This is a genomic window from Streptomyces sp. Ncost-T10-10d (assembly GCF_900091955.1).
Classification (GTDB): Bacteria; Actinomycetota; Actinomycetes; order Streptomycetales; family Streptomycetaceae; genus Streptomyces.
In genome coordinates, this window is sequence record NZ_FMDF01000084.1 from 1 (window position 1) to 52,377 (window position 52,377).

Genomic DNA, 52,377 nt, shown 5'->3' on the forward strand with positions numbered 1-52,377 from the left:
GCGGCGAACGGCAGCCACACCGGCACGGGCAGCGGCAGCGGGTCCGTGGTCAGCAACGACCCCATCAGCAGCCCCAGCGGTACGGCCCCGATCCCGCCCAGCACCGCGGCGGCACACGCCACCCGGCTCACCTCGCGGCCGACTGCCGACCTGAGCTGCCGGGGCGTCGCCCCGACCGCGCGCAGCAGCGCCAGTTCACCGGAGCGCTGGTGGACCGCCTGGGAGAGGGTGGTGGCGATCACCAGGAGCGCCACCATGAGGACCGTTGCCGCGATGGAGGCGAGCAGCGGCAGCAGATCGCCCCGTGTGCCGAGTGCGTCGACGTACTCGGCCTGCCCGCGTTCCGAGCCGGTGAGGACCCGGACCTCGCGGTCACCACGTGTGCGATCGGGCAGCGCGGTATCCAGTGACACCCGCAGTTCGTCGGCCGACACGCCCTTCTCGGCGATGACGCCGATGGCGTCCACCGTGCCCGGGTGTCCGGCCAGCGCGGTCAGCCGCTGCTCGGTGAAGAAGACGGCGGGGGCGGCGCCCCGGTGACCGGTGTCGGCGACACCGCTGACGGTGTACGGATGGGGAGCCCCGTCGACCTGCAAGGTCACCTGGCTGCCGGGCTTGCTCCCGGCGGCGGCCGCCAGCGCGCTGTCGATGACCACCTCGGTGGACGTCCTCGGCGCGTGTCCATCCGTCAGCCGGTACGGAGTGAGTGCGGCGGACGCCCAGGAACGGCCGACTGCCGAAGCCCCGCCGGCCCCGGTGCTACTGCTCCCGCCGCCCACAGCCACCGGGACCGAATCGTCCGCGACGGCCTTCGCGACCCCGTCGGCAGCGGCTGCCTTCGCCACCGCGGAGCGGTCGAGGCGGACGCGCTCCGACAGATACGTCGTCGCGGTCTGCGGCTCGCTGCCCCACGGCTTCGCCGTGTACGTCACCTTCTGGTCGGCCGCCACCACCGCGTCGGCCCCGGCATGACGCGCCACCGGCGGCTGCGCCAGCAGCAGCGAACCGACGACGAGGGCGAACGCGCCGATCAGCGCAGCCGCGGCCGTCGTCGCCGCGAACACCGCGGCCCAGGCCCGGCGATGAGTCCTCAGCGAACGCCGGGCGAGGAACGCCGACGCCCGCCGCACCCCGGACCGCACATCCGCGTGAGGCCTTCGCGTGTCCGTACTCGTACCCATGCCCGTACTCGTGCTCATCGCAGCCGGCCGCCGTCCATCGTCAGCACGGTGTCGGCCCAGCTCGCCGCCACCGGATCATGGGTGACCATGACGACCGTACGGCCGTCGATCCGTACCGCGTCCCGCAACAGACCGAGCACCAGCGACGCCGACTCCGGGTCCAGGGACGCCGTCGGTTCGTCCGCGAAGATCACATCGGGTTCGGTCACCAGTGCCCGTGCCACCGCGACCCGCTGCTGCTGGCCGCCGGAGAGCGTCGCGGGGCCCTGTCCGCCGCGGCCCGCCAGGCCGACCCGGGCCAGCAGATCCCGGCCGCGAGCCAACACCCGCTCGTCCGCCGGATCGGCGCCCGCCAGCACCAGCGGCAGCACGACGTTCTCCTCGATGTTCAGCGAAGGCACCAGATTCAGGGCGTGCGACTGGAAGACGAAGCCGATCCGGTCACGGCGCAACCGGGTCAGTGCGGCCTCGGACAGCGAGCCGAGATCGGTGCCCCCGACCCGTACCGTGCCCGTCGTCGGACGGTCCAGGCCCGCCGCGCACTGCAGGAACGTGCTCTTCCCCGATCCCGAGGGGCCCACCACCGCGGTGAAGCTCCCGGCCGGGACCGCACAGCTCACCGCGTCGAGCGCGATCGCCTCCCGGCCGCCGCCACGCCGTCCGTAGCGTCGGCTCACCGACTCCAGACTCAGCGCGGTCGCCCGCACCGCTGTGATCGTGTCCACCGTCGACTCCACCGTTCCTTCTCTGCCTCATACTTTCCGACCTGCATGAACGCTATGAAGAAGGGGGTGTCCGGGCGAGGGTGCGCGCTCCCGGACAGGGGTTCAGCCAGCTCCACCACGGTCAGGGGGAGGCCGCCACTCCGGTGGCGGGTGAACCCCCGTAACGTGCTGTGTCATGAGCACCACTCCCGCCCCGCTGACGGTCGCCATCCGGCGTTCGTGGGACGCGTCGCGCTATCTGTTCATCGGCATTCCGATCGCGCTGCTCGCATATGTGGGCACGTTCCTGGTGGTGGCGGCCCTGATGTTCGCCGTCGTGATCATCGGGCTGCCCGCCCTGCCCGAGGCCGCCAAGGTGCTGCGCCGGTTCGCGGAGTTCGAGCGCCGCCGGGCAGCCGCACGGCTCGGCGTGCCGTTCACGCCGACGCCGTATCCACCGCTGGACGGCGGTGAACTCTCCGAGCGGGTCCGACGCGTGCTCACCGACCCGACGGTCTGGCGCGATGCGCTCTGGCTGCCGATCCAGGCGCTCATGGGCAACCTCCTCGGCTACCTCACGATGGTGCTGTGGCCGGTCGGGCTCTTCGTCGACGGGGCCGCGCTGCCCGTCGTGCACCTGCTGGACCGGCGGGCCGCCGACGAGTACGGGACACCGCTGCCCGCGCGTCAGGGATGGATGCTGCGCTGGCATTCCGTACTCGCGGATCTGTCTGCGAGCTGGACCCGGTCCCTGCTCACCTCCTCGCCGTCCACCGCGCTCGCCGACCGGATCGCCCAGCTGACCGAGAGCCGGGCCGGGGCGGTAGAGGCGCACGGCGCCGAACTGCGGCGCATCGAACGGGATCTGCACGACGGCGCCCAGGCCAGGATCGTCGCCCTGTCGATGCGCATCGGCCTCGCCAAACAGCTCCTCGACCGCGACCCGGCCGCCGCGCGCATCCGCCTCGACGAGGCACAGGACGGCGCGGAGGCGGCCCTCGCGGAACTGCGGCACGTGGTGCGCGGCATCCATCCACCCGTACTGACGGACCGTGGACTGGCCGGTGCGGTACGGGCGCTGGCCGCCGACGTCAGCGTGCCCGTCACCGCGGAGCTCGACGGTGTCGAGGACGGGCGACGGCTGGCGGCCGCGATCGAGGCCGCCGCCTACTTCGTCATCGCCGAGGCCCTCACCAACATCAGCAAACACAGCGGCGCGACAGCCGCGACCGTACGGATCGACCGGACCCCCGGCACCCTGCGGGTGGCCATCGGCGACGATGGTCACGGCGGCGCGGACGAACGCGCCGGCAGCGGGCTGGTCGGAATCAGGCGACGGATCGCCGCCCTCGACGGCACCACCCGCATCAACAGCCCCACCGGGGGGCCGACGCGCATCGAAGTGGAGCTGCCGTGCGGATCGTGATCGCCGAGGACAACGCGCTGCTGAGGGAGGGGCTGATCCTGCTGCTCACCGGCTCGGGCCACGAGGTGGTGGCCGACGCGGCGACCGGGCCCGAGGTGCTGCCCGCGCTGCTGGAACACCGCCCGGACGCCGCCGTGCTCGACGTACGGCTCCCGCCCACCTTCCGCGACGAGGGGCTGCGCGCCGCACTTGCCGCCCGCGCGGAGATGCCCGAACTGCCGATCCTGGTCCTCTCGCAGTACGTCGAGGAGACGTACGCCGCCGAGCTGCTCGCCCAGGGCGCCCAGGGCATCGGGTATCTGCTGAAGGACCGGGTGGGCCGCGTCGACCAGTTCCTCCAGGCGCTCGACCGGGTGGCGGGCGGCGGCACTGCGCTCGACCCCGAGGTCGTGACCCAGCTGCTGACCCGCAAGTCGTCGGCCCAGCCTCTGCAGAGCCTCACTCCGCGCGAGCGCGAAGTCCTGGAACTGATGGCACAGGGCAAGGCGAACGGCACCATCGCCACCGAACTGGTGGTGACGGAGCGGGCCGTGAGCAAGCACATCGGCTCGATCTTCGCCAAGCTCGGCCTGGAGCCGGACGACGGCACGGTGCACCGGCGGGTGCTTGCGGTGCTCGCGTATCTGGAGGGCAAGGGCACGCGGTGACGCGCGCTGTGCCCGATTGACGGGGGCACTGTCCGGCCGGGCCGGTTGCGTACGGTCTCGCCCGGGCGGTTCGTTCAGCCGTGCTGGTTCTTCATATGGGCCACCGCCCACTTCGCCTGCTGGGCCGGTTCGCCGATGACCGCGCCTTCACTGCCGGTTCCGGTGGTCGTGGCCCTGCCGCAGACCGACAACTCCCGCGGACGCAGGCGCCGCAGGTCAGGGCCGTGCGGGCTGGAGCAGATCCCAGCGATTGCCGTACAGGTCCTCGAAGACCGCCACCGATCCGTACGCCTCATGCCGCGGTTCCTCCAGGAACCGCACCCCGGCGGCCAGCATCCGGGCGTGGTCGCCCGCGAAGTCCTCGGTGTGCAGGAAGAAGCCGACCCGGCCGCCCGTCTGCGCACCGACGCTCGCCCGCTGCGCGTCGTCCTTGGCGCGGGCCAGGAGCAGCCCGGTCCCCTCCGTGCCCCGCGGACGCACGACCACCCAGCGCGAGCCGTCGCCCCGGTCGGTGTCCTCCACCAGCTCGAAGCCGAGGGCGTCCGTGTAGAAGGAGACGGCTTCGGCGTAGTCGCGGACGACCAGGGTGACCAGGGCGATGTGCGGCATGAGATTCCTCGGACGGGGCGGGCAAGGGTGTGGTGAGTCAGCTCGTTATACGTAACACTACCCGCGTCCGCGGGACCCGCACAGTCCGCACCACCATGACATCCGTCGGGCACACGGCGGGACAATGCCCCACATGGACATCAGCGACCCCAGCGATTTGACGGCGCGCGCCCTGCGCCTCGCCGTCCCCGGCCACCGCCGCATCCTCGGCATCGCGGGACCGCCCGGAGCCGGGAAGTCCACCCTGGCCGCACAGCTCGTCGACGCTCTCGACGGTCTCGCCGTCCTCGTCCCCATGGACGGCTTCCACCTCGCCCGGGCCGAGTTGGAACGGCTCGGCCGCGCCGGACGCAAGGGCGCCCCCGACACCTTCGACGCCGCCGGCTACGCGGCCCTGCTCCGGCGCCTGCGCCTCCCGGAACCGGAGACCACCGTGTACGCCCCCGCCTTCGACCGCGCCCTGGAGGAGCCGATCGCCGGGGCCGTCCCTGTACCCCCGGACACCCCGCTGGTCGTCACCGAGGGCAATTACCTCCTGCACGACGAAGGGGCCTGGGCGTCCGTACACGGGCTGCTGGACGAGGCATGGTTCCTGGAACTCGAACCGGCCCTGCGGGTACGCCGGCTCGTCGACCGGCATGTGCGGTTCGGCAAGCCCCGTCCGTACGCGGAACAATGGGTGGCCGGGTCCGACGAACCCAACGCACGACTGGTCGAACGGGGCCGCGCCCGCGCCGGCCTCGTCGTACGGCTGCACCCGGAAACCTGACACCCGCTCGCGTGGACGGGTACGTACGGGCAGGATGCTGTATGCCGTGTCGCGTCGCCAGGAGGTCCGCATGTCCAGCCCGAACCAGCCCGTACCGTTCACCGCCGACGACTACCGGGCCCGGATGACGCGTGCCGCCGAGAGCGCCGCCGAGGCCGGGCTCGCGGGAGTGCTGGTCGCCCCCGGACCCGATCTCGTCCACCTCACCGGCTACCGGCCCGTGAACACCGAACGCCTCACCGTCCTCGTCCTCACACCGGGCCAGGACCCGGTCCTGGTCGTCCCGACCCTGGAGGCCCCGGACGCCGAGAAGGCCGTCGGGGCGCCCGCCCTCACCCTCCGGGACTGGACCGACGGCAAGGACCCGTACGCCGTCACCGCCCCGCTGCTCGACGGCCGGGGCCGGTTCGCGGTCAGCGACAACGCCTGGGCGATGCATCTGCTCGGGCTGCAGCGGACGCTTCCGGACACCTCGTACGTCTCCCTCACCGAGGCCCTGCCGATGCTGCGCGCGGTGAAGGACGCCGCTGAGCTGGAACGGCTCGCGGCCGCCGGGGCCGCCGCCGACGCCACGTACGGCGAGATCCTCAAGGTGCGCTTCACCGGCCGCAAGGAGACCGACATCGCCGCCGATCTGGCCGATCTGCTCAAGCGGTTCGGGCACTCCCAGGTCGATTTCACCGTCGTCGGATCCGGCCCGAACGGCGCCAACCCGCACCACGAGGCGGGCGACCGCACCATCGAGCAGGGCGACATGGTCGTGCTCGACTTCGGCGGACTCAAGCACGGCTACGGCTCCGACACCTCCCGTACGGTCCATGTCGGCGAACCCACCGCCGAGGAGCAGCGGGTCCACGACATCGTGCGAGAGGCCCAGGAGGCGGGCTGCAAGGCGGTCCGGCCCGGCGTCGCCTGCCAGGAGATCGACCGCGCTGCCCGCGCCGTCATCACCGAGTTCGGCTACGGCGAGCGCTTCATCCACCGCACCGGCCACGGGATCGGCGTCACCACCCACGAACCGCCGTACATGATCGAGGGCGAGGAGCAGCCGCTGGTGCCCGGGATGTGCTTCTCCGTGGAGCCGGGCATCTATCTGCCGGGCCGGTTCGGTGTCCGGATCGAGGACATCGTGACCGTGACCGAGGACGGTGGCCGACGCCTCAACAGCACCGCGCGCGAACTGGCGATCGTCGAGTAGCGCCCGGCCCTACCGGTCGCGGTCGCTCAGCCGCTCCGAGCCACCGCGGTCGTACATGTCCGCCGTGTCGATGAAGGTGCCGCCCGCCTCGGTGAAGGTGTCGAGGATGCGGTGGGCGGCCGCTTCGTCGCCCGCGCTGGTGAACGTCATGGTGCCCAGGCTCAGTTCGCTGACGCGCAGTCCTGTCCTGCCGAGAAAACGCTGTTGCATGGCCATGACCGTATGAGTGGGAGCGCACCCGAAGGCAAGGGCTCCACCGCGCACCCCCGGAGATCAGTCGTCGGCCAGTACCACGCACGACTCCGGCGGCAGATGCAGCAGCCCCTCGCCGCCCGGGACCTCCACCGGCTCCCACGCGGCCACGACTCTGCCTCCGGCTCCGTGGCGCCGGCCACCACCCAGCGGGATCGTGGCCGGCTTCTCGCCGAGGTTGACGGCGATCCGCAGATCTCCCCTCCGGTATGCCAGCCAGCGCGCCTGTTCGTCGTGGGCGGTCCGCACCGACGCCAGGTCCGGGTCGGAGAGGTCGGGCAGGGTGTGGCGCAGCGCGATCAGCTCGCGGTACCAGGCGTGCAGACGGGTGTGAGGTTCCTGAGCCGGTTCGCTCCAGTCCAGGCAGGAGCGGTTCCGGGTGGCCGGGTCCTGCGGGTCCGGAATGTCGTCCGCCGCCCAGCCGTGCGCCGCGAACTCCCGCCGTCTGCCGGTCCGGACCGCCTCGGCGAGCGCCGGATCGGTGTGGTCGGTGAAGAACTGCCAGGGGGTGCGCGCGCCCCACTCCTCGCCCATGAACAGCATCGGGGTGAAGGGCCCGGTCAGGACGAGGGCCGCGGCGCAGGCCAGCAGACCGGGCGAGAGCGTGGCGGAGAGCCGGTCGCCCAGTGCCCGGTTGCCGATCTGGTCATGGGTCTGGGCGTAGCCGACGAAGCGGTGGGCCGGGGTGCGGGCGATGTCGACGGGGCGGCCGTGGGTACGGCCGCGGAAGCTGGAGTACGTACCGTTGTGGAAGAAAGCGCTCGTCACGGTCTTGGCGACGGCGGCCAGCGGGGCGGCGGCGAAGTCCGCGTAGTAGCCCTGGGACTCACCGGTGAGCGCGGTGTGCAGGGCGTGGTGGAAGTCGTCGTTCCACTGGGCGTGCAGGCCGAGGCCGCCCGATTCGCGCGGTGTCGTCGTCCGCGGGTCGCAGAGGTCGGACTCGGCGATCAACGAGAGCGGACGGCCGAGCTCGGCGGCGAGCGCGTCGGTCGCCGTGGACAACTCCTCCAGGAAGGTCAGCGCCCGTGTGTCGGCGAGGGCGTGGACGGCGTCCAGCCGCAGTCCGTCGAGCCGGTAGTCGCGCAGCCAGGCGAGCGCGCTGCCCAGCAGATACGCCCGCACCTCGTCCGAACCGGGCGCGTCGAGGTTGACCGCCGCGCCCCACGGTGTGTGGTGGGTCCCGGTGAAGTACGGGCCGAAGGCCGGGAGGTGATTGCCGGACGGGCCGAGGTGGTTGTGGACGACGTCCAGGACGACCGCGAGTCCGAGACCATGCGCAGTGTCGACAAAACGCTTAAGCCCCTCCGGGCCGCCGTACGGCTCGTGCACGGCCCAGAGCGACACCCCCTCGTACCCCCACCCGTGGGTCCCGGGGAAGGGGCAGACCGGCAGCAGCGACACATGGGTGATGCCCAGTTCGGCGAGATGGCCGAGCCGGGCCGCCGCGGCGTCGAAGGTGCCCTCGTCGGTGTACGTACCGATGTGCAGCTCGTACAGGACGGCGCCCGGAAGACCCCGGCCCGCCCAGTCATTGCGCCAGGTGAACACCGAGTGGTCGACGACGGCGCTCTCGCCGTCCGGCCCGTCCGGCTGACGGCGCGAGCGCGGATCGGGCAGCACGGGCCCACCGGCCCCGCCGTCCGTGCCTCCGGCCAGCACGAAGCCGTAGCGGTCCCCGTCCGACGCCTCCGCCTCGACGGTCCACCAGCCGGCCCGTACGGGATCACGCCCCATGGCCCGCAGCGCACCCGCCAGCCGCAGTTCGACCGAGTCCGCATCCGGTGCCCATACCTCGAACAGCATGCAACGCTCCTCGTCTCCTCGCCCCCGTGCCCCATGGTCGGCATCAGCCGCGACGACTGACTCGCGACACTGGATCGAGCCCGTTACTGGCGATTAAGGTCTGGTTCTGATCACTGCCCCGCCAGGTTCTGCTCAATACGCACTCCTCAATACGCACTCCCTCTTACGGCTGTGGAGGCCGAGATGAATGTGCCGTCGTTCCCGCCCGGTTTCCTCTGGGGAGCCTCCGCCTCCGCGTTCCAGACCGAAGGGGCGTCCGACACCGATGGCAAGGGCCCCTCGGGCTGGGACGCCTTCGCCGCACAGCCCGGACGGATCAAGGACGGCACCGACACCACCCGCGGGACCGGCTTCCACCAGCGCTACCGCGAGGACGTCGCCCTCCTGGCCGGCCTCGGCGCCGACGCCTTCCGGTTCTCCGTCAGCTGGCCGCGTGTGGTGCCCGGCGGCAGTGGACCCATCAATCCGCAGGGGCTCGACTTCTACGACCGCCTCGTCGACGAACTCTGCACCCACGGCATCATCCCCGCCCCCACCCTCTACCACTGGGACACCCCGCTGCCGCTGGACGAGGCGGGCGGCTGGCTCAACCGGGACACGGCCTACCGCTTCGCCGAGTACGCGGGCATCGTCGCCGAGCGCCTCGCCGACCGCGTACCGATGTGGATCACCATCAACGAACCGGCCGAAGTGACGATGCTCGGCTACGCCCTCGGCGAGCACGCACCGGGCCGCGCCCTCCTCTTCGACGCCCTGCCCGCCGCCCACCACCAGCTCCTCGCCCACGGCCTGGCCGTCCGCGCCCTGCGCGGCGCGGGCGCCGACAACATCGGGATCGCCGTCTCGCACACCCCCGTGTGGACCGCCGGGGACCGGGACGAGGACCGCCTGGGCGCGCAGCTGTACGACACGATCACCAACTGGATGTTCGCCGACCCGATCCTCACCGGCCGCTACCCCGACGAGAACTTCGCCGCGCTGATGCCGGGCCCGGTCGAGGACGACCTGTCGACCATCTCCACCCCGATCGACTGGTACGGGGTCAATTACTACAACCCCACCCTCGTCGGCGCCCCGAGCCCGGAAGCCCTGGAATCCTTCTCCGGCTTCGAGATGCCCGCCGAACTCCCCTTCGGTATCCGCGAGATAGAGGGTTACGAGAAGACCGACTTCGGCTGGCCCGTCGTCCCCGACGGCCTGCGCGAGACCCTCGTCCAGCTTCACAGCCGCTTCGGCGACCGGCTGCCACCGCTCTACATCACCGAGAACGGCTGCGCCGTCGACGAGCCGGCCCGGGACACCCGCCGGATCGCCTACCTCGAAGGGCATCTGAAGGCCCTGCGGACGGCCATCGACGCGGGCGTCGACGTCCGCGGCTACTTCACCTGGTCACTCACCGACAACGTCGAATGGATCGAGGGCGCCAGCAAGCGGTTCGGCCTGGTCCACATCGACTACGAGACGCTGCGCCGGACGCCCAAGGACTCGTACGCCTGGTACCGCGACCTGATCCGTGCGCAGAAGACCGGCAGTGGCGGATCAGCTCACTGACCTGATCCGCCACACCAGCACCCCGCCCACCACCGTCACCACGGTCGACGCCAGATACAGCCCGGCATAGCCACCCGCGTACGCCACGATCGGCGCGGCCAGTGCCGGGCCGAGGACCTGCGGTGCGGAGTTGGCGATATTGATGACCCCCAGGTCCTTCGCCCGGTCGACGGCCGTCGGAAGGACCTGGGTGATCAGCGCCTGGTCGACCGCCACATAGATGCCGTAGCCGAGCCCGAGCACCACCGCGGCCGCCATCGCAGCCGGCCAGGTGTGCCAGAACGTCAGCAGCAGCGACCCCGCCGCCATCACCATCGAACAGGCGCTGACCATCACCTTCCGCTTGCCCAGACGGTCCGAGACGATCCCGCCCGCCACCGCCGTCACGACCACACCGCCGGTGTAGAGCAGCGTCAGATACAGCACGCCCATGTCCGGATCCGGGTAATGCACCGCGTCCTTGAGGAAATACAGCAGATAGAGCGTGCCGATCGCATTCCCCAGCTGGACCAGGAAACGGGTCAGCCACGCCCACCCGAAGTCGGGATGCAGCCGCGGACTCACCCAGAAGTCACTCAGCCGGACCACCGGCCCCCGCACCCCCGGCACGACCGGGTCGCGGGTCATCAGGACGAACGGCAGTGCACACAGCACCACGAGCCCCGCAAGCACCAGGTAGCCCGAACCGGTCCCGGTCACCGCCACCGACACCAGCAGCACCCCGAAGACCAGCCCCAGCGTCTGCGGTATGCCGATGAACCCCGAAACCGCCGCCCGCTGCCGCACCGGCACCTGGTCGGGAACCACCGCGTTGGTGCCCGCCAGCATCGTGTTCAGCCCCAGTTGCGCCAGACACCAGCCGAGCGCCACCCCGACCACCGTGGTCTGCGCCGCCGTCACCGCCAGACCCATCGCGCCCACCAGCGCGCCGCCCAGGATCCACGGATGCCTGCGGCCGAACCGCCCGCCCGTACGGTCAGACAGCGCGCCCGCGACCGGGTTGGCGATCACCGCGACCAGCGCTCCGGCCCCGGTCGCCCAGCCGAGCGCGACCTCCTTGCCGGACGAGGCCAGATCGTCGATCTGCTCCGCGAGCAGCACCTGGATCGGGGTGAGAAAAGCCATGTACAGGCCCAGATTGGCCAGCACCAGACCGCTGATCCAGCCACCGCCGACGCGGCGTTGCGGTTCCGTACGGGGATCGTCCAGGATCATCGGCCGCTCGCCATCAGCTCGTCAGGGTCCGGCAAGGTGCCCCGGAGGTGCCCGGATCTTACGAACGACCCCCTGTGTGATCAATACTTCGCGCCATGGTTGCTTCATGGTGGTCCCGGGCCCGACTGGGGATCTTTGTGCACTGGACGCCCGCCTCCGTACCGGGCTGGGCCCCTCCGTACGTCCCCGCGGACGAGCTGCCCCTGGCGGGCCGCCGCTCGCCGCTGGGCTGGACGTCGTACGCCGAGTGGTACGAGAACGCGCTCCGCTTCCCCGACAGCCCCGTCTCCGCCCACCACCGCGCGACCTACGGCACCCGCCCGTACACCGCCTTCGGGGGCGACTTCAACGACGCCCTGGACACCTGGGACCCCGCTGCCTGGGCCCGCAGCTTCCGCGCCGCGGGCGCCCGCTACGCCGTCCTCGTCACCAAGCACCACGACGGCTTCTGTCTCTGGCCCTCCGAGGTCGGCAACCCGCACCGCGCCGGCTGGCACACCTCGCGCGACGTGGTCGGTGAATTCGCCGAAGCCGTACGGGCCGAGGGGCTCCGCTTCGGCGTCTACTACTCCGGCGGCCTCGACTGGACCTTCGACGACCGGCCCATCGGTACCGGCGCGGACACCGTCTCGGCCGTCCCGCGCGGCAACTACCCCGCGTACGCGGGCGCCCAGATGCGCGAACTGATCCGCCGCCACCGCCCCGACATCCTCTGGAACGACATCGCGTGGCCCGGCTCCCGCTCCGACATCCAGCGGCTCGTGGAGTACTACCGCTTCACCGTCCCGCACGGCGTCGTCAACGACCGGCTGTTCCCGTACGCACCGATGTGGCGCGCGCTGCAACTCCCGGGCGCCAAGGCCCTGTACGACCGCTGGGAGCGCCGCACCGTCGCACAGGGCGAAGGCTTCGTCCCGCGCAAACCCCCCTACTACGACTTCCGTACGCCCGAATTCGCCCGCTACACCGGCCCCGACCCGTACGAGATCACCCGTGGCATCGACCACAGCTTCGGCTACAACCGCAACTCCCCGCCCGAGGCGTTTCTCGGCCGGGACGCGCTGGACTCGCTGGTACGGGAGACGGCGTCCGCGGGCGGCAACCTGCTGCTCAATGTGGGGCCGCGCGGCGAGGATGCGATGATCCCCGCCGAGCAGCAGCTCCGCCTGGACTGGCTGGCGGAACTCACTCCTGAACTCACACCAGATGGATGCGTTCCTGGCTGATGCGATGGCCGGCCCGGGCGAACGCGACCGCCATCGGCGCGTTGCCCCGGTCGGTGGCGCCCGCGATGAACTCGGCCCCCTCAGCGGCCAGGAAGTGCGTGCACTCGGCGAGCAGGTCGTACCCGTAGCCGTGCCCGCGCTGCTCGGGTACGACCCCGATGAAGCCGATGCACGGGCCCGACGGGTTGTGGGCGGGCACATGGATGCCGGCCAGCGCTCCGTCGCGGGTGTACGCCAGCTGCCACCAGGAGCGCGGCGACGGGCACCAGCGGAAGAAGTCGAGTTCCTCCTGTGCCGCCTGCTCCAGACCGCCGGGGCCCTCGATGGCCCGCCGGGCATGCGCGTCCAGTGTGACGGAGTGGACCCGGCGCAGCACGTCGAGAATCACCGCGTCGTCAGGCTCCGGGCAAAAGACCAGCCGGCCGGGCCGCTCGGGCAGGCCGAACTCCGGCGTCCACTCGTACCGGTACCGCTCGACGAGCGGCTTCATCCCGGCCGCGCGGGCGGCGGCGATCCGGGCCTCGGCGGCGGCCCGGACGTCGGGCCGCTCCCGCCAGTCGGCGGGCAGGATCAGCTCGTACTCGGCGTACAGCGGTGCGCGGCGCAGCAGTTCGGTGCCCGCCCCGTCCTCGCCGTCGGCGAAGTCGAACCAGTTGAGCAGCACCGGCTCGGTGTCGTCGGGCCCGGCCCACCAGGCGGCCCGCGCCACCACGACACCGTCGCGCAGGGCGATCCAGCTCCACTCGGGGCGGTACTCGCCGCCGTTGCGCGATGTGACGTACCGGTGCCCGAAGGCGGCGCGGCCGACGAGATCGCGGCCTTGCAGGGTGTGGAAAAGATGTGCGTCGCTCTCGGTGAGCGCGCGGATGACCAGATCGGTCATGGAAGAGTCCTCCGGAAGAAGCGATGCGCTCCCGGTCAGACCGAAACCGAAACCGCCCGGCGAACGGGACGGGAGCGCGGGAATGAAGTGGTACGGGTACGCACTGTTCTCGCCTCCTTCCTCGGTTCTCGGGCGTGTGATCACTGTATCCGGCAGTCCGGCGGACCGTCCACGGGATTAATCCCAGACCATGTCGAAGGAGCACCCGAAGTTCACATACCCGAGGCGCTCGAAGGACTTGGCCATCGGGACGTTGCCGAGGTCGGTCGAGGCCCGGATCCGTTCCACGCCGTCCTGCGCGGCCAGCACCCTGGTCCCCTCGGCGAGGAGGTCGTCGATGTACCCGTGACCGCGCTGGGCGGGCAGCACACCGATGTAGGCGATGACCGGGTTGTAGTTGTTCCGTGCCGGTATCACGAACCCGACCGGTTCACCGCCCGGTAGTTCGGCGATGCGCCACCACTCCCGCGGTGTCGTGTACGTCGCAAGCTCCTCGTCGTAGTGCTTCTCGGCGGCCTCGCGGGCGGTGAGTCCGGATGCCAGGTCGGCCCGGCCGTGGGCGTCGAGGGTGCCCTCCATCACCGCTGTCATCGGCGCGAGGAGATCCTCCCGCCCGTCGACCGGGCGGAACCGCAGCCGGCCGCTGTCGGCGGGGACCGGCGTACCGGCGCGCCACTCCAGGCGCAGCCGCTCGACCAGCATCCGCGCGCCGGAGCGCTCCATGACCCGTATCCGGGCCTCGACGACATCACGGGCCGCAGGGTCCTTGCGCCAGCCGGCCGGTACAAAGCGTCCGTACTCGGGCCGTGGGGCACCGGCGGGCACGACCGCTGCCGTCGCCGCCTCCAGCAGCCGCAGGCCCGCCTCGCCGCGTTCAGGCTCGGGCAGGGTGTCGTCGAGGTCGAAGAAGTCGAGGAACAGCGGTACGTCACCGTCCCGGCTCCACCAGGCGATCCGCGCGACCACGTGTTCGCCGCGCAGCGCCACCCACATCCACTCGGGACGGCGACGCCCGCTCTCCAGGTCCTCGGCGAGCTCGTGATCGAGTACGTACGACAGCCGGTTGAAGAGCATGAGCTCCTGCGGACCGGCGAGCGGACGGATGGTCAATTCCTGTGGTGCACGGGTCACAAAGTCTCCTTGAGGCGCGCAGAAGGCTTCCGGCGATCGACCGGTGGCCGGCGGCGGGAGAGAGTAGCAGCGTCTTCCCGGCACTGCTCAGAATTCCGGAGCAGGTGTTCCGTGCAGGTCAGGAGGGCGGAATGCGGGGTTGTTCTGGACACTCCGGGGCGGTCGGCCCGACAATTGGCTGCGTGACGTCCCCCTTCGAGTTCCACACGTATCCCGCGCGGCTGTCCGACGCCCAGCGCGACCGTGTTCTCGGCGTGCTCAGAGACGGCGCGGCACAGGGCAAGCTGTCCCACGACACCTTCATGCGGCGCATGGAACTGGCCCTCACCGCCCGGCGCTCGGAGGAGCTGGAGGCGCTCACCGCCGACCTGGAGAGCGAAGGCCGCTGGTCGCGGCGGATACTCCGGGCAGTGAGCGGAGTGTCCGGCTTTCCCGGCCGGGTGCGCCGGGTCTGGCAGACCGAACGCCTCCCGAAACTCCTGCTCCCCACTCCCAGCCCGTACCCCCTGCTGATCGGCCGCGATCCGGGCAACGGGCTGCGGCTCAACCACGAGACCGTCTCCCGGCTCCATGCGGAACTCACCGTGCAGGGCGGCAGCTGGCTGCTGCGCGACCTCGGTTCGACCAACGGCACCTGTGTCAACGGACAGCGGGTCACGGGTACGGTCCCGGTCCGCGACGGGGACCAGGTGAGCTTCGGACGGATGAGCTTCCGGCTCTCCGCGCCCGTCCTCGGGCCCCCTGCCTGAGCCGGACGCAGGCCCGGCGAGGCAGCAGCAGGACCGCTGAGTCCACGGACCGATACCCGGCCCGACCGGGTACACCGTCGTCACCCGGACGGCCGTACACCGACTGCGCAACGCCCCCGCCGGTGATCAACTGGTGCGGAACCGCGCCGCACACCGGCGCCCTACGCCCCGGGGGTACCGATGCAGGCCGACGCGCCCGAGGGCATACCCGCACCGGATCCCGGCCGCCGGGCCGGCCGGACGGCGCGCGGATCCCGCCCCGGCACCGGCCCCAGCCTCCTCGCACCCGGCGCCACACACGACCCGTACCGGCTCTACCGCATTCTGCGCGAGGAATACCCACTCAGCTACGACGCGCCCCTGGGCGCCTGGCTGGTCAGCCGGTACGCGGATGTGACCGCGGCCCTCAGCGACCCCCGGTTCACCGGGTTCCCGCACGACAGTGCGCCCCCCGACGGCCCCGCACCCCTCGGACTCTGCCACGGCAGCACCCTGTGCACGCCCCGCAGGCAGCGCAGGGCCGCGACCGGTTCGGTACCACGTCACCTGGCCGAGCGGATCGAGCGCACCGCCTACGTGCTGGCGCACCGCATCGCAGGCCGCCAACAGGCCGACCTCGTCGCGGAGTTCTGCCGCTGGCTGCCCGCCGGTTCCGCGGCCGACGCGCCCGCCCGTCCGTACACGACCCGGCCGTCCCGCACCGGACCGGGTAGCACCGCCACCACACCCTGCACCCGGCACACCGGCCTCCGCGAGAGCGCGCTCGCCTCCTTCCTCGCCAACCTGCTCGACGGCCCCGACCTCCTGGCCGCGCTGCGCATCGAACCCGCCCTGGCCGTCCTTGCCTGGACGGAGTCGCTGCGCCGTGACCCGCCCGTCCAGGTCGTGCTGCGCCGCACCGTCACCGAGGTCACCCTCAGCGGCGGCACGCTGCCCGCCGGGGCGTCCGTCGCCTGTCTGATCGGCTCGGCGGGCCGCGATCCGGAACGGTTCTGTGCACCCGACCTCTTCGATCCCTTCCGCCGCGACCAGGGCCGGTCCCTCACCGGACCGGCGGGCTGCCCGGCCGTCGTGCTCGGCCGGCTGGAGGCCCAGCAGGGCCTGCGGGCCCTGCTCGACGCGATGCCAGGGCTCCGCTGGGCGGACGGATTCCGCCCGGCCGGAACGGGGGTGCTCACCCGCGGTCCGCGGGCCCTTCTCGTCCGACCCGGCTGAGCAGCGCCACCGGACGTTCCGCGAAGAGCTCGACGAGCGCGACCGTGGCCCCGGTGAACTTCCGGCCGGGCGCCAGCAGATCGGTCCACGGCCCGTCGTCCGGCAGCGTCAGCTCCGTCCCGCGCCAGCCGCCCGACTCCGCCAGCCGCAAGGACAGCCTGGTCACCGCGGTGACCACCTCGCCCGAACGGCAGAAGGCCAGACAGTGCGCGGCCGCCGGGCCATGGGCGCTCAGCGGGGCGTACGTACCCGACTCGCCGAACACCTCAGGCCGTTCGCGCCGCAGTCGCAGCGCCGCCGCGGTGAGCTCCCCCTTCTCACTGAAGCCCCCGTCCTCGGACGGGTGGCAGAACGGCCGCCGGTTGTCCGGGTCGACCAGCGCCAGGTACTCCCGTTCCGTGCCCTGATACAGATCAGGCACACCCGGCATCGTCAGCTGCACCAGCGCCGCGCCGAGCACATTGGCCCGTACGTACGGGTCGAGTCTGCCCGCGAAGCGCTCCAGCGCCTCGCGCACCGGACCGTTGTCCGCGGCCGGTCCCGCCGCGACGAAGTCCGTCATCGCCCGCTCGTACGCCGGATCGGGCTCGGTCCAGCTGGTGAAAAGACCCGACTCGCGGACCGCCTTCAGCAGTGCGGGCTCCAACCGGCCCGCCATCTCCCGGACCGGCAGCTTCACGCAGCCGAAGGCTGTCTGCCAGGCCTGCCAGGCGAGCTGCGCGTCGGGAGCGGTCGCGGGAGTCACCCGTCCCAGCTCCACCAGCAGCCAGGACCACTGCTCCGGGCACTGGGTCAGCACCGCGATCCGGGCCCGAACATCGGCGCTCCGCTTGGTGTCGTGCGTGGTCAGCGCTGTGCCGGTAGCCGGCCAGTCGCGCGCCAGCCGGGCACAGAACGCATGGAACTCCTCCGGCGTCACCGCAGGCCGCCCGGGATCGCTGCCCACCTCGTTCGCCGAGATCAGCGGTACGTACCGGTAGAACGCCGTGTCCTCGACCGACTTGGCGCGCGACGCCGACGCGGTCTGGGCGAACCGGGCACAGAACGCCGCCCGGTCGGGCCCCTCACCCAGCCGCCCCATTGCCAGATCCCGCACGACCTCGACGGCCGAAGCCTCCTCCGGAACGGAGAACACCGCCTCCGCATCCCGTACGGCCGCATCCGAGAGCATCGCCTCAGCCGTCCTTGTGCGGGGGCCGCCGGGTTTCACATACGGGCGGTAGACGGGTACGCGCACAAGAAGCTCACACACGGCGGTGTGCAGCGTCCACGGTGCGTGGTCGCGCAGCGCGGGGTCCTCGGCACAGATACGTACGGCGAGCCGGGTCAGCAGCCCGGTCTCGGCGGCCAGCTCGTGCGTCACCACCCGGTACGCGGCCCGGCGGACGGTCGACGTCCAGTCACCCCCGCGGTCCCCGGCGGGCCCCGCGTACTCCCGGTAGCGGCCGAGCAGCTCCGCGGCGCCCATCGGATCGACGAAGAGGCCGTCGATCCGGTGCAACGCGTCGTACCCGGTCGTCCCCGCGACGGCCCAGCCCGCGGGCAGCGGCTCGGTACGGCCGAGGATCTTCTCCACCACCGTCCACCGCCCGTCGGTCGCCGCCGAGAGCCGCTCCAAGTAGGCCTCAGGATCGGCGAGCCCGTCGGGGTGGTCGACGCGCAGCCCGTCGACGACCCCGTCCCGGACCAGTTCGAGGATCTTGCCGTGGGTGGCGGCGAAGACCTCGGGGTCCTGCACCCGCACCCCGATGAGGTCGGAGATGGTGAAGAACCGCCGGTAGTTCAGCTCGGTACGGGCCAGCCGCCACCAGCCGAGCCGGTAGTGCTGGGCATCCAGCAGCTCGGGCAGCGGCAGACGGGCGGTGCCGGTCCGGAGCGGGAACTCCTGCTCGCCGTAGCGCAGTACCTCCCCGTCGACCCGGAGTCTGCCGATCTCGTCGCCGATCCGTCCGGCCAGCACCGGCAGCAGCACCTTGCCGCCGCCCGCCGCCCAGTCGATGTCGAACCAGCGGGCGTACGGGGACTCGAAGCCCTCGCGCAGCACCTCCCGCAGCGCATGGTTGTGGCGGGGAACCGCGGCCATGTGGTTCGGCACGATGTCCACGACCAGCCCGAGACCGTGCTCATGCGCCGTGCGGGCCAGCTCCCGCAGCCCCTCCTCACCACCGAGTTCGGCGCGCACCCGGCTGTGATCGACCACGTCGTAGCCGTGTCTGGAGCCGGGCACGGCTTCCAGGACCGGGGACAGATGCAGATGGGAGACGCCGAGCGTGGCGAGATACGGCACGGCATGTCCGGCGGCCGCGAACGGGAAGTCCGGCTGGAGCTGCAGCCGGTAGGTGGCGGTGGGCGTCATGCGCCGTTACGTACCCAGCCTGCGTGCTCCTGTGTCACCGAACGCCGCAAAGGGCTCGACCGGCGGTGTCGTCGAGTCGACGGCCGGGCCGGAGGCCCGGACCCAGGAGGGTGCTGAAGATCTCGGCCGGGCTCGCGACGCCCGGCACGCACATCTGCGGCGTTGCCGGAACGCCCTGACAGCTCCACTATGAGTGCACTCCGACGCCTTGCGGCTGCACGTACCGAACGCCGTTTCCTGATCCGGCCGAGACCTTCAGCACCCTCCTATGCGGGCCGCTGCAGCACCGCCAGGCTCCGCCCGACCAGCGTCACCCGTTCGCCCGCCGTCACCTTCGGCCCCGAGCCGGGAAGAACGCCTGCGGGGCGCGCCGTGTCGACCACCACCATCCACTGCCGGCCGTGGTTCACCGGAACGGAGAACTCCAGGGTGTCCGCGCTCGCGTTGAACATCAGCAGGAACGAGTCGTCGGAGATCCGTTCGCCGCGTGGTCCCGGCTCCGAGATCGCATGGCCGTTGAGGAAGACCGTCAGCGCCTTGGCGTGCGCGGCCTGCCAGTCCCGTTGTTTCATCTCGCCGCCCTCGGGTGTGAACCACGCGATGTCCGAGAGCTCGTCGTGTGTGCCCTCGACCGGACGGCCGTGGAAGAACCGGCGGCGCCGGAAGACGGGATGGTCGCGGCGGAGCCAGACCATTGCCCGGGTGAACTCCAGCAGACTGCTCCCGAGACCGTCCCCTTCGGCCGGATCGGTCTCGTCCACGTCGTTCTTCGCGGTCTCGGCCGGGTCGGGCCAGCGCACCCACGACAACTCGCTGTCCTGGCAGTACGCGTTGTTGTTGCCCCTCTGCGTACGCGCGAACTCGTCGCCGTGGCTCAGCATCGGCACACCCTGCGACAGCATCAGCGTGGCGATGAAATTCCGCATCTGCCGTTCGCGCAGCTCCAGGATCTCCGGCCGGTCCGTCTCGCCCTCCGCGCCGCAGTTCCAGGACCGGTTGTGACTCTCGCCGTCCCTGTTGCCCTCGCCGTTCGCCTCGTTGTGCTTGTCGTTGTACGAGACCAGGTCGTGCAGCGTGAAACCGTCGTGGCAGGTGGTGAAGTTGATCGAGGCGAGCGGCCGTCGGCCGTCGTCCTGGTACAGGTCCGACGATCCCGTCAGCCGCCCGGCGAACTCGGCGAGGGTCCTGGGCTCGCCCCGCCACAGGTCCCGAACGGTGTCCCGGTACTTGCCGTTCCACTCGGTCCACAGCGGCGGGAAGTTCCCCACCTGGTAGCCGCCCTCACCCACGTCCCACGGTTCGGCGATCAGCTTCACCTGGCTGACCACCGGGTCCTGCTGCACCAGATCGAAGAACGACGACAGCCGGTCGACCTCGTGGAACTGCCGGGCCAGGGTGGCCGCCAGATCGAACCGGAAGCCGTCCACATGCATCTCCGTGACCCAGTACCGCAAGGAGTCCATGATCAGCTGCAACACGTGCGGCGAGCGCATCAGCAGGGAGTTCCCGGTCCCCGTGGTGTCCATGTAGTACCGCTGGTCGTCCGCGAGCCGGTAGTACGAGGCATTGTCCAGGCCCCGGAAGGAGAGCGTCGGACCCAGGTGATTGCCCTCCGCGGTGTGGTTGTAGACCACGTCGAGGATCACCTCGATACCGGCCTGATGCAGCGCCCGAACGGCCTGCTTGAACTCCAGCACCTGTTCACCGCGGTCCCCCCAGGAGGCGTACGCGTTGTGCGGGGCGAAGAAACCGATGGTGTTGTAACCCCAGTAATTGGCCAGCCCCGCGTCCACCAGCCGGTGGTCCTGGGTGAACTGGTGAACCGGCATCAATTCGATCGCCGTCACGCCCAGTTCCGTCAGATGGGCGATCACCTCCGGATGGGCCAGCCCCGCGTAGGTGCCGCGCAGTTCCTCCGGCAGCCCCGGATGGAGCATCGTCAGACCCTTCACATGGGCCTCGTAGATCACCGTGCGGTGGTAGTCCGTACGGGGTCTCCGGTCGTCGCCCCAGTCGAAGTACGGGTTGACCACGACCGAGGTCATGGTGTGCGGCGCCGAGTCGAGATCGTTGCGCGCGTCGGGCCGGCCGAACGGATAGCCGTACACCGCCTCGCCCCACTGGATCTGCCCGGCGACTGCCCTGGCGTACGGGTCGAGCAGCAGTTTGGCCGAATTGCAGCGGATGCCGCGCTCCGGTTCGTACGGCCCGTGGACCCTGAATCCGTATCGCTGACCGGGCATCACCCCGGGCAAATAGGCATGGCGGACAAAGGCATCGGTCTCCCTGAGTTCCACCGCCGTCTCGGAACCGTCGTCGTGCAGCAGGCACAACTCGATTCGGTCGGCGGCCTCCGAGAAGACCGCGAAGTTGGTCCCGGCGCCGTCGTACGTGGCACCGAGGGGATACGCCTGTCCCGGCCAGACCTGCATAGGTTGACCCTTCCACTTCTGATCCGGGTGTCTGGGGCTTGCGGGCTGCTTGAGCCAGATCTTCCCCGAAAGATGTACGGCTACCTAGGACGTCGCGCGGGCCGGTCAACATCGGGCCTCTCCGTGTCGCCCGGATCCGGGATCAGGGGACCTGAGACGGTCGCAGGCCCGGTACAGGGCCCTGGACGGGGTGCTCAATCACTATGAATCCGCTCACTACGGCAGATCTTGCCACCAGGAACGTGCCTGCTTCATAGGGGAGTTGAGGAAGCAGCCTGTGCATCCGGCTGCACCGGATCCCGCTTGCGGAGTACCCTTCCTTGATCGTTGGTGGGGGAGTGGAAGGCGGTGCGCGGGTGAGCTCGGGAGGGTTCGAGCTGCCCCCAGGTGACACAGGTCACGAGGGGGACTCGACCGATGCCCCGCCCGGGGCGGTCTCACTTGCGCAGCCCATGGAGATCGGCGCGGAACTGGACTGGGGAGCGGACGCCTGGAGCGAGGTGCGCACGCGCGCCCAGCGGGCCGGGCGGGCCTATATCTGGCTGAATCTCGTGGAGCAGCGGCTGCGCGCCGTGGTCGCCGCGGTGCTCCGGCCCATCTACGAGCCGGTCCACGGCGAGGACTGGGTGGTGGCCGCCGCCGGACCCGCCGGGCAGGAGTGGGTGCAGCGCGCCGTCGCCGTACGTGAGGTCTCCCGCCGCAAGGGCTATCTGCTGGACCCGGCCGACGACAACGTTCTCAGCTTCCTCACGCTGCCGCAGCTGCGTGAGCTGATGGTCCAGCACTGGCCGTGCTTCGAGCCGTACTTCGACGAGCGGCGCGAGGTGGAGCTGGCGCTCGACGAGCTGGAGGTCGCCCGCAACGTGGTCTCCCGCAACCGCGCCCTGAACGAGGCGGTCCTCGCCCAGGCCGAGCGCGCCTCGGCCCGGCTCCTGGAGATCCTGGGCAGCGGCGCCGCGGTCCCGTCGGCCGACCGGCTCCCGGTCGACGCCGTCGAGGAGCTGGTCGGCGACCGGTACGCGGACGTGGTCTCCGTCCACTCCGACCGGGTGCGGCTCCAGCGCCAGCTGCCCGCCGAGGATCTCTTCGGGGGTTCGCGCCGGCTCGACGCGATCGGCATAGGACTCAACCTGCTCGTGCAGAACTTCTCCGGCCGCAGGCTGATCCGGCTCGCCGAGTCGGGCTGCCGGGTCCGGCTGCTCTTCATCAACCCGGCGAGCAGCGCGGTCAAGCGCCGGGAGCGGGAGCTGGGTCTCAAGAAGGGCGAGCTGAGCCGGTCGGTGGAGATGAACATCCTCCATATGCGCCGGGTCCGCTCCAAGCTCCGCGATCCGGGTGCCTTCGAGATCCATGTCTTCGACGAGACGCCGCGCTTCACGGCCTATCTGGTGGACGGCGACGGGACGGACGCGGTCGGGGTCGTCCAGCCGTATCTGCGGCGCGCACGCGGCATGGAGGCGCCCGTGCTGGTGCTGCGGGGCGGTGGGCGCGCGGTGGTCCGGGCGGGTCAGGACAACGAGCACGGGCTGTTCGAGACGTACCGCGAGGAATTCGAGTCCGTGTGGACGGACTCCCGGCCCGTCTCCTGAGGGCTGTACCCGAGGGGCTGTCCGTCCGTTGTCAGTGGTGCATGCGAGGGTGGTCATCACCTGGGGGAGAGCACCATGAAGGAGGTACGGGATGAGCTGGCACCGGGAGGCGCTGGTCGGCTTCGACCTGGAGACGACGGGCACCGAACCGCTGGAGGCCCGGATCGTGACAGCCGCGGTCGTCGGCGTCCGTGGCAGGGACGGGGAGCCGGTGCGGCAGCGCACCTGGCTGGCGGATCCGGGCATCCGGATTCCGGCACAGGCCTCGGCGATCCACGGCATCAGCAGCGAGCGGGCGGCGGCGGAGGGCCGACCGGTGCGCGAGGTGGCCGACGAGATCGCCGAGACACTCACCGGCTACTGGCGCCAGGGGGTGCCCGTCGTCGCGTACAACGCGGCTTTCGACCTGACGCTGCTCACGGCGGAATTGCGCCGGCACGGGCTGCCGTCGCTGAGCGACCGGCTCGACGGGGCCGGGATCGGGCCGGTCATCGACCCGTACACCATCGACCGGGCCGTCGACCGATACCGCAAGGGCAAGCGCACCCTCGAAGCGGTCTGTGTCGAGTACGGCGTGGTGCACGGCGGCGCCCATGACGCGGGGGCGGATGCGCTGGCCGCGGTCCGGGTGGCGTACGCGATAGCTGAGCGGCACGGCTCGGTGGCCGAGCTGACCGCCGCCGAGCTCCATGAGCGCCAGGTGGAGTGGTACGCGCAATGGGCTGCGGACTTCCAGCAGTTCCTGCGCCGCAAGGGCACGGCGGACGCGGTGATCGACGGCCACTGGCCCCTGCGGGAGCCGGCCCGGGTGACCGGCTGAGAATTCGACCCCGTCCGGTGCGCGCAACCGCGGCGGCGTCGGGGGAACACCAAGCCTGTCCGGCGCTTGAGGACGCAGCGGTCACCGGAGGGCCGCGGTCAGCCGTGTCCTAGAACGGATACCACCGCACCGCCGTGTCACCGGCGCGCAGCGACGCCACCCGGCGGCGGAACTCCGCAAGCGCCTTCGGATTGGTCGGCGCGTGCTGGGACACCCATGCGCAGCTGGCCGTCTCCCGCGCCCCGCGCAGCACCGTGCAGCCGTCCCATTCGCGGACGTCCCAGCCGTACGTGGCGGTGAAGGCGTCGTACGCCTCGGCCGCCAGGCCGTACCGGTCCCGGGACAGCGCCAGCACCACCAGGTCGTGCTCGCGCAGATCCGCGGAGAAGGTCTCCAGATCGACCAGCACCGGCCCGTTCGGACCGACATGGACATTGCGCGGGAGGGCGTCGCCATGGATCGGCCCGGGCGGCAGATGGGGGATCAGCGCGGCCGCGGCCGCCGCGAAGCCGTCGCGGCGCTCACGCAGATAGTCGGCGTCGGCCGGGTCGATCGCATCGCCCGCGAGCCGCAGCCAGCGCTCGACCCCGCCCAGCAGCTCACGGCGCGGAAGGGCGAAACCGTCCGGGGCGGGCAGCGCGTGGACCAGGGTGAGCAACCGCGCCAGATCCTGCGGCTCGGCAGGGCGCAGGGCGTCGGGCAGCCGGTGCCAGAGCGTCACCGGATGGCCCTCCACCAGCCGCACCCCGGGCTCGGCGACCCGTACGGCGGGGACACCGGAGGCGGCCAGCCACTGAGCGACGGCCACCTCGCGCTCGGCCCGGTCCCGCAGTTCCGGGTTCTGCACGGCGTCACGGCCGACCTTGACCACCAGGTCGTCCACGGCGAACACCGCGTTCTCACCCAGCGCGAGCAACTGGGCACCGCCGGACAGTCCGGCAGCGGTCAGCACCTCGCGCGCACGCATCTCGTTCATGGCTCCGATTTTCGCATCTGTGCAGGCCCGCTTGACGAACCGACGGCCCGTCAGCACGATGACGAGGGCCACCTGAGCGGCCAGAACGGTATGAAACCGATCGAATGACGCAAGGGGGCGAATTCATGACATTGGCGAGTGCAACTGTACGATCCGGAAGGCACGGTCCGCCCGGCAGCCCGCACGACAAGCAGACCCGGCCGGTCCACCGGCATGCCGGCACCTGGTTCCTGGTACTGCCCGCGCTGATCCCGATCCTGATTCTCAGTGTCGGTCCGCTCCTCTACGGCATCGCGCTGGCCTTCACCGATGCCCAGTCCGGCCGCACCCGCTCCACCCAGTGGGTCGGCGGGCTGAATTTCCAGGACCTGCTCCACGATGCCCTGTTCTGGGACTCGTTCCGGATCGGTCTGCTCTGGGCGGTCGGCGTCACCGTTCCGCAGTTCGTACTGGCGCTCGGCCTCGCCCTGCTGCTCAACCAGAATCTGCGCATGCGCTGGCTGGCGCGGGCGCTGGCGATCATTCCGTGGGCGATGCCCGAGGTGGTCGTCGGCATCATGTGGCGGCTCGTGTACAACCCGGACGCGGGCATCCTGAACGAGACGATCCGCGATCTCGGCCTCGGCGACGGCCGGGACTGGCTCACCGGGCTCGCCACCGCCCTGCCCGCCGTGGTCGTCGTGGGCGTCTGGGCCGGCATGCCCCAGACCACCGTCGCCCTCCTGGCCGGACTGCAGAACACCCCGCACGAACTCCACGAGGCGGCCGCCCTGGACGGAGCAGGTGCCTGGCGTCGCTTCCGCACGGTCACCTGGCCCGTGCTCAGACCGGTCGCGCTCTCCATCACCGCACTCAACTTCATCTGGAACTTCAACTCCTTCGCCCTGGTCTACGTACTGACCAACGGAGGACCCGGTGGCCGCACCCGGCTGCCGATGCTCTTCGCGTACGAAGAGGCCTTCCGCTACGGACAGTTCGGCTATGCCGCGGCGATGGGCTGTGTGATGGTCGCGGTGATCTCCGTGATCCTCGCGGTGTATCTCGTCGGCCGGCTCAGGGGAGGCGAGGACAGGTGAGCCTGCGTACCAGCAGATCCGCACGCGCCGGACAGTACGTGGCACTGGTCGGTTATCTCGTCTTTCTGGCGTTCCCGTTCCTGTGGCTGATCTCCACCGCCTTCAAACCGGCGCGCGAACTCGGTTCCCTGCACCCGACCTGGATTCCCGAGCATCCGACGCTGGACAACTTCCGCAAGGCATTCGACGAACAGCCGCTGCTCCAGGCCGCCGCCAATTCGCTGATCGCCGCGCTCTGCGCCGCCATTGTCGCGGTGCTCATCGCCACGCCCATGGCCTATGTCATGGCCCGCCACCGCTCCAGGCTCTCGACGGCCACCACCGGATGGGTCGTGGTCAGCCAGGCGTTCCCGTTCGTCCTGCTGATCATTCCGCTCTTCCTGGTCCTGAAGAATCTCCATCTGATCAACACCCTGTGGGGGCTGATCGCGGTGTACGTCGTCTGGGCGCTTCCCTTCGCGCTGTGGATGCTGGCGGGGTATGTACGGGCCGTGCCCGCCGAACTCGAAGAGGCCGCCTCGGTCGACGGCGCGGGCCGGCTGCGGACGCTCGTCTCGGTCACCGCCCCGCTGCTGGCACCCGGCATCGTCGCCACCGCGCTCTTCGCGTTCATCACCGCTTGGAACGAGTTCTTCTTCGCACTCGTCCTGCTCAAGACACCGGAGAAGCAGACCTTGCCGGTCGTACTGACCCACTTCATCGGGGCGGAGGGCGCGGCCGATCTCGGGCCGCTCGCCGCCGCCGCGTTCCTCGCGACCCTTCCCTCGCTGGTCATCTTCGCGGTCATCCAGCGGCGGATCACCGGCTCCCTGCTGGCCGGGGCGGTGAAGAGCTGATGCGCGCATCCGTGACGACGACGGCGGCCGCCGTGGCCACGGCACTGACCCTGCTGCTCACCGGCTGTTCGGGGACGGGCGACGGCGGAGACGGCGACGGGCGGACCGAGCTCAGCTTCCAGTCGCTGGCCTGGCAGAAGGAATCCGTCGACGCCAACAAGCAACTGGTGAAGGAGTGGAACGAAACCCACCCCGACATCCATGTCAACTACGTCCAGGGCAGCTGGGACACCGTCCACGACCAGCTGCTCACCTCCTTCGAGGGCGACGAGGCGCCGGATGTCATCCATGACGCCTCCGACGACCTCGCCGACTTCGCGTACGGCGGCTACCTCGCCGATCTGCGGACGCTGCTGCCGGACCGGCTGACCTCCGACATCCCGCAACAGAGCTGGCGGACGACCACCTTCGGCGACGGCGTCTACGGAGTGCCGTTCCTCCAGGAGCCTCGTGTCCTGATCGCCAACACCAAGATCCTCAAGGAGTCGGGGGTCCGTATCCCGACGCCCGGCAACCCGTGGAGCTGGACCGAGTTCCGGCAGATCACCAAGGAGCTGACGGGCAAGGGGAGATACGGCGTCGCCTGGCCGCTCAAGGAGCCAGTCTCCGTCACCCTCAACCTCGGCCTCTCCGCCGGCGGCCGGCTCTTCCACCCGGGCGCCGACGGCAAGGTGACCATCCGCGCGGGCGAGGGCGACCAGGTCGTCCCCGGCACCATTCACGATCAGGTCGAGATCGATCACAGCGCCGCCCGCACCACGCTCGGCATGGGCGGCTCCGACACCCTCCCCGGATTCTTCGGCGGCAAGTACGCGATGGTTCCGCTCGGCTTCTCGTACCGCCAACAGGTCGTCGAGCAGGCTCCCGAGGGCTTCGAGTGGACCGTCCTGCCCGCACCGGCCGGCAGCGCGGGCCTCGCCCAGGGGGTGAGTCCGCAGACCCTCTCCGTCTCGGAGGCCAGCCCGCACAAGAAGGAGGCCGCGCAGTTCATCGACTTCCTGCTCCGGCCGCAGAACATGGTGCGCCTGGCCAAGGGTGACTGGATGCTCCCGACCGGCATCGCGGCCCTCGCGGACCCGGCCCTGCACACCGACAAGGACGGCTGGTCGACCGGGGTCGCCGTGGCGAAGGCGCTGCGTCCGGCGCCCGCCCAGTCGGTCCGCGGCTACCCGGAATGGAAGGACAAGGTCGCCACACCGGCCCTCCAGGAGTACTACAGCGGGGCGATCGACGCGGAAGAGCTGAGGAAACGTCTGGTCGACGACGGGAACCGGGTGCTGGCGCGCTATCAGCGCTGAGGTATCCCGAAAACCAAATGCACGAGACGTCTCGTCTCGCCTACGGTGAGGGCATGACGAATACCGAGCACGCCCATATCGCCATGTTCTCCATCGCCGCCCACGGGCACGTGAACCCGAGCCTGGAAGTCATCCGGGAGCTCGTCGCCCGTGGGCACCGCGTCAGTTACGCCATCCCGGCGTCGTTCGCCGAGAAGGTCGCAGCCACCGGCGCCGAACCGGTGCTCTACACCTCGGTGCTGCCGACCGAAGAGAACCCGGAGGCCTGGGGCACCGAACTCATCGACAACCTCGAACCCTTCCTCGACGACGCCGTCCAGGCCCTGCCTCAGCTCATCAAGGCCTTCGACGGGGACGAGCCCCACCTCGTCCTGCACGACATCACTTCCTACCCGGCGCGGGTCCTTGCCCATCGCTGGGGTGTGCCCGCCGTCTCCCTCTCGCCCAACCTGGTCGCCTGGGACGGATACGAGGAGGAGGTCGGCGAGCCGATGACCGCCGAGCTGAAGCGGTCCGAGCGCGGGCGGGCGTACTACCGACGCTTCCAGGACTGGCTCACCGAGAACGGGATCGACCAGCACCCGGACCCGTTCGTCGGCCGCCCGCCGCGGTCGGTCGTCCTGATCCCCGAGGTGCTCCAGCCGAACGCCGACCGCGTCGACCGGACGGTCCACACCTTCGTGGGTGCCTGCCAGGGTGACCGCGCGGACCAGGGGGAGTGGCAGCGCCCCGAGGGTGCCGAGAAGGTGCTGCTGGTCTCGCTCGGCTCGGCCTTCACCAACCAGCCCGGTTTCTACCGCGACTGCGTCACGGCCTTCGGCTCCCTGCCCGGCTGGCATGTCGTGCTCCAGATCGGCGCCTGGGTCGACGCCGCCGAACTCGGCGACGTACCGGCCAATGTGGAGGTGCATTCCTGGGTGCCGCAGCTCTCGGTGCTGAAGCAGGCGGACGCTTTCATCACCCATGCGGGCGCCGGGGGCAGTCAGGAGGGGCTCGCCACCGCCACCCCGATGGTCGCCGTGCCGCAGGCCGTCGACCAGTTCGGCAACGCCGACATGCTCCAGGCGCTCGGCGTCGCCCGCCATCTCCCGATGGCAGAGGTGACCCCCGAGTCGCTGCGGGCGGCCGTGCTCGGCCTGGTGGATGACCCCGAGGTGATGAAGAGGGCCGCGGCCGTGCGGGAGCGGATGGCGGGGGAGGGCGGCACGAAGCGAGCGGCCGACCTCATCGAGGCCGAGCTGCCCGCCTGACGGGCGGGGGCGGAATCAAGCCGTCTCCTCGTCCGCCCGGGTGTGCCGACGGTGGTTCGCCTTCCCTGTTGCGAAGTGCGCGGGTCGCCGCCGCGGGAGCGGCAAGCCCCGTACGTGCGACGGATGTTGCCGCGACCGCGCCCGGCGTGGTCACAGCTGGCCGGTTTCTTATTACGAAACCTTGTTGAGTAAGTCACAGCCGCATGAAGGTCTTGATCTGAGCGCGTCAATCGGCGAGGGTTTCGAGCCAACCCCCGGAGATCTTCCGGCCGGGGGTCAATCCCCCCACAAAGAATGACGAGGAGATCCCTCTTCATGGCAATTCACAAGCGCGCACGTCGGATGAAGCTGACCGCGGCGATAACCGCAGTGGCCGCAGCGGCCGGAGTCACCCTGCTGGGCACCTCCCTCGCCGGAGCGGCGCCGGCTCCCGCGACGGGAACCGTCTACGGTGCCGACGCGGCGACCGCCGTCCCGGGCAGCTATATTGTGATGCTGGATCAGAAGGCCGACAAGGCGAAGCTCGCCAAGGAGTACGGCGGCAAGCTCAAGCGTAACTACAGCTCCGCCATCAACGGCTTCTCCGCCAGCGGCCTTTCACTGGCCGAGGCCAAGCGCCTGGCGGCCGACCCGGCCGTCTCCAAGGTCGTCCAGAACAAGAAGTTCCACGTCGACGCCACCCAGGACAACCCGCCGTCCTGGGGGCTGGACCGGATCGACCAGACCGAGACCGCCGGCGACAACGCGTACACCTACCCGGACAGCGCGGGCGAGGGCGTCACCGCATACGTCATCGACACCGGCGTCCGTACCACACACAGCGAGTTCGAGGGCAGGGCCGCCTCGGGCTACGACGCCGTCGACAACGACGACAGCGCCGACGACGGCAACGGCCACGGAACCCACGTCGCGGGCACCATCGCCGGTGCGACCTACGGGGTGGCCAAGAAGGCGAAGATCGTCGCCGTCCGGGTCCTCGACGACTCCGGCTCGGGCACCACCGAGCAGGTCGTCGCGGGCATCGACTGGGTCACCGCCAACCACGAAGGCCCCTCGGTCGCCAACATGAGCCTCGGCGGCGGCGCGGACGAGGCGCTCGACGCCGCGGTCCAGAAGGCCATCGCCTCCGGAGTCACCTTCGCGGTGGCCGCCGGAAACGAGTCCACCGACGCGAGCGAGAGCTCCCCGGCCCGCGTCCCGGAGGCCATCACGGTCGCCTCGTCCACGGTGGACGACGAACAGTCGTCGTTCTCCAACTACGGCTCGATCGTGGACATCTACGCCCCCGGATCCGACATCACCTCGTCCTGGAACGACAGCGACGACGGCTCCAACACCATCTCCGGTACGTCCATGGCGACCCCGCACGTCGTCGGTGCCGCCGCCGTCTACCTCTCCGGACATCCGGACGCCACCCCGGCGGAGGTCGCCACGGCGCTGACCGAAGGCGCCACCCCCGACGCGATCTCCAACGCGACCGAGGGCACGCCGAACAAGCTGCTGAAGGTCGTTGAGTAACCGGCCTCCGCAGCCGTGACCGGGCGGTACACGCCCGACGCGACGCAATCGGCGGCCGCCGCGCCCTCCCCCACGGGGCGCGGCGGCCGCACGGCGTGGACGGATCGTCCTATGGTGTGCCCATGACGATGTACGCGGCGCTGTTGCGCGGGATCAATGTGAGCGGCCACAAGAAGGTTCCGATGGCCGAACTCCGCACGCTCCTCACCGAACTCGGCCACGGGGACGTCCGTACCCACCTGCAGAGCGGCAACGCCGTCTTCAGCAGCGCGTCGGACGACGAGAACGCACTCGCCGCCGAGTTGGAGCGGGCCATCGAAAAGCGGTTCGGCTTCCCCGTCCCCTGCCTCGTCCGGGACGGCGCCTACCTCGCGGCAGTTGCCGCGGCCTGCCCGTTCCCGGCCGCCGAACTCGAAGGCAGGCAGCTGCACATCACCTACTACGGGCAGCCGGTCGACGCCGAACGCTTCGCCGGGATCGACCCGGCGGCCTTCCTCCCCGAGGAGTTCCGGCTCGGCGACCGCGCGCTCTACCTCTACGCCCCCGACGGACTGGGCCGTTCCAGACTTGCCGAGGCACTGTCCCGGCCGTCCCTCACCAAAGGTGTCATCGCCACCTCGCGCAACTGGAACACCGTGGCCAAGCTGGTGGAGATGACCGCGCCGACGGGTACCGCGAACGACGGAGCCCGCGCATGACCGAACCGCCCCCCGGCGTGGCCGCAGCGGTGGAGGGCGAGCTCCGCCTCCTCGACCCGGTGGTACGCGCCTCCGCCGAACTCCTCTCCCAGGTGCTGCACCCCGAGTACCGCGAGATCGACTCCACAGGCCGGGTCTGGGACCGCGACACGATGATCGCCTCGCTCACCGCCGAGAACGCCCCGCGCCCCGGCCCGCTCACCGCGTCCCGGATGCACGGAGTCCAGCTGGACGACGAATTCGTCCACCTCACCTACGACACCGAGACGAAGGGGCACCTCGCCCATCGCAGTTCGCTGTGGCGGCATACAGGCGCGGGCTGGGTGCTCTACTTCCACCAGGCCACGCCGTTCAGCGACGCCGCGAACGCCGGTGCCGACGCCGACGGATGAACCCGCTCAGCGACGGGTGACGCGCTGAGCCCGCGCCGTCCACCGGCCGTCCGTACGGGAGATCCGCACCGGATGTCCGAAGCAGCCGCTCACCTGATCGGTCGTCAGTACCTCGTCGGCCGGGCCCGATGCCACACATCGGCCGCCCCGAAGCAGCATCGCATGCGTGGTCGAGGCGGGCAGTTCCTCCAGATGGTGGGTGACCAGGACCGTCGCCAGCTCCGGATGCTCCTCGCGCAGCGTGTCCAGACTGTCGAGCAACTGCTCACGGGCGGCAAGATCGAGCCCCGTGGCCGGCTCGTCGAGCAGCAGCAGCCTTGGTTGCGGCATCAGGGCGCGGGCGATCAGCGTACGGCCCCGCTCACCCTGCGAGAGTGCGGGCCAGCTCGATCGGATCCTGCCACCCATGCCGAGCATCTTCAGCAACCGCTCCGCCCGCGCCCGCTGCTCCTGGCTCGCGGACCAACGCGGCACCGGCTCGACCGAGTTGGTCAGACCCGTCAGCACCACCTGGTGCACCGACAACGGCGAACGCAGCGGATGGCGCGGATCGACATGCCCGAGCAGCGACCGCAGCTCCCGCAGATCGACCTGCCCGAGGGTGCGCCCCAGCACCTCGACCGAGCCCCTGGTGGGGTGTCTGACCGCGCCGAGCATCCCCAGCAGCGTGCTCTTGCCTGCTCCGTTCGCACCGAGCAGGGCCCAGTGCTCACCGCTGCGTACGGTCAGGGAGACCGAGTCGAGCAGGACATTGCCCTCCCGTACGAACGACACATCCTCGGCCCGGATCACCGGGACGGCGGCGGGCGAACCGGAAGCACCGGCCGGGGCGGGAACAGCGGCGCTGGTACGTGTGGTCACGTGCGGGTACTCCTTCATGCGGGTGCGAGCGCCTCCAGGCAGCTCATGTCCTCGGCGGACAGCCGGATCTCCCGCGCCCCCAGGTTCTCCGCCAGATGAACGGGCGAACCGGTGCCCGGAGTCGGGCACAGCGCAGGGGAGCGGTGCAGCAGCCAGGCGAGGGCGATCTGCCCACGGGTGGCACCGTGCCGATCGGCGACACCGGCGAGCGCCGTAGCCGCCTCGCCGGTCAGAGCACCGTTGGCCAGTGGGAACCAGGGCAGAAAAGCGAGGTGGTGGGCCTCGCACACCTTCAGTACCGCGTCCGACGAACGGTCGAGGAGATTGAAGCGGTTCTGCACCGAGGCGATCCCGGTCAGGGAGAGAGCCTGCTCCAGCTGGTCGGCGGTGAGGGTGTCCAGACCGATGTACCGGATCTTACCCTCCTGCCTCAGCGCATCCAGGGTGCCCAGCTGGTCGGCCATGGGTACGTCCGGGTCCAGCCGGTGCAACTGGTAGAGGTCGATCCGGTCGGTCCGCAGCCGTCGCAGGCTGGCCTCGCACATCCCCCGCAACTGCTCGGGACGGCCTGCGACGTGCCAGGCACTGTCACTCGTGCGCACCACACCGCCCTTGGTCGCGATCACCAGCTGCTCGCGATACGGGTGAAGGGCCTCGGCCACCAGCTCCTCGGCCAGCCCGGGGCCGTAGTTGTCGGCCGTGTCGACGAGCGTGACACCCCGCTCGACGGCCGCCCGCAGTACGGCCACGGCGTCCTGCCGCTCCCCGCGCGCCCCCCAGTATCCGGGGCCGGTCAGCTGGGCGGTGCCATAGCCGAGACGGCGTACGGGCAGCTCGCCACCGAGCAGGAAGACATCATCGAGAGGGCGTGACGTGGAAGACATAACGGGAACACTAGTGGCAATCGGTGCCACAATTTCTCGTCCTGTGCTGAGGTGTTGTCGGCCCTTCGGGCCGGCCCCTGGAGAAGCCCGAGCTGCTCGCCCCGGTCGACCCGGGTATGGCGTCGCCCTCGTCGACGCCGCCTCCTGAAGCCGCAGGTCCGGGGCGCCGTCGCTTTTCTTCAAGAACGGTGTCAGTGGCTCGTCCTAGCGTGGGGCGTATGAAGAACGAGCACGCTCATATGACCGAATGCGCTGCCGAGGCGGCCCGTATCGCCCGCTCCATCAGCGCCGAACAGCTCGACGTATCCACCACACCCTGCGGCGACTGGGACCTGCGCGGACTCATCAACCACTGGGTGCTGTACACCTCCCACGGCCTGGAGCACCGCGCCCTGCGCAAGGACCTCCCCGACGAGCTCACCACCTGTGACTTCACCGCCGACACCGACTGGGCGCAGAAGTACGTGGCGCAACTGGACCGCGCCGTCGCCGCCTGGTCGGACCCGGCGGTCTGGGAGGGCGAGATCGACCTCGGGGGTTCGACCTCCCCGGCCTCCGAGATCGCCGCGATGCTCATCGAGGAGACGGCCCTGCACACCTGGGACGTGGCCCGCGCCATCGGAGAGGAAGTCCGGCTCTCCGACGCGGCGGCCGCCTATGTCCTCGATGTCGTCGACGGTACCGCCGCGCTCTACCGGCAGTACGACGGCTTCGCCGACGAGGTGACGGTCCCTGCGTCGGCGTCGGTGTTCGAACGGGCGCTGGCCCACAGCGGCCGCGACCCGCACTGGACCGGGGCCTGAAAGTGGCCCAGTTGACCGGACGGTGAATGGCCCAGGCCGGTGAGCCAATGCCTGACTAGGCTCGGCGCATGACCACTCACCGCACCCCGGAGACGGGCAGGACCGCCGTCGATTTCTACTTCGACCCGGCCTGCCCGTTCGCCTGGATCACCTCCCGCTGGATGCTGGAGGTGGAGCAGCAGCGCGACATCGAGCTCCGCTTCCACGTCATGAGCCTCTACCTGCACAACATCGGCAATGAACTCCCCGACTGGTACCGGGAACTGGTCGACAAGTCGATCGGTCCGGTGCGGGTCGCGGTCGCGGCGGCCGCCGACCACGGTGATGCTGTGCTCCGCGATCTCTATACCGCGATGGGCAGCCGTATCCACCAGCAGAAGAACGAGGACTTCGACGAAGTGATCGCCGAATCCCTCGCGGAGCTCGGTCTGCCGGCCGAGCTGGGCGCTGCCGCGCAGTTCGAGACGTATGACGAGGCACTGCGACGCAGCCACGACGCCGGCAAGGATCCGGAGGCGGACGCCTACGTCGGTACGCCCACGATCCATGTCGACGGCTCGGTCTGGTTCGGGCCGGTCCTGCGGGCCGTACCGCGTGGCGAGGAGGCGGCGCGGGTCTTCGACAGCTTCCGGGTACTTGCCGGGAACCCGGACCTCTTCGAACTCAAGCGGACCCGCACGGGCGGCCTCGACTTCGGCTGACCGCCACCTTCTGTACGGCAAGCGCATCGAATTCAGCGACAGTGTGTTCACGCATCTGGGCGCAGCCGGACTCGAACTCGGCACCGGTACGGCCGACACCCAGGTCAGTGGCAGCATCTTCACCGACATCTCGGGCAATGGTCTGGAGATCGGCGGTGGGGACGGTCAAACCCACGCCAATAGCGTTGAAGTGACGACCAATCATTTGTATGGACTGCCCCGTGAGCACCACGGGGCGGTCGGCATCCTCAACGGCTACACCCCGCACAACACATCGCGCACAACCAGCTCGGACCATCTCGGTTGCACCGCGCGTGCCCTGCGGCTGGATGGGACGGAGGTGGCCGCGTCGACCGCATCGGCCGCCGACTACAAGCGGCTGGCCTACATCCGGATCGGCGGACTCCCCGAGGACGACGGACCTTTCACCGTCATCGTCACCGCCGCCAACGCGCAGGGCACGAGTGCCCCGTCCCTCGCCTCCGCTCCGCTCCTGCCGACGGCGGCCACGATGCCGGCCGACGCCCCCACCGGGCCGAAGCTGCGCACTGCGGCCCACGCCGCGACCGTGGCGTGGACCCCGCCCGTGAAGACGGGTGACGCCAAGGTGATCGGCTACCGGCTGACGCTCTCCGACGGCCGGACCATCGAGGTCACCGGGCGGGACGCCCTGGTCGGCCAGCCCTCGGGCAAGGGCATGTTCCGGGTGATCGGCGGGCTGACCCCCAGTACCGCCTACACCGTCACGGTTGCCGCTGTCACCGCAGCGGGGGCCGGTCCGGCAGCCACGGTCACGGCGACGACCAAGGCCGGTCAGACGGGCTCCGAGTGGGCGCCGGGTATCCCGCGGCGCCCCGCTTCGGGCCGGTCAGGCGGTGAGTGCCGCCAGGCGCGGCAGGCACGCCTCGTGATAGCGACGGAGCAGCAGCTGTGCCAACTCCGCTGAAGGGCCCAGCACTTCGGCCAGTACATCCGCCCCCGCCTCCCGGGCGCCCGCGGCGATACGGTCCGGGAGCCGGCCGGGTGCGATGACGTAAGGGGCCACCGCCACCCGCCGCACGCCTTCGGCCCGCAGGGCCTGTACCGCGTCCTCGGTGCGGGGGAACCCCGCGGGAGATGCAGCGGAGGCGAACGCAGGCCGCACGGCGCACCAACCGGTGTGCCGCAGCTCCCGCGCGATTTCAGCGATCACTGCGATCGCCTCCGGGTCCGTGGAGCCCGCCGAGGCCAGGACGAGCCCGGTCGAGCTTCGGTCACCGGGACGGATCCCGGCTTCGTGCAACCGCCGTTCCAGTGCCGCATTCAGCAAAGGTGACGGGCCGAGCACCTCGGCCTGCCGGATGCGCAGCCGAGGCAGTCCGGTCCGGGCCTCGTGCAGCACCGTGGGAATGTCGGACTTGGCGTGGAAGGCCCGGGTGAGGAGCAGGGGGAGCGCGATGACATCCCCCGCACCCTGCGCCGCCAGCCGCTCCAGCACCCGCGGCACCGACGGCGCGTTGAAATCCAGGAAACCGGTCTCCACGCGCAGCCCCGGCCGCAGCGACCGTACCCGCGCGGTGAGCGCGTGCACGGTCGCCGCGTGCCGCGGGTCGCGGCTGCCGTGGGCGATGACGAGGAGGACCGGGGCGGACATGGCGTGGCTCAGTTCTTGACGAGGAGGCCGCGGCTGCGCAGCACCCACCGCTCCAGCGGGCTGAAGATCAGCAGGTCGATCGCGATGCCGACGAACAGAATGAGGATGATGGCGAGGAAGATGCCGGGCATGTCCGCGTTGTTGCGGCCGTTCTCCAGCAACTGGCCGAGCCCCAGGCCGAGATCGGGGGAGGACGCGATGATCTCCGCGGCCATCAGTGAGCGCCAGGAGAACGCCCAGCCCTGCTTGAGACCGGCCAGATAGCCGGGCAATGCGGCCGGCAGCACGATGTGCCAGGTCCCGCGCAGCCCGGTCGCGCCGAGCGTGCGGCCCGCCCTCAGGAACAGCGGCGGCACCTGGTCGACGCCGGAGACCAGCCCGTTGGCGACCGAGGGGACGGCGCCCAGCAGGATCACGGCGTACATCATCTTGTCGTTCAGCCCGAGCCAGATCACGGCCGGTGCCACCCAGGCGACCGACGGCAGGGACTGCAACCCGGACAGGATCGGGCCGATCGCGGCCCGTACGAACCTCACCCGGGCGACCAGCAGACCCAGCGGCGTACCGATGGCCACGGCCATCAGGAAGCCGAGGAGACCGCGCGAGATGCTGGTCCAGACGACCTCCAGCAGCGTTCCCTGCAGCCACATGTCGGACGCGCTCTTCCACACCGCGGCCGGTGACGGCAGCTTGTAGTCGTCGGTGACCTGGGCCTCGACGAGCAGCTGCCAGACAATGATCACCAGCGCCACCGCGAGCACGGGCGGAAGCACCTTGCGCAGCAGCACCTCGCGCACCGGGGTGCGGCGCACCTGCACGGCGTCCAGCGCGTCGAGCCCGGCCTCCAGACCGGCCAGATCGTCGGGCTTCGTGTCAGTGCTGGCCATGACGGCGGATCTCCCCACGCAGTTGTTCGGTGATCTCGACGGACAGCTCCGCGACCGCGTTGTCCTCGATACGGCGCGGCTGCTCGATGTCGACCGTCCACTCGCGGGCGATCCTGCCGGGGCGGGACGACAGCAGGACGACGCGCTCGGCGAGCCGCACCGCTTCGCGCACATTGTGTGTGACGAAGAGGACCGAGACGTTCGTCTCGCGCCAGATCCGGGTCAGCTCGTCGTGCAGCACATCCCGGGTGATGGCATCGAGTGCGGCGAACGGCTCGTCCATCAGCAGCAGTTGACTGTCCTGGGCGAGGGCGCGGGCCATTGCCACCCGCTGCCGCATACCGCCCGAGAGTTCATGCACACGCTTCCCGTACGCCCCGCCCAGCCGTACGAGTTCCAGCAGCCGCTCCGCCTCCGTGCGGCGCTCCGACTTGGGTACGCCGCGCAGCCGCAGCGCGAGTTCGATGTTCTTGCCCGCGGTCAGCCACGGGAACAGGGCGTGCTCCTGGAACATCAGGGCCGGCCGCCCGCCGGGGGTCTCGATGGACCCCGCGGTCGGGCGGTCGAGTCCGGCCACCAGATTGAGCAGCGTCGACTTCCCGCACCCGGAGGCTCCCAGGAGGGTGACGAACTCGCCCGGCGCGACATCGAGCGTGATGTCGTCCAGGACGAGCTGCTGTCCCTCCGGTCCGCCGAAGGACTTGGAGACATGTGCGATACGGGCGGCGTGCCTGACCGCTGTACGGTCCTCGGCCTTGGTGAGAGTGGTCGCCATGGTCGTCACCTCCTGGGAATCCTGGGTTCGGGTTCGGGCGGCCTACTTGACGCCGAGACCGGCGTCGGCGACCTCGGGCTTGCCCGCGGCCTTCAGGACCTTGTTCAGCGGCTTCAGGTCGTAGATGCCGGTCAGGTCCGGCTTCTCCAGCAGACCGGCCTTCACCGCGTGCTCGGCCTCCGCGTCCAGCGTGGCGGCCAACGGGTCATCGGTGATCTGGATCGACTTCCACGCCGGGTCGAGGACCTCGGCGGGCAGCGCCTTGCCGGTCAGCTTCTCGAGCGCGGCGTTGGCGGAGGCCTTCGCCTTGTCCGGGTTGGCGTTGATCCACGCGTTGGTCTTCACCGAACCGCGCAGCACCGCCTCGACGACATCCGGGTGCTCGCTCAGGAACTTCTGCGACACGATGATGTTCGTGATCACGAACTTGTTGTCCGGCCACAGCGTCGACTCGTCGAGCAGTTCCTCGGCACCCTCGGCGACCAGCTTGGACGCGGTGGGTTCGGGGACCCAGGCGCCGTCGATGGAACCGGACTTGTAGGCGTCCGGGGTCACCTTGTTGTCCGTACGGACCACGGAGACGTCGCCCTTGCCGCTCTGGGCGTCGACCTTCCAGCCCTTCTCGGAGATCCAGTTGAGGAAGGCCACGTCCTGCGTGTTGCCGAGCTGCGGGGTGGCGATCTTCTTGCCCTTGAGGTCGTCCAGAGTCTTGATCTTCTTCGGGTTCACGACCAGCTTCACCCCGCCGGAGGCGGAGCCGCCGATGATCCGCAGGTTCTTGCCCTGGGACTTGGTGAAACCGTTGATGGAGGGCGACGGGCCGATGAAGCCGATGTCGATCGAGTCGGCGTTGAGCGCCTCGATCTCGGAAGGACCCGCGTTGAACTGCGAGGTCTTGAGCCGGGTGCCGCCGAGTTCCTTCTGGAAGAGCCCTTCCTGGTCGCCGACCAGCGCGGTGGCGTGCGTGAGGTTGGGGAAGTAGCCGATCCGTACGGTGTCCGTGGAGAGCTTCTTCGCGTCGGCGGCGACGTCCGACTTGTTGGAGTCGTCGTCCTTCGCCTCGGAGCCGTAGCCGCAGGCGGTGAGCGCCACGGCGAGCAGCGGCAGGGCGGCGGCAGCGGCGAGGCTGCGGCGGAGCGTGGTACGGGGGGCAGGCACGGGAGGTCTTCCTCTCGTTGGCCCGGTGATCGCGTCCCCCCGGAAACTACGGGGACGCGGCCGGGAAGTCGGCAGGTCTTCGTCCGAACCGGCTGTGCAGGCGGTGCGGTTGGTGCAAGCGGGCGCGCAGGCAGTGCGCGTACGTCATCGCGCACATCGTGCGACCCCGCCCTGGCCGCTGCCGAGGGCGCCGCTGCCGACGCGGCCGCCCTCCTTCGCGAAAGTGGAGTAGATGTCGATACTCATCAGAAGTTCCATCCGGCGTCGTCGGTGGCGGCGGCCTCGGCCACGGCGGCGAACGAGGCACCGGCCATGCCGGCCGTCAGCGTGGTGCCGTCCGCCGGGTCGATCAGGAGGAAGGAGCCGGTGCGCCGGGAGTCCGCGTACGCGTCGAGCGCCAGCGGCTCCGCGGTGCGGACGACGACCCGGCCGATGTCGTTGGCGACGAGCCGGCCGGGTGCCGGGTGCTGGGAGAGGTCGTCCAGCGTGAGGCGCGAGGGGATGTCCTTGACGATCGCCTTGACCGTGCGGGTGGTGTGCTTGAGCAGCACCCGCTGGCCCACAGTGAGCGGCTGGTCCGCGACATGGCAGACGGTCGCCTCGACGTCCCTCGTGACCGCCGGTGCGTCGTCGGACGGGGCGATCAGGTCGCCGCGCGAGATGTCGATGTCGTCGGCCAGCCGGATCGTCACCGACTGGGGCGCCCAGGCGACGTCGACGCTCTCGCCGAGTGCGTCGATCGCGGTGACCGTCGACGTACGGCCCGAGGGCAGGACGGTGACGGCCTCGCCGACGCGGAAGGCACCGGCCGCGATCTGGCCCGCGTAGCCCCGGTAGTCCGGGTGCTCGGCCGTCTGCGGCCGGATGACGTACTGGACGGGGAAGCGGGCGTGGCAGGCGGTGAGGTCATGGCTGACCGGCACCGTCTCCAGGTGTTCCAGGACCGTGGGGCCGCCGTACCAGTCCATGTGCGAGGACGGTTCCACGACGTTGTCACCGGCCAGCGCGGAGATCGGGATCGCGGTACACCAGTTCTCCTGGGGGTCCCCCCCAGACCCCCAGCCCGGGACGCCGAGGGATGCGGCGTACGCGGTGAACTCCTCGGCGATGGCGGCGAACACGGGCTCCGCGTAGTCGACCAGATCCATCTTGTTGACGGCCAGGACCACGTGCGGCACCCGCAGCAGCGCCGCGACGGCGGCGTGCCGGCGGGTCTGCTCGACGACGCCGTTGCGGGCGTCGACCAGGACGACGGCGAGCTCGGCCGTCGAGGCCCCCGTCACCATGTTCCGGGTGTACTGCACATGCCCCGGGGTGTCGGCCAGGATGAACCGGCGGCGCGGCGTGGCGAAGTAGCGGTAGGCGACATCGATGGTGATGCCCTGCTCGCGCTCGGCCCGCAGTCCGTCGGTCAGCAGCGCCAGGTCCGGCGCCTCCTGGCCCCGGCTGCGCGAGGCGTTCTCGACGGCCTCCAGCTGGTCGGTGAGGACCGACTTGGAGTCGTGCAGAAGACGTCCGACAAGGGTGGACTTGCCGTCGTCGACGGACCCTGCGGTGGCGAACCGCAGCAGGGTGGTGGTCGACAACTGCTCTGTGTGCTGGGTGAGTGCGGTCATCCTAGAAGTACCCCTCGCGCTTACGGTCTTCCATCGCGGCCTCGGACATCTTGTCGTCGGCACGCGTCGCGCCCCGCTCGGTGAGCCGTGAGGCGGCGATCTCGGTGATCACGGCGTCCAGCGTCGTCGCATCCGAGTCGACGGCGCCGGTGCACGACATGTCGCCGACCGTGCGGTAGCGCACCTGCCGGGTCTCGACCCGCTCGCCCTCCTTGGGGCCGCCCCAGTCGCCCGCGGTCAGCCACATGCCGGAGCGGTTGAAGACCTCGCGCTCATGGGCGAAGTAGATCTCCGGAAGCTCGATGCCCTCACGGGCGATGTACTGCCAGACGTCGAGCTCGGTCCAGTTGGAGATCGGGAAGACCCGGACGTGCTCGCCGGGGGCGTGGCGGCCGTTGTACAGCTGCCACAGCTCGGGGCGCTGGCGGCGCGGGTCCCACTGGGAGAACTCGTCGCGCAGCGAGAAGACCCGCTCCTTGGCACGCGCCTTCTCCTCGTCACGGCGCCCGCCGCCGAACACGGCGTCGAAGCGGTGCTGCTGGATCGCCTCGGTCAGCGGCACGGTCTGCAGCGGGTTGCGGGTGCCGTCCGGGCGTTCGCGGAGCTTCCCCGCGTCGATGTACTCCTGTACGGAGGCGACATGGAGCCGCAGCCCGTGCCGGGCCACCGTCCGGTCGCGGTACTCCAGCACCTCGGGGAAGTTGTGCCCGGTGTCGACGTGCAGCAGCGTGAACGGCACCGGCGCGGGCGCGAACGCCTTGAGCGCCAGGTGCAGCATCACGATGGAGTCCTTGCCGCCGGAGAACAGGATCACCGGCCGCTCGAACTCGCCCGCCACCTCGCGGAAGATGTGTACGGCCTCGGACTCCAGGGAGTCCAGGTGGCTGAGTGCGTACGGATTGTCGGTGCCTTCCGGCACAGTCGCGACGGTCGTCACGCCGCACCCCTCTCGCTCAGCAGCGCATACAGCTCCGCCGCGGACTCCTGCACGGTCTGCCGGTGCGAATCGATCCGCAGATCCGGCGACTCGGGCGCCTCGTAAGGGTCGTCGACCCCGGTGAGCCCGCTGATCTCGCCGGCCGCCTGCTTGGCGTAGAGGCCCTTCACATCGCGTACGGAGCACACCTCGACCGGAGTCGCGACATGCACCTCCAGATACGCGGTGCCCTCGGCCTGGTGCCGCTTGCGTACCGCGTCCCGGCTGTCCGCGTACGGGGCGATGACCGGGACCAGCACCTTCACGCCGTTGGCCGCCAGCAGCTCGGCGACGAAGCCGATCCGCTGGACGTTGGTGTGGCGGTCCTCGCGGGAGAAGCCGAGACCCGCGGAGAGGAACTCCCGGATCTCGTCGCCGTCGAGCACCTCCACGCGGTGGCCCTCGCCGCGCAGCCGCCCGGCGAGTTCGTACGCGATGGTGGTCTTGCCCGCGCTCGGCAGACCGGTCAGCCAGATGGTGGCTCCCGTCTCCGTCACGCTCATCGAGATCTCCTGATCAGTCGTCATCAGTCGTGCAGCCCGCACTCGGTCTTGCCCCGGCCGGCCCAGCGTCCGGCGCGTGCGTCCTCGCCCTCCAGCACTCGGCGGGTGCAGGGCGCGCAGCCCACGGAGGCGTATCCGTCCATCAGCAGCGGGTTGGTGAGAACGCCGTGCTCGGCCACGTACGCGTCGACGTCGTCCTGCGTCCAGCGGGCGATCGGTGAGATCTTCACCTTCTGCCGCTTCTCGTCCCAGCCGACGACCGGGGTGTTCGCCCGGGTGGGGGACTCGTCGCGGCGCAGCCCGGTCGCCCAGGCCGCGTACGAAGTCAGGCCCTCCTCAAGGGGCTTGACCTTCCGCAACGCGCAGCACAGGTCCGGGTCGCGGTCGTGCAGCTTCGGACCGTACTCGGCGTCCTGCTCGGCCACGGACCGGCGCGGAGTCAGCGTGATGACGTTGACGTCCATCACGGCCTCGACCGCGTCGCGGGTGCCGATCGTCTCGGGGAAGTGATAGCCGGTGTCGAGGAAGACCACGTCCACCCCCGGAAGGGCGCGCGAGGCGAGGTGGGCGACGACGGCGTCCTCCATGGACGAGGTGACGCAGAACTTCCTGCCGAAGGTGTCGGCGGCCCACTGGAGGATCTCCGGCGCGGAGGCCTCCTCCAGCTCCCGGGCCGCCCGCGCGGCCAGCTCCTTGAGCTCCTCGACGCTGCGTTCTTCGATCTGATCCCCTGTCATATCCCGTCCCGTTCGACGTCGTTACGCTGCAACCCCCGGGTCAGCAGGCCCAGGAACTTCAGCTGGAACGCGCGGTTGCAGGAGGCACATTCCCAGGCGCCGTGGCCGGTCTCGTGCGGGCGCAGGTCCTCGTCGCCGCAGTAGGGGCAGTAGAACGGGGCGGCGCGTTCGCTCATGACAGCGACTCCGCACTGGCACGCGCCGCCCAGGTCGCGAACCGCTCGCCGTCCTCGCGCTCCTCCTGGAAACGGCCCAGGACCCGCTCGACATAGTCGGGCAGTTCGGCCGAAGTGACCTTCAGACCACGGACCTTCCGGCCGAACCCGGCCTCCAGGCCCAGGGCGCCGCCCAGGTGCACCTGGTAGCCCTCGACCTGGTTGCCGTCGGCGTCCAGCACGAGCTGGCCCTTGAGGCCGATGTCCGCGGTCTGGATGCGGGCGCAGGCGTTGGGGCAGCCGTTGATGTTGATGGTGAGCGGCTCGTCGAACTCCGGCAGGCGGCGCTCCAGTTCGTCGATGAGCGAGGCGCCGCGCGCCTTCGTCTCGACGATCGCCAGCTTGCAGAACTCGATGCCGGTGCAGGCCATCGTGCCCCGCCGGAACGGCGAGGGCTTCACCTGGAAGTCGAGCGCTTCGAGGCCGGCGACCAGGGAGTCCACCTGGTCCTGCTCCACATCGAGGATGAGCATCTTCTGCTCGACGGTGGTGCGCAGCCGGTCCGAGCCGTGGGCGGCCGCCAGGTCGGCGATCTTGGCCAGGGTGGAGCCGTCCACACGGCCGACCCGGGGTGCGAATCCGAGGTAGAACCGGCCGTCCTTCTGCTGGTGGACGCCGATGTGGTCGCGCCAGCGGCCGCTGGGCTCCGCGGGCGCGGGCCCGTCGACGAGCGGACGCTTCAGGTACTCGTCCTCCAGTACCTGGCGGAACTTCGCCGGGCCCCAGTCGGCCATCAGGAACTTCAGGCGGGCGCGGGTGCGCAGTCGGCGGTACCCGTAGTCACGGAAGATGCCGACGACCCCGGCCCAGACGTCCGGCACCTCGTCGAGAGGCACCCAGGCGCCCAGCCGCTCGGCGAGGCGCGGGTTGGTGGAGAGACCGCCACCGACCCAGACGTCGAAGCCCGGGCCGTGCTCGGGGTGGACGACGCCGACGAACGCGATGTCGTTGATCTCGTGCACCACGTCCTGCACCGGCGAGCCGGAGATCGCGGTCTTGAACTTGCGCGGCAGGTTCGAGAATTCCTTGTTGCCGATGTAGCGCTCGTGGATCTCGTCGACCGCCGGCGTCCCGTCGATGATCTCGTCGGCGGCGATCCCGGCCACCGGGGAGCCGATGATCACGCGGGGGCAGTCACCGCATGCCTCGGTGGTGGAGAGCCCGACGGCCTCCAGCTTCTCCCAGATCGCCGGGACGTCCTCGATGCGGATCCAGTGCAGCTGGATGTTCTGCCGGTCGGTGATGTCCGCGGTGCCGCGCGCGTACTCCTGCGAGATCTCACCGATGACCCGCAGCTGCTCGGTGGTCAGCCGGCCTCCGTCGATCCGGACCCGCAGCATGAAGTACTTGTCGTCCAGCTCCTCCGGCTCCAGGATCGCGGTCTTGCCGCCGTCGATCCCGGGCTTGCGCTGGGTGTAGAGGCCCCACCAGCGCATGCGTCCACGGAGGTCGTTGGGGTCGATCGAGTCGAAACCGCGCTTGGAGTAGATCGTCTCAATGCGTGTCCGCACATTGAGACCGTCGTCGTCCTTCTTGAACTGCTCATTGCCGTTGAGCGGAGTGTGGTGCCCCACGGCCCACTGGCCTTCGCCACGGTGGCGTCCGGCCTTGCGGCGGGGCGTGGTGGTCGCAGACTGTTCCGGGGTAGCGGCCATGACGGTACGTCCTTCGGGACTGCAGGAGGGCGGCTCTGAACTGCACACTCGCGCTGAGGCGCGGCGGTGCGCAGGGTTTGCAGAGAAAAGGGGATCGCGGCGGTGCTGGGACTCTCAGCTCGCCGGACAGATGGCGCTGGACACGCGGCCGAGGTCGACGTGGCGTCGACTCACCAAGGCAATTCCAGTTCCAGGCATGACGGAAGCCTGTCACGCGAATCTCGGACCAGTCCACCACTATCCATGATGTGGACGGGACTGTCCCGTGATGCGAGACAGTGTGGTGCCCATCACTCGACCCGCGCAGACCGGGCCACCCGTAATGGCCGCAATCTCCCTCTCTGGCGCCGGGAGTTGCTGTCCGCGCGCTACCGCGCCGCCCCCGGCCACGGTCCCGGCGTCGCCGCCTCGGGCTCCAGCTCCACCTTCGTGTCGAACAGCTTGAAGCCGCGCCGCAGATAGTTGTCCATGGCGTGCGGGCCGTCCTTGGAGCAGGTGTGCAGCCACACCCGCTTCGTCGGTGTCCGCTCGGGCCAGCGTTCCGCCAGGTCCCAGGCGCGGGCGACGCCGTGCGAGAGCAGATGGCCGCCTATCCGGCGTCCCCGGAAAGCCGGAATCAGCCCGAAGTACATGATCTCCACCGCGCCGTCGTCCTGCGGGTCCAGCTCGATGTATCCCGCCGGGGTGCCGTTCTCGTACGCCACCCAGGTCTCCGCTCCGGGCCGGTCCAGGGCCTCCTGCCACTGCGCGTACGTCATCGTGAGCCGGTCCGTCCACTGGATGTCGCCGCCGACCGCCGTGTACAGGAACCGGCTGAACTCGGGCAGCGGGATCTCGGACCGCACGATCCGCACGTCGCCCTCCGGGACCGCGGCGGGGCGCAGATCGTCGGGGGAGGTCTGTTCCAGGGACCAGATGGTCACCTCGGCGGTGGTCGCTGCGGTGTGCGCGGGGTTGCTCATGGCTGCCAGGGAACCATGCCGTGCGGCCGGGGCCCAAGCCGGTCCCGCGGCTCGGACGGCGGGACCGCAGGCAACCGGCGCCAGAGAGGTCCTAGGACCCCTTACGTGCCCTGACCACCACCGGAGCCGTCGAGCGCGGCAGCAGATCGGCCGGATGATCCGGTTGGATCACCTCGACCTCGACCCCCTCGCCGAAGCGGTACGGGCGGTGTGCGAGCACCTCCGCGAGATGGCGGCGTATCCGCGAGATCTCCGCCCGCACCGTCACCGTGCGGGTCGCATCGCCGAAGATGTCCTCCGCCAGCTCGGATGCCGTACGCCCCTCGCGGTGCAGCGCCAGGGCGTACAGCAGCTCCGCATGGCGCGGCGAGAGCCGCTGCGTCCAGGTGCCCACCGCACTCACCCTATGGACCGTGAGCCCGCGCGGCCGGCTGAGGTCCAGCACCACCCGTCGCGGCGGCCCGTCCGAAGGCCCGTCCGTGACCTGCACCAACCAGCCGCCGGGCAGCGGCTCGACCTGGCACATACCGAGCGACGGCAGCCACACCCGGCCCGGCTGCAACGACTTCGGCAGCGGCAGCCGGTCGACCGGCGGCATCCCGGTCACCGCGGCGAGCCAGCCGTGGGTGTCCACCGCCAGGGCCCGTCCGCCCAGCCGGCACAGCAGTGGTGCCGCCACCGAACGCAGCCGGTCGATCGCCTGGAGATGGCGGTTCCTGATCTCGCTCTCGGCCAGCCTGGCCACCGAACCGACCAGGGCGAGCGAGGTCGGATGGAACGTGGACGCCGGACCGCTGATGTCGACGATGCCGATCAGCCGGCTGTCCCGCGGATCACACACCGGGGCCGCCGCGCAGGTCCAGCTGTGCAGTCTGCGCACGAAATGCTCGGTCGAATGAACCTGGACCGGTGTGCGCGAGACGAGCGCCGTACCGATCGCGTTCGTCCCCGTGCTCGCCTCCGCCCAGGCCGCGCCCTCCGCCAGACAGATGCCGTCAGCCCGGCGCAGCACCCCCGGATTGCCCTGGCGCCACAGCACCCGGCCCTCCACATCGGTGACCACCACGATCTGCTGGGCGGCATCCGCCAGGGAGACCAGGCCCTCGCTGAGCAACGGCATCACCTCGCCCAGCGTCGAGCTCCGGCGCCGGTGCTCGATCTCGTCCGTGTCCAGCAGCACGCTCTCGGTGGACTGATCCGGATCGACACCGCTGCGCAGCGCCCGGTCCCACGAGGCGCCGATCTCCGCACGCGGGGCAACCGGTGAGCGCTCGCCCACGACCTTCGCCTCCCTGGCACGGTGGATCATGCGGAGGGCCTCGACGGACCGCGGCACAGCCGATCGCGTCACCTCGGCAGCGCTTGTGTCCACTCTCGTTCCCCCAAGATGCCGGCGCCGGACAAATGGCCCCCGGGCCCATCCTGCCCGCTGCGAGGGTCCCCGCAGTGCGCACTCCACACAATGGTTGCAACCCTTTGCAACTCTGGCGAGGGAGCACAGGTCCGTACGAGAGTGACGGAACACCGCACGGCGGCGTCCGTGTCCCGCTGTCCGGTGTGCACAGCATGGAGGGTGGTGCCGTGTCGGCGCAGCACCACCCTCCGTTGCCGTATCTCTCCGGCTATCGCTCGACGGGCCGCGCCCGTTCCACGACCGATGCCAGATCGAGGCTGTGCGGCAGCGTCCCGAATGCCGTGCCCCAGTCCCCGCCCAGCCGTGACGCACAGAACGCGTCGGCGACCTCCGGCGGCGCCCAGCGCACCAGCAGCGAACCCTGCAGGACCAGAGCCATCCGCTCGACCAGCCTGCGGGCCCGCGCCTCGATCCCGTTCAGATCGGCGAGCTCCGTCAGCATGTCCTTGATCGCCGCGTCCAGCCGGTGATCGGCGCCGCGCGCCCTGCCGACCTCCTGGAGGAACGCGTTCAGTGCCAGTGGCTCGCGCTGCAGCGCCCGCAGCACATCCAGCGCCTGTACATTCCCGGAGCCCTCCCAGATCGAGTTGAGCGGCGCCTCGCGCAGCAGCCGCGGCATCCCGGACTCCTCGACGTAACCGTTGCCGCCGAGACACTCCAGCGCCTCACCCACCATCGGCGTGCACCGCTTCGTCACCCAGTACTTCGCCGTCGGCACCGCGATCCGCAGGAAGGCCCGCTCGCCCTCCGTATCGGCGTCGTACGCCGCCGCCAGCCGAAGCGCCAGCACCGTCGCGGCCTCCGACTCCAGCGCCAGATCGGCCAGCACATTGCGCATCAGCGGCTTCTCGATCAATACCTCGCCGAACACGCTGCGGTATGTGCAGTGGTGGATCGCCTGCGCCACCGCCTGCCGCATCAGCGCCGCCGAACCGACCACACAGTCCAGCCGGGTCGCCGCCACCATCTCGATGATGGTGCGCACCCCGCGCCCCTCGTCACCGACCCGGCGCGCCCACGTCCCGTCGAACTCGACCTCGCTCGACGCATTGGACCGGTTGCCCAGTTTGTCCTTCAGTCGCTGGATCGCGAACGTGTTGCGCGTGCCGTCGGGCAGCACCCGGGGCAGCAGAAAACACGTCAGGCCGGCGGGCGCCTGCGCCAGCACCAGGAAGCCGTCGGACATCGGCGCCGAACAGAACCACTTGTGCCCGGTGAGCAGATACTCGCCCTCCGCTGCCAGCGGCTCGGCCCGCGTCGTATTGGACCGAACGTCCGTGCCACCCTGCTTCTCCGTCATGCCCATCCCGAAGAGCACACCGGCCTTCTGCGCCGCGGGCCGCAGCCCTTGCTCGTACACCTTCGAGGTCAGCAGCGGCTCCCAGTCGGCGGCCAGCGCCGGATCGGTCCGCAGCGCGGGCACCGCCGCGTGCGTCATGGACAGCGGGCAGCCGTGCCCCGCCTCGGCCTGCGTCCACACCAGGAAACCGGCCGCCCGCCGCACATGGCCGCCGGGCCTGCCCCAGGCGTCGGTGAGACCCGCGCCGACCGCATGACCCAGCAGCCGGTGCCAGGCCGGATGGAACTCCACTTCGTCGATGCGATTCCCGTACCGGTCGTGGGAACGCAGCACCGGCGGATTCTCGTTCGCCTGCGCCCCCCACGCCTGCGCCTGCGCGGAGCCCGCGGATCTGCCCAGCTCGCCGAGCTCGCCCCGGGCCTCGTCGAGGAGCTCGGGCGGCAGGTGACGTCGCACCGCTTCCGTGAGCGCGCGGTCGGCGCCGAAGACGTCGTAGCCGACCAGCGGCGGTACCTGGTTGGACACTGTGTGGGTGGTGGCTGCCATGCCGATACGGTAAGGATGTGCAGGCAGCAAATGAAACACCCGAGCGGCCACCGGGTCGGCTCCACCGGGCGCGAGTCCTCTACCGCAACGTTTCCAAGCGGCAGATGGTCTGGCAGTTGCTCAAGGACACCGTCAACTCGTGCATGGAGTACCGCATTCTGGGACTCGCCGCCGAGGCGGCGTTCTTCACCCTGCTGTCCCTGCCTCCGCTGCTCCTCGGCCTGATCGGTCTGCTCGGTTACGTCGACGAGTGGACCAACACCACCACGGTCGCCTCCATCGAGCGCAACATCCTCAACGCCGCGCAGACAGTGCTCAGCGAGCGGGGTGTGAACGACTTCGCCAAACCGCTCCTGGCGGACGTCACCACCGGCGCCCGGCCCGATGTCATCTCCATCGGCTTCGCCATCGCGCTCTGGTCCGGCTCCCGCGCGGTCAATGTCTTCATCGACACGATCACGGTGATGTACGGCCTCGACGGCCAGCGCGGCATCGTCAAGACGCGGCTGCTCTCCTTCCTGCTGTACGTCGTCGCGCTGCTGCTCGGTGCCGTCGTGCTGCCGCTGCTCGTGGTCGGCCCCGACCGGGTCGTGGAGCTCATCCCGTGGGGCACCGAGGTCATAAGCGTTCTGTACTGGCCGCTGGTGATCCTGCTGTCGATCGCGTTCCTGACGACGCTCTATCACGTGTCCGTACCGGTCCGTTCACCGTGGATCGAGGATGTGCCGGGTGCGCTGGTGGCGCTCGCGATGTGGGTGCTCGGCAGCTTCCTGCTGCGGATCTACCTCACGAGTACGGTCGAGGGGCCCACGATCTACGGCTCGTTGGCGGCCCCGATCGCCGTCCTGCTGTGGATCGGTATCTCCGCGTTCGCGGTGCTGGTCGGAGCGGCGGTCAATGCCGCGATCGACCGGGTGTGGCCCTCGCTGGCGACGGCCGCGGCACGTGCGGCCAATGAGCGGGTACGAGCGGCCCAGGCCGCGGAGTTCGTCGCGCGGACGCAGGCGGAGAACCAGGACGGGGGCTGGGACGACGACGAGGACGAGGACGAGGACGAGGACGGTGACAGTTCCTATATGCCGTCCGAGTTCCCGGAGCGCTGGTCGAGGTTCCTGCCGCCGGACGATGTGAAGTCCCGGCTGCAGCCGAGCCGCGACAAGGAGTCGGACAAGCCGAACAACCCGTCCGACGACTGAGGACGCCCGCTGTCCGGCGGGTACGGCCGGTGCGGCGACCGGGCAAGCCGATCCGTTCGCCGACGGGAATAGCGTGGGGTCCATGGCCGACAGGTACGAAGAGCGGGCGTCGCGGTTCGACGGTGCGACCGTGTGGACACTGAGTGTGCCGGGGGGATCGGTCCATCCGGTGCTGCCCGACGGCTGCATGGACCTGCTCTGGATCGGCGGACGGCTGCTCGTCGCGGGCCCCGACACCCGTGCCGGGACGTCGGCCGTCGGAACCGGCGGGCAGTACACGGGCATCCGCTTCGCGCCCGGCACGGCCCCCGCGCTCCTCGGCGTACCGGCGCACGAACTGCGCGACCGCCGGGTCGACCTCGCGGACCTGTGGCCGGGCGCGCTGGTCCGCGTACTCAACGAGCGCCTCGCCGAAGCCCCCGACCCCGCCGCCGCACTGGAGACCGTCGCCCTGCGGCGGGCGGCCGACACGCCACCGCCGGACGCTGTGATGCGGTCCGTCGCCGCACAGCTCGGCGCCGGGCGGTCCGTCGCGGACACCGCGCAGACGGCCGGCCTCGGCGCCCGCCAGCTGCACCGCCGCTCACTCGCGGCCTTCGGCTACGGACCCAAGACGCTCGCCCGGGTCCTGCGGCTGCAGCGTGCGCTCACTCTCGCCCGGTCCGGAACGCCGTACGCCGAAGCGGCGGTCGAGGCGGGCTGCACCGACCAGGCCCATCTGGCGCGGGAGATGCGCGACCTGGCCGGGACCACCCTGACCGCCTACCTCACGCCCACGTAACGGGGGCCGGGCAGCACTCGGTCTCAGCCGTTGGCGGCGAACAACGACACCGCGCAGCCGTCCGGGTCGAGGACCGTCGCGTAACGCTGCCCCCACACCGCGTCCCAAGGCTTCAGATGTCCCCGGTATCCGGCGCCGGTCAGGTCGTCGTACACCGCGTCCACCTCCGCCGGGCTGTCGCAGAGGAAGGCGAGTGAGAGGCGTTCCCCGCCGCGCGGCGCGGACCAGTCGGGGTCGAACGAGCCGATGACGTCCTCGGTGTCCCACAGCAGCCGCTGCCCGCCCGGGAGCGTCACTTCGACATGTGGTGCGGATTCCGCGTCGGCGGGGATGTCGAGACCGAGCCGGCGGTAGAAGGTGAGCGATGCGGCCAGATCCGCGGTGATGATGCCGATCGCGTCCATGCGTGGAGTCATGTTCCGACCGTAGGCCGGGCCCCCGCCACGGGTCTTGTACGAAACGGACATGGTCGTGATCTTCAGATGTCTCCGAGGACGCGGGCCGCGTACGGCGGGACCCGCCGGGACTGCAAGCCCGCGGCAGGTCCCGCCGCGCCGTCACGACGACGCGGCGCCGGCCGTGCAGTCGGCGGGTGACGTCCCCGGGTCCGTCAGCGCCAGACCGAGCTGGGCGCGTTCGGTGACCCAGCGGCTCGGGCGGTGACGCGGGTCGCCCGTCGTGCGGTGCAGCGCCCGGTGCAGCTCCAGCATCCGTTCGGCGCCGATCCGGTCGCCCCAGGCCAGCGGGCCGACGGGGTAGCCGAGACCGGCCGTGACGGCCAGGTCGATATCGGCGGGGGTGGCGATGGAGCGCTCCGCGATCGATGCCGCGACCGAGACGATCGAGGCGAGCAGCCGCTGAGCGACCGAGCCCGCCGTGTCCCGTACCACCGAGACCGCGTAGGGTTCGTCGCCGTCCGCCGCCCGGGCCAGCACCGCGCGGGCGTCGCGCGCGGCGGCCGGTCCGCCGCCGGG

At 70.5% G+C, this 52,377-nt stretch carries 51 protein-coding genes; 22 read left to right on the forward strand and 29 right to left on the reverse strand.

From position 1 onward, the window contains the following. On the reverse strand, window positions 1-1,199 hold a 1,199-nt coding region (locus GA0115254_RS12650; protein WP_370740862.1), incomplete at its 3' end, for an ABC transporter permease. Continuing rightward, complete coding sequence (locus GA0115254_RS12655; protein WP_093895369.1) at window positions 1,196-1,918, reverse strand: ABC transporter ATP-binding protein; 723 nt, start codon at window positions 1,916-1,918, stop codon at window positions 1,196-1,198. The genes GA0115254_RS12655 and GA0115254_RS12650, both read right to left, overlap by 4 nt. A gap of 163 nt (window positions 1,919-2,081) precedes the next feature. Here GA0115254_RS12655 and GA0115254_RS12660 point away from each other — a divergent pair, with 163 nt between their 5' ends. Together GA0115254_RS12660 and GA0115254_RS12665 are read left to right on the forward strand one after the other, a co-directional pair. Continuing rightward, a complete protein-coding gene (locus GA0115254_RS12660; protein WP_093895370.1) occupies window positions 2,082-3,311 on the forward strand; it encodes a sensor histidine kinase in 1,230 nt (409 codons plus the stop codon). Continuing rightward, window positions 3,299-3,958: a LuxR C-terminal-related transcriptional regulator gene (locus GA0115254_RS12665; RefSeq protein WP_093895371.1), complete on the forward strand. Its 660-nt coding sequence runs from the start codon at window positions 3,299-3,301 to the stop codon at window positions 3,956-3,958. The genes GA0115254_RS12660 and GA0115254_RS12665 overlap by 13 nt, the downstream gene beginning before the upstream one ends. Window positions 3,959-4,174: 216 nt before the next feature. On the opposite strand, the gene GA0115254_RS12670 is transcribed toward GA0115254_RS12665, so the two are convergent. Beyond that, complete coding sequence (locus GA0115254_RS12670; protein WP_093895372.1) at window positions 4,175-4,567, reverse strand: VOC family protein; 393 nt, start codon at window positions 4,565-4,567, stop codon at window positions 4,175-4,177. A 133-nt stretch (window positions 4,568-4,700) separates the two neighbouring features. Between GA0115254_RS12670 and GA0115254_RS12675 the strand changes: the two genes are divergently transcribed. Both GA0115254_RS12675 and GA0115254_RS12680 read left to right on the forward strand, forming a co-directional pair. Then, window positions 4,701-5,336 (forward strand): nucleoside/nucleotide kinase family protein, encoded by a 636-nt coding sequence (locus tag GA0115254_RS12675; RefSeq protein WP_093895373.1) that lies wholly within the window; start codon window positions 4,701-4,703, stop codon window positions 5,334-5,336. 70 nt (window positions 5,337-5,406) lie between these two features. Next, window positions 5,407-6,534: an aminopeptidase P family protein gene (locus tag GA0115254_RS12680; RefSeq protein WP_093895374.1), complete on the forward strand. Its 1,128-nt coding sequence runs from the start codon at window positions 5,407-5,409 to the stop codon at window positions 6,532-6,534. Window positions 6,535-6,543: 9 nt separating this feature from the next. Here the strand turns inward: GA0115254_RS12680 and GA0115254_RS12685 are convergent, their stop codons facing one another. Together GA0115254_RS12685 and treZ are read right to left on the reverse strand one after the other, a co-directional pair. Next, window positions 6,544-6,744 carry an aldo/keto reductase gene (locus GA0115254_RS12685; RefSeq protein WP_093895410.1) on the reverse strand — a complete coding sequence of 67 codons (201 nt, stop codon included), beginning with the start codon at window positions 6,742-6,744 and terminating at the stop codon, window positions 6,544-6,546. Between the two features lie 63 nt (window positions 6,745-6,807). Further along, window positions 6,808-8,589 (reverse strand): malto-oligosyltrehalose trehalohydrolase, encoded by a 1,782-nt coding sequence (treZ, locus tag GA0115254_RS12690; RefSeq protein ID WP_093895375.1) that lies wholly within the window; start codon window positions 8,587-8,589, stop codon window positions 6,808-6,810. 183 nt (window positions 8,590-8,772) lie between these two features. Here treZ and GA0115254_RS12695 point away from each other — a divergent pair, with 183 nt between their 5' ends. After that, window positions 8,773-10,140, forward strand: a complete 1,368-nt coding sequence (locus tag GA0115254_RS12695) for a GH1 family beta-glucosidase (RefSeq protein ID WP_093895376.1) — start codon at window positions 8,773-8,775, stop codon at window positions 10,138-10,140. Here GA0115254_RS12695 and GA0115254_RS12700 read toward each other — a convergent pair. Beyond that, on the reverse strand, window positions 10,129-11,355 hold the full coding sequence (locus GA0115254_RS12700) for an MFS transporter (protein WP_093895377.1): 1,227 nt from the start codon (window positions 11,353-11,355) through the stop codon (window positions 10,129-10,131). The genes GA0115254_RS12695 and GA0115254_RS12700 overlap by 12 nt on opposite strands. A gap of 95 nt (window positions 11,356-11,450) precedes the next feature. On the opposite strand from GA0115254_RS12700, the gene GA0115254_RS12705 reads away from it, so the two are divergent. Then, the gene (locus tag GA0115254_RS12705; RefSeq protein WP_093895378.1) at window positions 11,451-12,581 is read left to right on the forward strand and encodes an alpha-L-fucosidase; all 1,131 of its coding nucleotides are present in this window, start codon (window positions 11,451-11,453) and stop codon (window positions 12,579-12,581) included. On the opposite strand, the gene GA0115254_RS12710 is transcribed toward GA0115254_RS12705, so the two are convergent. Then, the gene (locus tag GA0115254_RS12710) at window positions 12,553-13,464 is read right to left on the reverse strand and encodes a GNAT family N-acetyltransferase (RefSeq protein WP_093895411.1); all 912 of its coding nucleotides are present in this window, start codon (window positions 13,462-13,464) and stop codon (window positions 12,553-12,555) included. The two genes, GA0115254_RS12705 and GA0115254_RS12710, sit on opposite strands and share 29 nt — an antisense overlap. A 177-nt stretch (window positions 13,465-13,641) precedes the next feature. Then, the gene (locus GA0115254_RS12715) at window positions 13,642-14,538 is read right to left on the reverse strand and encodes a GNAT family N-acetyltransferase (protein ID WP_176740093.1); all 897 of its coding nucleotides are present in this window, start codon (window positions 14,536-14,538) and stop codon (window positions 13,642-13,644) included. A 239-nt stretch (window positions 14,539-14,777) separates the two neighbouring features. Between GA0115254_RS12715 and GA0115254_RS12720 the strand changes: the two genes are divergently transcribed. Both GA0115254_RS12720 and GA0115254_RS12725 read left to right on the forward strand, forming a co-directional pair. After that, window positions 14,778-15,344, forward strand: a complete 567-nt coding sequence (locus GA0115254_RS12720; RefSeq protein WP_093895380.1) for a DUF1707 and FHA domain-containing protein — start codon at window positions 14,778-14,780, stop codon at window positions 15,342-15,344. A 180-nt stretch (window positions 15,345-15,524) separates the two neighbouring features. Next, on the forward strand, window positions 15,525-16,559 hold the full coding sequence (locus GA0115254_RS12725) for a cytochrome P450 (protein WP_093895381.1): 1,035 nt from the start codon (window positions 15,525-15,527) through the stop codon (window positions 16,557-16,559). Here the strand turns inward: GA0115254_RS12725 and treY are convergent. Next, entirely contained in the window at window positions 16,519-18,915 is a 2,397-nt protein-coding gene (treY, locus tag GA0115254_RS12730; protein WP_093895382.1) for a malto-oligosyltrehalose synthase, read from the reverse strand. The two genes, GA0115254_RS12725 and treY, sit on opposite strands and share 41 nt — an antisense overlap. A 266-nt stretch (window positions 18,916-19,181) precedes the next feature. Further along, a complete protein-coding gene (gene glgX / locus GA0115254_RS12735) occupies window positions 19,182-21,347 on the reverse strand; it encodes a glycogen debranching protein GlgX (RefSeq protein ID WP_093895383.1) in 2,166 nt (721 codons plus the stop codon). 356 nt (window positions 21,348-21,703) lie between these two features. Between glgX and GA0115254_RS12740 the strand changes: the two genes are divergently transcribed. Both GA0115254_RS12740 and GA0115254_RS12745 read left to right on the forward strand, forming a co-directional pair. After that, on the forward strand, window positions 21,704-22,936 hold the full coding sequence (locus tag GA0115254_RS12740) for an SAV2148 family HEPN domain-containing protein (protein ID WP_093895384.1): 1,233 nt from the start codon (window positions 21,704-21,706) through the stop codon (window positions 22,934-22,936). Window positions 22,937-23,027: 91 nt separating this feature from the next. Next, complete coding sequence (locus GA0115254_RS12745; protein ID WP_093895385.1) at window positions 23,028-23,756, forward strand: 3'-5' exonuclease; 729 nt, start codon at window positions 23,028-23,030, stop codon at window positions 23,754-23,756. Window positions 23,757-23,865: 109 nt separating this feature from the next. On the opposite strand, the gene GA0115254_RS12750 is transcribed toward GA0115254_RS12745, so the two are convergent. Continuing rightward, window positions 23,866-24,732 carry a phosphotransferase enzyme family protein gene (locus GA0115254_RS12750; RefSeq protein ID WP_093895412.1) on the reverse strand — a complete coding sequence of 289 codons (867 nt, stop codon included), beginning with the start codon at window positions 24,730-24,732 and terminating at the stop codon, window positions 23,866-23,868. A 125-nt stretch (window positions 24,733-24,857) separates the two neighbouring features. Between GA0115254_RS12750 and GA0115254_RS12755 the strand changes: the two genes are divergently transcribed. The 7 genes from GA0115254_RS12755 (at window position 24,858) to GA0115254_RS12785 (ending at window position 31,800) form a co-directional block, all read left to right on the forward strand. Further along, a complete protein-coding gene (locus GA0115254_RS12755; RefSeq protein WP_093895413.1) occupies window positions 24,858-25,808 on the forward strand; it encodes a carbohydrate ABC transporter permease in 951 nt (316 codons plus the stop codon). After that, complete coding sequence (locus tag GA0115254_RS12760; protein ID WP_093895386.1) at window positions 25,805-26,644, forward strand: carbohydrate ABC transporter permease; 840 nt, start codon at window positions 25,805-25,807, stop codon at window positions 26,642-26,644. Before GA0115254_RS12755 ends, GA0115254_RS12760 begins: the two co-directional genes overlap by 4 nt. Continuing rightward, complete coding sequence (locus GA0115254_RS12765; protein WP_093895387.1) at window positions 26,644-27,942, forward strand: ABC transporter substrate-binding protein; 1,299 nt, start codon at window positions 26,644-26,646, stop codon at window positions 27,940-27,942. The genes GA0115254_RS12760 and GA0115254_RS12765 overlap by 1 nt, the downstream gene beginning before the upstream one ends. Before the next feature lie 17 nt (window positions 27,943-27,959). After that, on the forward strand, window positions 27,960-29,192 hold the full coding sequence (gene mgt, locus GA0115254_RS12770) for a macrolide-inactivating glycosyltransferase (RefSeq protein ID WP_370740863.1): 1,233 nt from the start codon (window positions 27,960-27,962) through the stop codon (window positions 29,190-29,192). 315 nt (window positions 29,193-29,507) lie between these two features. Further along, window positions 29,508-30,710, forward strand: coding sequence for a S8 family peptidase (locus GA0115254_RS12775; RefSeq protein ID WP_093895388.1), 1,203 nt, complete (start codon window positions 29,508-29,510; stop codon window positions 30,708-30,710). A 122-nt stretch (window positions 30,711-30,832) separates the two neighbouring features. Further along, window positions 30,833-31,408, forward strand: coding sequence for a DUF1697 domain-containing protein (locus GA0115254_RS12780; protein WP_256102534.1), 576 nt, complete (start codon window positions 30,833-30,835; stop codon window positions 31,406-31,408). Beyond that, the gene (locus GA0115254_RS12785; protein WP_093895389.1) at window positions 31,405-31,800 is read left to right on the forward strand and encodes a nuclear transport factor 2 family protein; all 396 of its coding nucleotides are present in this window, start codon (window positions 31,405-31,407) and stop codon (window positions 31,798-31,800) included. Before GA0115254_RS12780 ends, GA0115254_RS12785 begins: the two co-directional genes overlap by 4 nt. 6 nt (window positions 31,801-31,806) lie before the next feature. On the opposite strand, the gene GA0115254_RS12790 is transcribed toward GA0115254_RS12785, so the two are convergent. Then, window positions 31,807-32,592: an ABC transporter ATP-binding protein gene (locus tag GA0115254_RS12790; RefSeq protein WP_256102537.1), complete on the reverse strand. Its 786-nt coding sequence runs from the start codon at window positions 32,590-32,592 to the stop codon at window positions 31,807-31,809. Window positions 32,593-32,675: 83 nt separating this feature from the next. After that, the gene (locus GA0115254_RS12795) at window positions 32,676-33,545 is read right to left on the reverse strand and encodes an aldo/keto reductase (protein WP_093895391.1); all 870 of its coding nucleotides are present in this window, start codon (window positions 33,543-33,545) and stop codon (window positions 32,676-32,678) included. A gap of 218 nt (window positions 33,546-33,763) precedes the next feature. On the opposite strand from GA0115254_RS12795, the gene GA0115254_RS12800 reads away from it, so the two are divergent. The 3 genes from GA0115254_RS12800 (at window position 33,764) to GA0115254_RS12810 (ending at window position 35,995) form a co-directional block, all read left to right on the forward strand. Further along, complete coding sequence (locus GA0115254_RS12800) at window positions 33,764-34,348, forward strand: TIGR03086 family metal-binding protein (protein ID WP_093895392.1); 585 nt, start codon at window positions 33,764-33,766, stop codon at window positions 34,346-34,348. 68 nt (window positions 34,349-34,416) lie between these two features. Beyond that, a complete protein-coding gene (locus GA0115254_RS12805; RefSeq protein WP_093895393.1) occupies window positions 34,417-35,049 on the forward strand; it encodes a mycothiol-dependent nitroreductase Rv2466c family protein in 633 nt (210 codons plus the stop codon). 43 nt (window positions 35,050-35,092) lie between these two features. Further along, window positions 35,093-35,995: a fibronectin type III domain-containing protein gene (locus tag GA0115254_RS12810; RefSeq protein ID WP_093895394.1), complete on the forward strand. Its 903-nt coding sequence runs from the start codon at window positions 35,093-35,095 to the stop codon at window positions 35,993-35,995. Here GA0115254_RS12810 and GA0115254_RS12815 read toward each other — a convergent pair. The 14 genes from GA0115254_RS12815 to GA0115254_RS12875 all read right to left on the reverse strand — a co-directional run bounded on the left by GA0115254_RS12815 (window position 35,918) and on the right by GA0115254_RS12875 (window position 49,426). Beyond that, window positions 35,918-36,682, reverse strand: a complete 765-nt coding sequence (locus GA0115254_RS12815) for a sirohydrochlorin chelatase (RefSeq protein ID WP_093895395.1) — start codon at window positions 36,680-36,682, stop codon at window positions 35,918-35,920. The two genes, GA0115254_RS12810 and GA0115254_RS12815, sit on opposite strands and share 78 nt — an antisense overlap. A gap of 8 nt (window positions 36,683-36,690) precedes the next feature. Next, window positions 36,691-37,569: an ABC transporter permease gene (locus GA0115254_RS12820; RefSeq protein ID WP_093895396.1), complete on the reverse strand. Its 879-nt coding sequence runs from the start codon at window positions 37,567-37,569 to the stop codon at window positions 36,691-36,693. Then, entirely contained in the window at window positions 37,556-38,344 is a 789-nt protein-coding gene (locus tag GA0115254_RS12825) for an ABC transporter ATP-binding protein (RefSeq protein ID WP_093895397.1), read from the reverse strand. The genes GA0115254_RS12820 and GA0115254_RS12825 overlap by 14 nt, the downstream gene beginning before the upstream one ends. Window positions 38,345-38,386: 42 nt before the next feature. Further along, complete coding sequence (locus GA0115254_RS12830) at window positions 38,387-39,502, reverse strand: aliphatic sulfonate ABC transporter substrate-binding protein (RefSeq protein WP_093895398.1); 1,116 nt, start codon at window positions 39,500-39,502, stop codon at window positions 38,387-38,389. 245 nt (window positions 39,503-39,747) lie between these two features. Beyond that, entirely contained in the window at window positions 39,748-41,118 is a 1,371-nt protein-coding gene (locus GA0115254_RS12835; protein WP_093895399.1) for a sulfate adenylyltransferase subunit 1, read from the reverse strand. A gap of 1 nt (window position 41,119) precedes the next feature. Beyond that, on the reverse strand, window positions 41,120-42,055 hold the full coding sequence (gene cysD / locus GA0115254_RS12840) for a sulfate adenylyltransferase subunit CysD (RefSeq protein ID WP_093895400.1): 936 nt from the start codon (window positions 42,053-42,055) through the stop codon (window positions 41,120-41,122). After that, on the reverse strand, window positions 42,052-42,597 hold the full coding sequence (gene cysC, locus GA0115254_RS12845) for an adenylyl-sulfate kinase (RefSeq protein ID WP_370740864.1): 546 nt from the start codon (window positions 42,595-42,597) through the stop codon (window positions 42,052-42,054). The genes cysD and cysC overlap by 4 nt, the downstream gene beginning before the upstream one ends. Window positions 42,598-42,620: 23 nt before the next feature. Next, window positions 42,621-43,334: a phosphoadenylyl-sulfate reductase gene (locus tag GA0115254_RS12850; protein WP_093895402.1), complete on the reverse strand. Its 714-nt coding sequence runs from the start codon at window positions 43,332-43,334 to the stop codon at window positions 42,621-42,623. Beyond that, window positions 43,331-43,510 carry a hypothetical protein gene (locus GA0115254_RS12855; protein WP_093895403.1) on the reverse strand — a complete coding sequence of 60 codons (180 nt, stop codon included), beginning with the start codon at window positions 43,508-43,510 and terminating at the stop codon, window positions 43,331-43,333. The genes GA0115254_RS12850 and GA0115254_RS12855 overlap by 4 nt, the downstream gene beginning before the upstream one ends. Next, a complete protein-coding gene (locus tag GA0115254_RS12860; RefSeq protein ID WP_093895404.1) occupies window positions 43,507-45,204 on the reverse strand; it encodes a nitrite/sulfite reductase in 1,698 nt (565 codons plus the stop codon). The genes GA0115254_RS12855 and GA0115254_RS12860 overlap by 4 nt, the downstream gene beginning before the upstream one ends. A gap of 114 nt (window positions 45,205-45,318) precedes the next feature. Beyond that, entirely contained in the window at window positions 45,319-45,402 is an 84-nt protein-coding gene (locus tag GA0115254_RS47525; protein WP_317864749.1) for a putative leader peptide, read from the reverse strand. A gap of 170 nt (window positions 45,403-45,572) precedes the next feature. Beyond that, entirely contained in the window at window positions 45,573-46,166 is a 594-nt protein-coding gene (locus tag GA0115254_RS12865; RefSeq protein WP_093895405.1) for a GNAT family N-acetyltransferase, read from the reverse strand. A 91-nt stretch (window positions 46,167-46,257) separates the two neighbouring features. Continuing rightward, on the reverse strand, window positions 46,258-47,475 hold the full coding sequence (locus GA0115254_RS12870; protein WP_093895416.1) for a helix-turn-helix domain-containing protein: 1,218 nt from the start codon (window positions 47,473-47,475) through the stop codon (window positions 46,258-46,260). Between the two features lie 313 nt (window positions 47,476-47,788). Next, a complete protein-coding gene (locus GA0115254_RS12875; protein WP_093895406.1) occupies window positions 47,789-49,426 on the reverse strand; it encodes an acyl-CoA dehydrogenase family protein in 1,638 nt (545 codons plus the stop codon). 17 nt (window positions 49,427-49,443) lie between these two features. Here GA0115254_RS12875 and GA0115254_RS12880 point away from each other — a divergent pair, with 17 nt between their 5' ends. Next, window positions 49,444-50,622, forward strand: a complete 1,179-nt coding sequence (locus GA0115254_RS12880; protein ID WP_256102535.1) for a YihY/virulence factor BrkB family protein — start codon at window positions 49,444-49,446, stop codon at window positions 50,620-50,622. Window positions 50,623-50,704: 82 nt separating this feature from the next. After that, the gene (locus GA0115254_RS12885) at window positions 50,705-51,403 is read left to right on the forward strand and encodes a helix-turn-helix domain-containing protein (RefSeq protein ID WP_093895408.1); all 699 of its coding nucleotides are present in this window, start codon (window positions 50,705-50,707) and stop codon (window positions 51,401-51,403) included. 23 nt (window positions 51,404-51,426) lie between these two features. Here the strand turns inward: GA0115254_RS12885 and GA0115254_RS12890 are convergent, their stop codons facing one another. After that, window positions 51,427-51,870 carry a VOC family protein gene (locus GA0115254_RS12890; RefSeq protein WP_093895409.1) on the reverse strand — a complete coding sequence of 148 codons (444 nt, stop codon included), beginning with the start codon at window positions 51,868-51,870 and terminating at the stop codon, window positions 51,427-51,429. Window positions 51,871-51,960: 90 nt separating this feature from the next. Beyond that, a partial coding sequence (locus GA0115254_RS12895) for a 3-hydroxyacyl-CoA dehydrogenase family protein (RefSeq protein WP_256102536.1) occupies window positions 51,961-52,377 on the reverse strand: 417 nt, incomplete at its 5' end.

Bases quoted from the DNA above. Each gene is read 5' to 3' on its own strand.
- GA0115254_RS12780 (WP_256102534.1), top strand. From the start codon at position 30,833: ATGACGATGTACGCGGCGCTGTTGCGCGGGATCAATGTGAGCGGCCAC.
- treZ (WP_093895375.1), bottom strand. From the start codon at position 8,589: ATGCTGTTCGAGGTATGGGCACCGGATGCGGACTCGGTCGAACTGCGG.
- GA0115254_RS12725 (WP_093895381.1), top strand. From the start codon at position 15,525: ATGCAGGCCGACGCGCCCGAGGGCATACCCGCACCGGATCCCGGCCGC.
- glgX (WP_093895383.1), bottom strand. From the start codon at position 21,347: ATGCAGGTCTGGCCGGGACAGGCGTATCCCCTCGGTGCCACGTACGAC.
- GA0115254_RS12865 (WP_093895405.1), bottom strand. From the start codon at position 46,166: ATGAGCAACCCCGCGCACACCGCAGCGACCACCGCCGAGGTGACCATC.
- GA0115254_RS12700 (WP_093895377.1), bottom strand. From the start codon at position 11,355: ATGATCCTGGACGATCCCCGTACGGAACCGCAACGCCGCGTCGGCGGT.
- GA0115254_RS12680 (WP_093895374.1), top strand. From the start codon at position 5,407: ATGTCCAGCCCGAACCAGCCCGTACCGTTCACCGCCGACGACTACCGG.
- GA0115254_RS12710 (WP_093895411.1), bottom strand. From the start codon at position 13,464: ATGACCGATCTGGTCATCCGCGCGCTCACCGAGAGCGACGCACATCTT.
- GA0115254_RS12775 (WP_093895388.1), top strand. From the start codon at position 29,508: ATGGCAATTCACAAGCGCGCACGTCGGATGAAGCTGACCGCGGCGATA.
- GA0115254_RS12745 (WP_093895385.1), top strand. From the start codon at position 23,028: ATGAGCTGGCACCGGGAGGCGCTGGTCGGCTTCGACCTGGAGACGACG.
- GA0115254_RS12855 (WP_093895403.1), bottom strand. From the start codon at position 43,510: ATGAGCGAACGCGCCGCCCCGTTCTACTGCCCCTACTGCGGCGACGAG.
- GA0115254_RS12815 (WP_093895395.1), bottom strand. From the start codon at position 36,682: ATGTCCGCCCCGGTCCTCCTCGTCATCGCCCACGGCAGCCGCGACCCG.
- GA0115254_RS12695 (WP_093895376.1), top strand. From the start codon at position 8,773: ATGAATGTGCCGTCGTTCCCGCCCGGTTTCCTCTGGGGAGCCTCCGCC.
- mgt (WP_370740863.1), top strand. From the start codon at position 27,960: ATGCACGAGACGTCTCGTCTCGCCTACGGTGAGGGCATGACGAATACC.
- GA0115254_RS12825 (WP_093895397.1), bottom strand. From the start codon at position 38,344: ATGGCGACCACTCTCACCAAGGCCGAGGACCGTACAGCGGTCAGGCAC.
- GA0115254_RS12860 (WP_093895404.1), bottom strand. From the start codon at position 45,204: ATGGCCGCTACCCCGGAACAGTCTGCGACCACCACGCCCCGCCGCAAG.
- GA0115254_RS12755 (WP_093895413.1), top strand. From the start codon at position 24,858: ATGACATTGGCGAGTGCAACTGTACGATCCGGAAGGCACGGTCCGCCC.
- GA0115254_RS12820 (WP_093895396.1), bottom strand. From the start codon at position 37,569: ATGGCCAGCACTGACACGAAGCCCGACGATCTGGCCGGTCTGGAGGCC.
- GA0115254_RS12850 (WP_093895402.1), bottom strand. From the start codon at position 43,334: ATGACAGGGGATCAGATCGAAGAACGCAGCGTCGAGGAGCTCAAGGAG.
- GA0115254_RS12800 (WP_093895392.1), top strand. From the start codon at position 33,764: ATGAAGAACGAGCACGCTCATATGACCGAATGCGCTGCCGAGGCGGCC.
- GA0115254_RS12805 (WP_093895393.1), top strand. From the start codon at position 34,417: ATGACCACTCACCGCACCCCGGAGACGGGCAGGACCGCCGTCGATTTC.
- GA0115254_RS12765 (WP_093895387.1), top strand. From the start codon at position 26,644: ATGCGCGCATCCGTGACGACGACGGCGGCCGCCGTGGCCACGGCACTG.
- GA0115254_RS12890 (WP_093895409.1), bottom strand. From the start codon at position 51,870: ATGTCCGTTTCGTACAAGACCCGTGGCGGGGGCCCGGCCTACGGTCGG.
- GA0115254_RS12670 (WP_093895372.1), bottom strand. From the start codon at position 4,567: ATGCCGCACATCGCCCTGGTCACCCTGGTCGTCCGCGACTACGCCGAA.
- GA0115254_RS12875 (WP_093895406.1), bottom strand. From the start codon at position 49,426: ATGGCAGCCACCACCCACACAGTGTCCAACCAGGTACCGCCGCTGGTC.
- treY (WP_093895382.1), bottom strand. From the start codon at position 18,915: ATGACGCCCACCGCCACCTACCGGCTGCAGCTCCAGCCGGACTTCCCG.
- GA0115254_RS12660 (WP_093895370.1), top strand. From the start codon at position 2,082: ATGAGCACCACTCCCGCCCCGCTGACGGTCGCCATCCGGCGTTCGTGG.
- GA0115254_RS12705 (WP_093895378.1), top strand. From the start codon at position 11,451: ATGGTTGCTTCATGGTGGTCCCGGGCCCGACTGGGGATCTTTGTGCAC.
- GA0115254_RS12885 (WP_093895408.1), top strand. From the start codon at position 50,705: ATGGCCGACAGGTACGAAGAGCGGGCGTCGCGGTTCGACGGTGCGACC.
- cysC (WP_370740864.1), bottom strand. From the start codon at position 42,597: ATGAGCGTGACGGAGACGGGAGCCACCATCTGGCTGACCGGTCTGCCG.
- GA0115254_RS12715 (WP_176740093.1), bottom strand. From the start codon at position 14,538: ATGCTCTTCAACCGGCTGTCGTACGTACTCGATCACGAGCTCGCCGAG.
- GA0115254_RS12835 (WP_093895399.1), bottom strand. From the start codon at position 41,118: ATGACCGCACTCACCCAGCACACAGAGCAGTTGTCGACCACCACCCTG.
- GA0115254_RS12795 (WP_093895391.1), bottom strand. From the start codon at position 33,545: ATGTCTTCCACGTCACGCCCTCTCGATGATGTCTTCCTGCTCGGTGGC.
- GA0115254_RS12675 (WP_093895373.1), top strand. From the start codon at position 4,701: ATGGACATCAGCGACCCCAGCGATTTGACGGCGCGCGCCCTGCGCCTC.
- GA0115254_RS12870 (WP_093895416.1), bottom strand. From the start codon at position 47,475: ATGATCCACCGTGCCAGGGAGGCGAAGGTCGTGGGCGAGCGCTCACCG.
- GA0115254_RS12785 (WP_093895389.1), top strand. From the start codon at position 31,405: ATGACCGAACCGCCCCCCGGCGTGGCCGCAGCGGTGGAGGGCGAGCTC.
- GA0115254_RS12685 (WP_093895410.1), bottom strand. From the start codon at position 6,744: ATGCAACAGCGTTTTCTCGGCAGGACAGGACTGCGCGTCAGCGAACTG.
- GA0115254_RS47525 (WP_317864749.1), bottom strand. From the start codon at position 45,402: ATGCCTGGAACTGGAATTGCCTTGGTGAGTCGACGCCACGTCGACCTC.
- GA0115254_RS12750 (WP_093895412.1), bottom strand. From the start codon at position 24,732: ATGAACGAGATGCGTGCGCGCGAGGTGCTGACCGCTGCCGGACTGTCC.